The sequence below is a fragment of the Terrabacter sp. FW104-15G4B genome (assembly GCF_058790095.1).
On record NZ_JBYTCI010000009.1, the window covers coordinates 1 to 54500 of the forward strand.

At 70.8% G+C, this 54500-nt stretch carries 58 protein-coding genes (1 of these 58 running past the window's edge); 35 read left to right on the forward strand and 23 right to left on the reverse strand.

The window, feature by feature from the left end; translation table 11 throughout:
• The first annotated feature begins 340 nt into the window (after nt 1-340).
• From AC3WRT_RS09180 to asd, 4 genes are all read left to right on the forward strand, one after another.
• The gene (locus AC3WRT_RS09180; protein WP_492721169.1) at nt 341-565 is read left to right on the forward strand and encodes a hypothetical protein; all 225 of its coding nucleotides are present in this window, start codon (nt 341-343) and stop codon (nt 563-565) included.
• The gene (locus AC3WRT_RS09185; protein WP_492721170.1) at nt 565-891 is read left to right on the forward strand and encodes a hypothetical protein; all 327 of its coding nucleotides are present in this window, start codon (nt 565-567) and stop codon (nt 889-891) included. The genes AC3WRT_RS09180 and AC3WRT_RS09185 overlap by 1 nt, the downstream gene beginning before the upstream one ends.
• A gap of 384 nt (nt 892-1275) precedes the next feature.
• On the forward strand, nt 1276-1983 hold the full coding sequence (locus AC3WRT_RS09190) for an MgtC/SapB family protein (RefSeq protein ID WP_492721171.1): 708 nt from the start codon (nt 1276-1278) through the stop codon (nt 1981-1983).
• Nucleotides 1984-2069: 86 nt separating this feature from the next.
• Nucleotides 2070-2939: an archaetidylserine decarboxylase gene (gene asd, locus AC3WRT_RS09195; protein ID WP_492721172.1), complete on the forward strand. Its 870-nt coding sequence runs from the start codon at nt 2070-2072 to the stop codon at nt 2937-2939.
• 39 nt (nt 2940-2978) lie between these two features.
• Here the strand turns inward: asd and AC3WRT_RS09200 are convergent, their stop codons facing one another.
• On the reverse strand, nt 2979-3443 hold the full coding sequence (locus tag AC3WRT_RS09200) for a hypothetical protein (RefSeq protein ID WP_492721173.1): 465 nt from the start codon (nt 3441-3443) through the stop codon (nt 2979-2981).
• Nucleotides 3443-5959 carry a molybdopterin oxidoreductase family protein gene (locus tag AC3WRT_RS09205; RefSeq protein ID WP_492721174.1) on the reverse strand — a complete coding sequence of 839 codons (2517 nt, stop codon included), beginning with the start codon at nt 5957-5959 and terminating at the stop codon, nt 3443-3445. Before AC3WRT_RS09205 ends, AC3WRT_RS09200 begins: the two co-directional genes overlap by 1 nt.
• An 89-nt stretch (nt 5960-6048) precedes the next feature.
• Between AC3WRT_RS09205 and AC3WRT_RS09210 the strand changes: the two genes are divergently transcribed.
• A complete protein-coding gene (locus AC3WRT_RS09210) occupies nt 6049-6507 on the forward strand; it encodes a MarR family transcriptional regulator (RefSeq protein WP_492721175.1) in 459 nt (152 codons plus the stop codon).
• A 130-nt stretch (nt 6508-6637) separates the two neighbouring features.
• The gene (locus AC3WRT_RS09215; protein ID WP_492721176.1) at nt 6638-7060 is read left to right on the forward strand and encodes a CPBP family glutamic-type intramembrane protease; all 423 of its coding nucleotides are present in this window, start codon (nt 6638-6640) and stop codon (nt 7058-7060) included.
• Between the two features lie 101 nt (nt 7061-7161).
• Here AC3WRT_RS09215 and AC3WRT_RS09220 read toward each other — a convergent pair whose 3' ends face one another.
• Nucleotides 7162-7419, reverse strand: a complete 258-nt coding sequence (locus AC3WRT_RS09220) for a hypothetical protein (protein ID WP_492721177.1) — start codon at nt 7417-7419, stop codon at nt 7162-7164.
• Here AC3WRT_RS09220 and AC3WRT_RS09225 point away from each other — a divergent pair.
• A complete protein-coding gene (locus AC3WRT_RS09225) occupies nt 7403-8170 on the forward strand; it encodes a hypothetical protein (protein ID WP_492721178.1) in 768 nt (255 codons plus the stop codon). The two genes, AC3WRT_RS09220 and AC3WRT_RS09225, sit on opposite strands and share 17 nt — an antisense overlap.
• 147 nt (nt 8171-8317) lie before the next feature.
• On the opposite strand, the gene AC3WRT_RS09230 is transcribed toward AC3WRT_RS09225, so the two are convergent.
• Nucleotides 8318-9058, reverse strand: a complete 741-nt coding sequence (locus AC3WRT_RS09230) for a TetR/AcrR family transcriptional regulator (protein WP_492721179.1) — start codon at nt 9056-9058, stop codon at nt 8318-8320.
• Between the two features lie 219 nt (nt 9059-9277).
• Between AC3WRT_RS09230 and AC3WRT_RS09235 the strand changes: the two genes are divergently transcribed.
• From AC3WRT_RS09235 to AC3WRT_RS09245, 3 genes are all read left to right on the forward strand, one after another.
• Nucleotides 9278-10102, forward strand: coding sequence for a mechanosensitive ion channel family protein (locus AC3WRT_RS09235; RefSeq protein WP_492721180.1), 825 nt, complete (start codon nt 9278-9280; stop codon nt 10100-10102).
• A gap of 180 nt (nt 10103-10282) precedes the next feature.
• On the forward strand, nt 10283-11116 hold the full coding sequence (locus tag AC3WRT_RS09240) for a DUF2382 domain-containing protein (protein ID WP_492721181.1): 834 nt from the start codon (nt 10283-10285) through the stop codon (nt 11114-11116).
• Between the two features lie 182 nt (nt 11117-11298).
• Nucleotides 11299-11487, forward strand: a complete 189-nt coding sequence (locus AC3WRT_RS09245) for a hypothetical protein (RefSeq protein WP_492721182.1) — start codon at nt 11299-11301, stop codon at nt 11485-11487.
• A 71-nt stretch (nt 11488-11558) separates the two neighbouring features.
• Here the strand turns inward: AC3WRT_RS09245 and AC3WRT_RS09250 are convergent, their stop codons facing one another.
• Complete coding sequence (locus AC3WRT_RS09250) at nt 11559-12452, reverse strand: SDR family oxidoreductase (RefSeq protein ID WP_492721183.1); 894 nt, start codon at nt 12450-12452, stop codon at nt 11559-11561.
• Between the two features lie 72 nt (nt 12453-12524).
• The gene (locus AC3WRT_RS09255) at nt 12525-13268 is read right to left on the reverse strand and encodes an ANTAR domain-containing protein (protein ID WP_492721184.1); all 744 of its coding nucleotides are present in this window, start codon (nt 13266-13268) and stop codon (nt 12525-12527) included.
• 307 nt (nt 13269-13575) lie between these two features.
• Here AC3WRT_RS09255 and AC3WRT_RS09260 point away from each other — a divergent pair, with 307 nt between their 5' ends.
• From AC3WRT_RS09260 to AC3WRT_RS09275, 4 genes are all read left to right on the forward strand, one after another.
• Nucleotides 13576-14277, forward strand: coding sequence for a GAF and ANTAR domain-containing protein (locus tag AC3WRT_RS09260; protein WP_492721185.1), 702 nt, complete (start codon nt 13576-13578; stop codon nt 14275-14277).
• 134 nt (nt 14278-14411) lie between these two features.
• Nucleotides 14412-15305, forward strand: a complete 894-nt coding sequence (locus tag AC3WRT_RS09265) for an ANTAR domain-containing protein (protein ID WP_492721186.1) — start codon at nt 14412-14414, stop codon at nt 15303-15305.
• A gap of 82 nt (nt 15306-15387) precedes the next feature.
• Entirely contained in the window at nt 15388-16170 is a 783-nt protein-coding gene (locus AC3WRT_RS09270; protein ID WP_492721187.1) for an ANTAR domain-containing protein, read from the forward strand.
• Nucleotides 16167-16856 carry a GAF and ANTAR domain-containing protein gene (locus tag AC3WRT_RS09275; RefSeq protein WP_492721188.1) on the forward strand — a complete coding sequence of 230 codons (690 nt, stop codon included), beginning with the start codon at nt 16167-16169 and terminating at the stop codon, nt 16854-16856. Before AC3WRT_RS09270 ends, AC3WRT_RS09275 begins: the two co-directional genes overlap by 4 nt.
• A gap of 162 nt (nt 16857-17018) precedes the next feature.
• On the opposite strand, the gene AC3WRT_RS09280 is transcribed toward AC3WRT_RS09275, so the two are convergent.
• On the reverse strand, nt 17019-17234 hold the full coding sequence (locus tag AC3WRT_RS09280; RefSeq protein WP_492721189.1) for a hypothetical protein: 216 nt from the start codon (nt 17232-17234) through the stop codon (nt 17019-17021).
• A gap of 259 nt (nt 17235-17493) precedes the next feature.
• Here AC3WRT_RS09280 and AC3WRT_RS09285 point away from each other — a divergent pair, with 259 nt between their 5' ends.
• Nucleotides 17494-18357: an MBL fold metallo-hydrolase gene (locus AC3WRT_RS09285; RefSeq protein WP_492721190.1), complete on the forward strand. Its 864-nt coding sequence runs from the start codon at nt 17494-17496 to the stop codon at nt 18355-18357.
• 191 nt (nt 18358-18548) lie between these two features.
• Here the strand turns inward: AC3WRT_RS09285 and AC3WRT_RS09290 are convergent, their stop codons facing one another.
• Both AC3WRT_RS09290 and AC3WRT_RS09295 read right to left on the reverse strand, forming a co-directional pair.
• Nucleotides 18549-19724, reverse strand: a complete 1176-nt coding sequence (locus tag AC3WRT_RS09290) for a zinc-dependent alcohol dehydrogenase (RefSeq protein ID WP_492721191.1) — start codon at nt 19722-19724, stop codon at nt 18549-18551.
• A complete protein-coding gene (locus AC3WRT_RS09295) occupies nt 19721-20263 on the reverse strand; it encodes an SRPBCC family protein (protein ID WP_492721192.1) in 543 nt (180 codons plus the stop codon). Before AC3WRT_RS09295 ends, AC3WRT_RS09290 begins: the two co-directional genes overlap by 4 nt.
• Before the next feature lie 170 nt (nt 20264-20433).
• Between AC3WRT_RS09295 and AC3WRT_RS09300 the strand changes: the two genes are divergently transcribed.
• Complete coding sequence (locus AC3WRT_RS09300) at nt 20434-21786, forward strand: cytochrome P450 (protein ID WP_492721193.1); 1353 nt, start codon at nt 20434-20436, stop codon at nt 21784-21786.
• A gap of 7 nt (nt 21787-21793) precedes the next feature.
• On the opposite strand, the gene AC3WRT_RS09305 is transcribed toward AC3WRT_RS09300, so the two are convergent.
• Entirely contained in the window at nt 21794-22084 is a 291-nt protein-coding gene (locus AC3WRT_RS09305; RefSeq protein ID WP_492721194.1) for a MerR family transcriptional regulator, read from the reverse strand.
• A 143-nt stretch (nt 22085-22227) separates the two neighbouring features.
• Between AC3WRT_RS09305 and AC3WRT_RS09310 the strand changes: the two genes are divergently transcribed.
• Together AC3WRT_RS09310 and AC3WRT_RS09315 are read left to right on the forward strand one after the other, a co-directional pair.
• On the forward strand, nt 22228-22659 hold the full coding sequence (locus AC3WRT_RS09310) for an Hsp20/alpha crystallin family protein (protein ID WP_492721195.1): 432 nt from the start codon (nt 22228-22230) through the stop codon (nt 22657-22659).
• A gap of 765 nt (nt 22660-23424) precedes the next feature.
• Complete coding sequence (locus AC3WRT_RS09315) at nt 23425-24105, forward strand: GPR1/FUN34/YaaH family transporter (protein WP_492721196.1); 681 nt, start codon at nt 23425-23427, stop codon at nt 24103-24105.
• Between the two features lie 37 nt (nt 24106-24142).
• Here the strand turns inward: AC3WRT_RS09315 and AC3WRT_RS09320 are convergent, their stop codons facing one another.
• Nucleotides 24143-24733 (reverse strand): DUF2231 domain-containing protein, encoded by a 591-nt coding sequence (locus AC3WRT_RS09320; protein WP_492721197.1) that lies wholly within the window; start codon nt 24731-24733, stop codon nt 24143-24145.
• Nucleotides 24734-24787: 54 nt separating this feature from the next.
• Nucleotides 24788-25285, reverse strand: coding sequence for a hemerythrin domain-containing protein (locus AC3WRT_RS09325; RefSeq protein WP_492721198.1), 498 nt, complete (start codon nt 25283-25285; stop codon nt 24788-24790).
• 179 nt (nt 25286-25464) lie between these two features.
• On the opposite strand from AC3WRT_RS09325, the gene AC3WRT_RS09330 reads away from it, so the two are divergent.
• Together AC3WRT_RS09330 and AC3WRT_RS09335 are read left to right on the forward strand one after the other, a co-directional pair.
• A complete protein-coding gene (locus tag AC3WRT_RS09330; protein ID WP_492721199.1) occupies nt 25465-26364 on the forward strand; it encodes an SDR family NAD(P)-dependent oxidoreductase in 900 nt (299 codons plus the stop codon).
• A 16-nt stretch (nt 26365-26380) separates the two neighbouring features.
• Nucleotides 26381-28009, forward strand: a complete 1629-nt coding sequence (locus AC3WRT_RS09335) for a RecQ family ATP-dependent DNA helicase (protein WP_492721408.1) — start codon at nt 26381-26383, stop codon at nt 28007-28009.
• Between the two features lie 34 nt (nt 28010-28043).
• Here AC3WRT_RS09335 and AC3WRT_RS09340 read toward each other — a convergent pair whose 3' ends face one another.
• Nucleotides 28044-28838, reverse strand: a complete 795-nt coding sequence (locus AC3WRT_RS09340) for an SDR family oxidoreductase (protein ID WP_492721200.1) — start codon at nt 28836-28838, stop codon at nt 28044-28046.
• Between the two features lie 108 nt (nt 28839-28946).
• Between AC3WRT_RS09340 and AC3WRT_RS09345 the strand changes: the two genes are divergently transcribed.
• The 6 genes from AC3WRT_RS09345 to AC3WRT_RS09370 all read left to right on the forward strand — a co-directional run bounded on the left by AC3WRT_RS09345 (nt 28947) and on the right by AC3WRT_RS09370 (nt 34135).
• Nucleotides 28947-30008 carry an NAD-dependent epimerase/dehydratase family protein gene (locus tag AC3WRT_RS09345; protein WP_492721201.1) on the forward strand — a complete coding sequence of 354 codons (1062 nt, stop codon included), beginning with the start codon at nt 28947-28949 and terminating at the stop codon, nt 30006-30008.
• Between the two features lie 65 nt (nt 30009-30073).
• Nucleotides 30074-31126 carry a glycosyltransferase family 2 protein gene (locus tag AC3WRT_RS09350; protein ID WP_492721202.1) on the forward strand — a complete coding sequence of 351 codons (1053 nt, stop codon included), beginning with the start codon at nt 30074-30076 and terminating at the stop codon, nt 31124-31126.
• A 192-nt stretch (nt 31127-31318) separates the two neighbouring features.
• Complete coding sequence (locus AC3WRT_RS09355; protein ID WP_492721203.1) at nt 31319-32176, forward strand: hypothetical protein; 858 nt, start codon at nt 31319-31321, stop codon at nt 32174-32176.
• Complete coding sequence (locus AC3WRT_RS09360; RefSeq protein ID WP_492721204.1) at nt 32176-32781, forward strand: phage holin family protein; 606 nt, start codon at nt 32176-32178, stop codon at nt 32779-32781. The genes AC3WRT_RS09355 and AC3WRT_RS09360 overlap by 1 nt, the downstream gene beginning before the upstream one ends.
• A complete protein-coding gene (locus tag AC3WRT_RS09365) occupies nt 32778-33533 on the forward strand; it encodes a DUF3618 domain-containing protein (protein ID WP_492721205.1) in 756 nt (251 codons plus the stop codon). The genes AC3WRT_RS09360 and AC3WRT_RS09365 overlap by 4 nt, the downstream gene beginning before the upstream one ends.
• A gap of 107 nt (nt 33534-33640) precedes the next feature.
• Nucleotides 33641-34135 (forward strand): DUF4383 domain-containing protein, encoded by a 495-nt coding sequence (locus tag AC3WRT_RS09370; RefSeq protein ID WP_492721206.1) that lies wholly within the window; start codon nt 33641-33643, stop codon nt 34133-34135.
• A 109-nt stretch (nt 34136-34244) separates the two neighbouring features.
• Here AC3WRT_RS09370 and AC3WRT_RS09375 read toward each other — a convergent pair whose 3' ends face one another.
• Genes AC3WRT_RS09375 through AC3WRT_RS09385 form a run of 3 tightly spaced genes read right to left on the reverse strand, consistent with a single transcriptional unit; the run spans nt 34245 to nt 37469 of the window.
• Nucleotides 34245-35180: a carbohydrate ABC transporter permease gene (locus AC3WRT_RS09375; RefSeq protein WP_492721207.1), complete on the reverse strand. Its 936-nt coding sequence runs from the start codon at nt 35178-35180 to the stop codon at nt 34245-34247.
• The gene (locus AC3WRT_RS09380) at nt 35177-36106 is read right to left on the reverse strand and encodes a carbohydrate ABC transporter permease (protein WP_492721208.1); all 930 of its coding nucleotides are present in this window, start codon (nt 36104-36106) and stop codon (nt 35177-35179) included. The genes AC3WRT_RS09375 and AC3WRT_RS09380 overlap by 4 nt, the downstream gene beginning before the upstream one ends.
• Nucleotides 36099-37469, reverse strand: a complete 1371-nt coding sequence (locus AC3WRT_RS09385; protein WP_492721209.1) for an extracellular solute-binding protein — start codon at nt 37467-37469, stop codon at nt 36099-36101. Before AC3WRT_RS09385 ends, AC3WRT_RS09380 begins: the two co-directional genes overlap by 8 nt.
• 197 nt (nt 37470-37666) lie before the next feature.
• Here AC3WRT_RS09385 and AC3WRT_RS09390 point away from each other — a divergent pair, with 197 nt between their 5' ends.
• The 3 genes from AC3WRT_RS09390 to AC3WRT_RS09400 all read left to right on the forward strand — a co-directional run bounded on the left by AC3WRT_RS09390 (nt 37667) and on the right by AC3WRT_RS09400 (nt 40386).
• Nucleotides 37667-38467 (forward strand): histidine phosphatase family protein, encoded by an 801-nt coding sequence (locus AC3WRT_RS09390; RefSeq protein ID WP_492721210.1) that lies wholly within the window; start codon nt 37667-37669, stop codon nt 38465-38467.
• A gap of 1 nt (nt 38468) precedes the next feature.
• On the forward strand, nt 38469-39362 hold the full coding sequence (locus tag AC3WRT_RS09395; RefSeq protein WP_492721211.1) for an NAD(P)H-hydrate dehydratase: 894 nt from the start codon (nt 38469-38471) through the stop codon (nt 39360-39362).
• 325 nt (nt 39363-39687) lie between these two features.
• Nucleotides 39688-40386: a GAF and ANTAR domain-containing protein gene (locus AC3WRT_RS09400; protein ID WP_492721212.1), complete on the forward strand. Its 699-nt coding sequence runs from the start codon at nt 39688-39690 to the stop codon at nt 40384-40386.
• Here the strand turns inward: AC3WRT_RS09400 and AC3WRT_RS09405 are convergent.
• The gene (locus AC3WRT_RS09405) at nt 40334-41290 is read right to left on the reverse strand and encodes an SDR family NAD(P)-dependent oxidoreductase (RefSeq protein ID WP_492721213.1); all 957 of its coding nucleotides are present in this window, start codon (nt 41288-41290) and stop codon (nt 40334-40336) included. The genes AC3WRT_RS09400 and AC3WRT_RS09405 overlap by 53 nt on opposite strands.
• A 99-nt stretch (nt 41291-41389) precedes the next feature.
• Here AC3WRT_RS09405 and AC3WRT_RS09410 point away from each other — a divergent pair, with 99 nt between their 5' ends.
• On the forward strand, nt 41390-42988 hold the full coding sequence (locus tag AC3WRT_RS09410; RefSeq protein ID WP_492721214.1) for a phytoene desaturase family protein: 1599 nt from the start codon (nt 41390-41392) through the stop codon (nt 42986-42988).
• Nucleotides 42985-43428: an SRPBCC family protein gene (locus tag AC3WRT_RS09415; RefSeq protein WP_492721215.1), complete on the forward strand. Its 444-nt coding sequence runs from the start codon at nt 42985-42987 to the stop codon at nt 43426-43428. The genes AC3WRT_RS09410 and AC3WRT_RS09415 overlap by 4 nt, the downstream gene beginning before the upstream one ends.
• Nucleotides 43429-43492: 64 nt before the next feature.
• Here AC3WRT_RS09415 and AC3WRT_RS09420 read toward each other — a convergent pair whose 3' ends face one another.
• Nucleotides 43493-44212 (reverse strand): GAF domain-containing protein, encoded by a 720-nt coding sequence (locus tag AC3WRT_RS09420; RefSeq protein WP_492721216.1) that lies wholly within the window; start codon nt 44210-44212, stop codon nt 43493-43495.
• A gap of 192 nt (nt 44213-44404) precedes the next feature.
• Here AC3WRT_RS09420 and AC3WRT_RS09425 point away from each other — a divergent pair, with 192 nt between their 5' ends.
• From AC3WRT_RS09425 to AC3WRT_RS09440, 4 genes are all read left to right on the forward strand, one after another.
• On the forward strand, nt 44405-44890 hold the full coding sequence (locus tag AC3WRT_RS09425; protein ID WP_492721217.1) for a hypothetical protein: 486 nt from the start codon (nt 44405-44407) through the stop codon (nt 44888-44890).
• The gene (locus tag AC3WRT_RS09430; protein ID WP_492721218.1) at nt 44887-46116 is read left to right on the forward strand and encodes an NRAMP family divalent metal transporter; all 1230 of its coding nucleotides are present in this window, start codon (nt 44887-44889) and stop codon (nt 46114-46116) included. The genes AC3WRT_RS09425 and AC3WRT_RS09430 overlap by 4 nt, the downstream gene beginning before the upstream one ends.
• Complete coding sequence (locus AC3WRT_RS09435; protein WP_492721219.1) at nt 46113-46964, forward strand: hypothetical protein; 852 nt, start codon at nt 46113-46115, stop codon at nt 46962-46964. The genes AC3WRT_RS09430 and AC3WRT_RS09435 overlap by 4 nt, the downstream gene beginning before the upstream one ends.
• Nucleotides 46965-47265: 301 nt before the next feature.
• On the forward strand, nt 47266-47919 hold the full coding sequence (locus AC3WRT_RS09440; RefSeq protein WP_492721220.1) for a Dps family protein: 654 nt from the start codon (nt 47266-47268) through the stop codon (nt 47917-47919).
• Between the two features lie 51 nt (nt 47920-47970).
• Here AC3WRT_RS09440 and AC3WRT_RS09445 read toward each other — a convergent pair whose 3' ends face one another.
• The 5 genes in view from AC3WRT_RS09445 to AC3WRT_RS09465 are tightly spaced (at most 33 nt apart) and all read right to left on the reverse strand, a layout consistent with a single transcriptional unit that may run on beyond the window.
• Nucleotides 47971-49200, reverse strand: coding sequence for an MFS transporter (locus tag AC3WRT_RS09445; protein WP_492721221.1), 1230 nt, complete (start codon nt 49198-49200; stop codon nt 47971-47973).
• Nucleotides 49201-49233: 33 nt separating this feature from the next.
• Nucleotides 49234-49983, reverse strand: coding sequence for a respiratory nitrate reductase subunit gamma (narI, locus tag AC3WRT_RS09450; protein WP_492721222.1), 750 nt, complete (start codon nt 49981-49983; stop codon nt 49234-49236).
• The gene (gene narJ / locus AC3WRT_RS09455; protein ID WP_492721223.1) at nt 49980-50669 is read right to left on the reverse strand and encodes a nitrate reductase molybdenum cofactor assembly chaperone; all 690 of its coding nucleotides are present in this window, start codon (nt 50667-50669) and stop codon (nt 49980-49982) included. The genes narI and narJ overlap by 4 nt, the downstream gene beginning before the upstream one ends.
• Nucleotides 50666-52372, reverse strand: a complete 1707-nt coding sequence (narH, locus tag AC3WRT_RS09460; RefSeq protein ID WP_492721224.1) for a nitrate reductase subunit beta — start codon at nt 52370-52372, stop codon at nt 50666-50668. Before narH ends, narJ begins: the two co-directional genes overlap by 4 nt.
• Nucleotides 52372-54500: the 3' portion of a nitrate reductase subunit alpha gene (locus AC3WRT_RS09465; protein ID WP_492721225.1), read on the reverse strand. The gene runs 1642 nt beyond the window's last position; 2129 of the gene's 3771 nt are visible here — the last part of the coding sequence; the start codon falls outside the window, past its right edge; it ends in the stop codon at nt 52372-52374. Before AC3WRT_RS09465 ends, narH begins: the two co-directional genes overlap by 1 nt.

Consider the following 54500-nt stretch of genomic DNA (forward strand, 5'->3'; position numbering starts at 1 on the left):
CCGCCCCCGCCGCCGGTCCAGCCCGCCGAACCACCGCTCCACGTGGCCGGCTGAGCGGGTCGATGCGCGTTCCGGGCAGGCGCCGTGGGCCTACGCCGCCTGCCCCACCAAACCTCTCATTGCGGCCAAATCCATTGCGCGGCAATGCGATTCGCGCGTCGCACCTCTTGCCACGCACTATCCGCGGAGTCACACTCGATGGAGTGGCCCGGTCACGGGCACTGCCCTGCGACGCACAGCGAGGTGCGATCACATGACTACACCGCCTCCCCAACCAAATGTGTGCCCCATCCTCCACTTGGATCTTGGTCCGCTTGATCTCAACCTCTTGGGACTGCGGGTGCAGCTCAACCAGGTCGTGCTGGACGTCACGGCAGTACCCGGGCCCGGCAACCTGTTGGGCAACCTGCTCTGCGCGGTGGCAGGTCTCCTCGACGGAGTCGATCTCGGTTCAGTCCTGGGCAACCTCTTGCAGTCGCTGATCGATGCGCTGATTCGGCTGCTCGAGGGCATCGGCGGCGGTGGCGGCGCTGCTGGACCCCGTCCGACGCTGCAGCAGTCCTGATGGAAGACAAGCCAGGCGAGTCGGGGCTTTCGCCAGAGAGCCTTGCGGCGGCGGAGGCGGCTCTGGGGCGGGTGCGAGAGTCTCTTCTGGCAGCGAGCCGCTCCGAGGGGAGCCCGTCGGACGTCAAGCGAGAGCTCGAGGACTACCTGCACAACCACGGGCCAACGCTGAAGGAATCCGCATCCGCGCTGACCGAAGAGGTTCGACAGGAGACCCTGACTGAGCTCTACAAGTGGCGAGAGCAGCTGAACGCTCAGCTCAGAGCCGCTCCACAGGACCGCGCCGAGGGTGGAGGCACTGCTGAGGCGTCCTCCGAAGGGCAGTGAGACCCTGATCAGGTGGGCCTCCACGGGCCGTCCGCCGGCTCCGAGGGCGGCGCGACGACGTTTTCCTCCCTTCGGCGTTCGGGCGATGACACCACCCTTGCCCCGGGCTGGAGGTGGGCGCCAGAGGCCAAGGTCCCCTGCCCGTTCGAACGAGCTGCGGGACGTCCTCAGCCGGCTGGGTACTTGTGACAGTGCGGCGCCGCCGCCCACGACTCCTTCTCGCGCCCCTGGGCGCCAAGGGCGGCGGTGTCGTTCGTGCGCGCCGCCTTCGGTGAGGGGCGCGACCCCGGTGCACGGCCACCCCGCTGAGTGGCTCTTGACAACGAAACAGCACCAGTTCACGACGCGCCTGACATCTCTGGTCCCCGTGGGTAGGGGGAGTGCATGACATGGGTCAACGCCACGACCTGGACCGAGACAGTCCTGCTGGTGCTGGCTTTCGTGCTTTCGGCGACCATCGGTCTCGAGCGCCAGTGGCGGTTCAAGAGCGCAGGCCTGCGAACGCATACGCTCGTCGGTGTCGGTTCGGCGGTGTTCACGCTGGTCTCCGCCTACGGGTTCGCAGGAGTCACGGGCCGGGGCGGGTCTGTCGACCCGTCCCGCATCGCGGCGCAGATCGTGTCGGGCATCGGCTTCCTCGGAGCCGGGGTCATCTTCGTGCGCCGGGGAAGCGTCTCCGGCCTGACGACCGCGGCGTCCATCTGGCTGACGGCTGCGGTCGGGATGGCTTGCGGCGCAGGCATGCCCGTGCTCGCAGTCCTGGCCACGGGCTTCCACCTGCTCACGGTCACGGTTCTCGCGAAGGTCGGCCGGCACGTGCAGGCGGAACCGGCCAGCACGACGCTCATGATGCGCTACACGGCAGGGCGGGGGACATTGCCCGTCGCCCTGGGGCTGGCCGCCGAGCACGGCGTCCCGGCGACGCTTCTCGACGCGAAGACCTTCCGGCAGGACGGGGCCGAGACGATGGTGCGGGCGGTCGTCCAGCTCGACGCCGGCCCGCAGGCCGTCAACGACCTCGTCGAGGAGATCACGGACCTTGCGAGTGTGCAGTCCCTGCGCGTCCTGAGCGACGAGGGCCGATCCGACTAGGTGCGGCCCGACGCGGAGGTGCAACGACCGGTGCCGAACCACTGTCGGCTTCGCGCACCAGCCGCCTGGTTGGTTAGGGTCCTTGGGTGTTCGGACGCCTCCTCATCCTCGTGCTCTCGGTCCTGCCCAGGCACGCGCTCAGCCGCGGAGCGGGGTGGCTCGCCAATCGCCCCATCCCACGGCGCTGGCGCGGCACGGTGCACCGCGGCTACAGCCGGGCGTTCGGTGCACAGCCGGCGGAAGCGGCCCTGCCGCTCGAGTCGTACCCGACCCTCAACGCCTTCTTCACGCGCACGCTGAAGCCGGGTCTCCGGCCCCTCGCCGCGGACGCGATCGTCTCGCCGGTCGACGCGACCGTGGGGGCCTACGGCACCGTCGAGTCCGACACGCTGGTGCAGGCAAAGGGCCGCAACTACTCCCTCGCCGCCCTGCTCGGCAATCGTGAGCTGGCCGACGAGTTCGAGGGCGGCACCTACACCACGCTCTACCTCTCGCCCCGGGACTACCACCGCATCCACGTGCCATTGGCCGGCCGTATCACCGCAGCCACGTACATCCCCGGGGACCTCTGGCCCGTGAACGTCGCAGCCGTGACCAACGTGGCCGACCTCTTCGCCCGGAACGAGCGGATCGTGGTGGACCTCGAGGGCGAGCTCGGTGGACGCATGGCGGTCGTCCCGGTGGGCGCGACGATGGTGGGTATGACCCGCCTCGCGTTCGACGACCTGCACACCAACGCACGGCGCCGCGAGATCCAGCGCCGTTGCTACGACCCAGCCATCAGGGTCGAGGCGGGAGGTCCGCTCGGGCACTTCGAGTTCGGCTCCACGGTGGTTCTCGTGTGTTCACGCGATGCAGGCACCATCGCTCCGCTCACGTCCGGGGCGGCGGTGCGCATGGGGGAGCGGCTCGGGTCCTTGCCGACGACCCCGGGCGGGGCGACAGCCGGCCTCTGACCCGGCCGTGCCGGCAGCGGCACGCCGTCCCCGAAACCTTCAGGGGGCGACGATGAGGGCCTGGGGGGCTGCCGACTTCATGCGCGTCTCGAGCCACGTCAGCTGCCGGGCGGTCTCGGCCATCGACTCCTGGGCGATCGACAACAGCTCGCGGTCCCGGAGGCCTTGGGCGCCCTGGGCCACCACCGTCCAGGTGGACTTCACGAGGGTGGCGAGCAGATGGACGTCCTGGAGGTCTCGCAGCAGGCCGATCTCGCCGGTCCGCACCTCACTCAGGCCGCTCGAGCGGAGCCGCTCCGGCTCGTCCACGTCCGAGTCCTCGCCGTAGCGTTCCACGGCCGCCCGAAGCTTCTCCCGATGGGCGTCGCTCATGTTCGCCAGGGTGTGGCACATGTGGAAGACGTCGTGGACGTCCGGGCGTGCGTCGGCGAGGGTCCGGAGCGACTCGGCGAGGATCTGCTCGCTGTGGTCGGCCAGCGCCACGTAGGTGGCCAGGTGTGGCATCAGGCACCACCTTGGGTCGTCGGGCCCGACACGGAGGGATGCTGCGCGGGGTCCAGCGGGTAGGTCGGGGTCTCCTCGAGCACCTGCGAGGCGGTGGGCGCACCTCCGCGGGTCGGCGGCACGCCCGCGCCGACCGGCGCGGACGCCGTCGTGGTGGGCGCCGGCGACGGCCCGTCGCCGCCACGGACCTTGGTGACCCGGCAGGCAGCGGTCTTGAAGTACGGCTGCTTCGAGACGGGGTCCCACACCGTCATGGTGAGCTCGTTGGCTTGGCGTGACTGACCGTCCGGTGCCACGTCGTCGAGGTCCCAGGACCCGTAGTGGAAGGGCGCGAAGACCGCTCCGGGCATCACCTCGCCCACGCGGGCCCTCACCTCGATGGCGCCGCGCGGCGACTCCACCCGCACCACGTCGCCCTCGACGATGCCCAGCGACGACGCGTCCTGGGAGGACAGCTCCACCCAGGCGTCCGGCGCGGCTCGGTGCAGCGAGCGCGAGCGAGCCGTCTTGGTGCGAGTGTGGAACTGGTATGCCGTCCGCCCGGTGGTGTAGAGCAGCGGGAAGTCCTCGGACGGCAGCTCGTGGGCCGGGGTGTAGGCGGCGCCCTTGAGGAACGCCCGCCCGGCGGGTGCCATGGCCCGGTGCTCCGTCTCGCTGACCGCGCCGCCGGTCAGGAGGTCGTGGCCGTAGGTCTCGCAGTAGTCGGTGTCGGTGGGGAAGACGCCGTCGGCGTAGAGGTGGTCGGTGCCGTCGGGCGCGTCCTCGTTGACCGGCCACGGAATGCCGGTCGGTCCACGGAGCTTGTCGTAGGACAGCCCGGTGTAGTCCACGGGCCGGCCTGCCGTCACCTCGCGCCAGGCGTCGAATGCCTCCTCGGGGGTGCGCCAGGCAGGTAGGGGAGCGCCGTCCTGGTCGGTGAAGCCCATGGCCTCGGCGTACATCAGGAAGATGTCCAGGTCGCTCTTGGCCTGCCCCGGCGGCTCGACCGCCTTCTCCGACAGGTGCACGGTGCGGTTCACGTTCGTGAACGTGCCGGTCTTCTCGCCCCAGCCGGCCGCGGGCAGGACGACGTCGGCCAGCTCGGCCGTCTCGGTGAGGAACAGGTCCTGGACGACGACGAAGCACTGGTCGCCGGACAGGATCTTGCGGATGCGAGCCGACTCCGGCATCGACACCGCCGGGTTCGTGGCGGAGATCCACAGCAGCCCGATGGACCCGTGCTCGGCGTACCCGAAGATCTGCATCGCGTTCGTCGGGGGCGCCCAGTGCGGGATGGTCAGCGGGTCGACGTTCCACAGCTTGGCGAGCTGCTCGACGTGGGCCGTGTTGCTCCAGTTGCGGAAGCCGGGGAAGTCCCCGTCGGCGCCGCACTCACGGTTGTTCTGGGCGGTGGGCTGGCCGTTCATCTGCAGCACGCCGGCACCCGGGCGGCCGATGAGCCCGCGCAGCAGGTGCAGGTTGTGCACCGCCACCGAGGCGGCCGTGGCCTGGTGCGACTGGTAGAAGCCCTGCAGCACCGTCGACAGGACGCTCTCGCTCTCCCCGAAGATGCGGGCGGCGCGCCGCAGGTCGTCGGCGGGGACGCCGCATACGCGTTCGACCTCCTCCGGGGTGTAGGGCTCGACCGTCGAGCGCAGGTCGTCGACGCCGATCGTGTGCGCCTGCACCCAGTCGTGGTCCACCCAGTCGTTGACGAAGAGCTCGCGGGTCAGGCCGTTCATCAGCGCCATGTTGGTGCCGACGCGGGGCGACAGGTGCACGCCGCCGGTGCGTTCGGCCTCCTGGGCGACCAGCGTCCGGCGAGGGTCGACGCACACCACCTTCGGCGGGTCGTCGCCGCGGGTGCGGTCGAGGATGCGCATCCAGAGCACCGTCTGCGTCTCGGGCATGTTGTGCCCGAAGAGGAAGATCGCGTCGGTGTGCTCGATGTCGGTGTACGAGCCTGGCTGTCCGTCGGCTCCGAACGACTCCTTGAACGCCGCCGCAGCCGTGGCGGTGCAGAGCCTCGTGTTGCCGTCCATGTGCGGGGTGCCCAGCGCGGCCTTGCCGATCACCGCGAGGGTGTAGTACTCCTCGATGAAAAGCTGCCCGGAGGTGTAGAAGCCATGGGTGAGCGGCCCCTTCTCGGCGAGCAGCCTCTTGGACTCCTCGACGATGCGGCGCATCGCGCTGTCCCAGTCGGTCTCCACCAGCTTCCCGTCCCGGCGGATGAGGGGCGTGGTCAACCGGTCCGGCGAGGAGGCCCAGGCAGTGCTGCCGTAGAGCCCCTTGGGACCCAGCCGCCCGTGGTTGACGACATCGCCGGCGCGTCCCCGGACCCCGACCATGCGGCCGTCCTTGACGGCGATGTCGCACCCACACCCGTTGCTGCACAGCACGCACGCCGACTGCACCCAGCGGTCGACGTCGTCCTCGGCGACCCCCTCGTCGAGGTGCAGGTCGACCCGGGCAGGCCAGACCGTGCCCTTGGAGTGTGGGGTGCGCTTCCCCCAGATGTCCGCGATCCGATCCGTCATGCGAGGCCCTCCATCGACGTCACCGCTTCTGTGCCCCTGTGCACATATGCTCCTTCGCAAGGAAACCATCCGGCGCCTGAGGGGGACAAGTGGCTGGCCGTGACGACCTCGACGAGCTGGTCGACGCATTCGTGACGGCCAGCCGGGTTCTGGTCGGCGTGGCGGTGCGATCGATCGACGCTGCCGAGCCGCCGGTCACCGCGCCGCAGCATCGTCTGATGGTCCTGCTGGCGGGACACGGCCCACAGACGGTCGGGGACCTAGCCGCAGAGCTGAACGTCAACAGCTCGAGTGCGACCCGGCAGTGCGACCGACTGGAGCGCAAGGGCCTGGTCTCCCGGCGACGTTCGCCCGTGGACGGTCGCTCCGTGGTGGTGTTCTTGACCTCGGCGGGCAGGTCGCTCGTGGACGCCGTGACCCGGGTGCGGAGGGCCGAGATCAAAGCCATCGTCGACCGGATGGACGGGCAACGGGCTGCGGACGCGCTTGCCGCACTGAGGCGGTTCAGCGCTGCCGCGGGAGAGGCGGCCGACACCGACTGGCCGTGAACAGGGCTCCCAGGCCGGATTCGCCGTCTACTGGGCCAGTTGCTGGCTGACGGCCGGGCTCCTCGTGGGACCTCGGCGGCTGCCCGAGCTCTGGCGGGTGACCGAGCCGGCGCTGCCTAGGCCGTATGCCGTGAGCTCCGTGGCGCTGCTCGCCCCGCCGTTGGGAGGGCTGGCGACGCAGTGGCTCCCGCACGTCCGGTCGAGTGGACCTCGTGCCGTGGCGGTGGCGGCAGGGGTCGGCGCCGCGAACGCCCTGGCCGAAGAGGTCTTCTGGCGCGGCATACCTGTCTCGCTCCTGCACGACGACCTGGTGCGTGGCTGGATGTCGCCGGCCCTCGGGTTCACCGCGTGGCACCTGGTGCCGCTGGCGGCTCACGCCTCGACTGCTCGCCGTAGAGCCGGGCTGCTGGCCGCCGCAGCTTTCGTCGGCGTGAGCTACGGGTGGATCGCATACCGCACCCGGTCACTCGCTGTCGTGTCGCCGGCACACCTGGTGCTGGACGCCACCGGGCTGGCTCCGGCGCAAGCGAACTGGCTCGCCGATCGGCACTAGCGCGGGACGTGCATGCGGGCGACGTCGGGCCCTCCTTGCGGCAATCTTGCGAAAGTGCTGCGGGAGCCTTCGCCAATCCGGACAATTCGGGAGGCAGCCCATCACGCACCCTCTCGGAGTTCCTGCATGTTCCTCACGTCCCGGTCCACCACCGCCTCGTCCGGCCCTTCTGCCGCTTCACCCGCGCAGCCCGCACGACGCCCCCATGGGGCAGCGACGGCGCTGACGCTCCTCGGAGTCGCGGCCTCGGTGGTCGCCGTCGCGCCGAGCGCGGCCGCAGCGCCGACGACGAGCACGAAGACCGCGACGACCACCTCGTCAGTGGCCGCGAACGCTCGAGCGATGTGGGTCTGGGACACGAGCACCCCGACCGCCACCGTCGACCTGGCTGTCAGCAGCGGCGTCGGGCAGCTCTTCGTCGCCGTCCCGCCCAACCTGACGACCTCGCCCCAGCTGCCCGAGATCAAGGCACTGAGCGAGCGGGCCCGGGGTGCCGGCATACGCGTCGACGCGCTCGGCGGTGACCCGGGATGGGTCGACAACCCGTCGTGGGTCGTCACCTACTGGCTCAAGCCGGTGAAGAACTCCGGCCTGTTCACCGGCATCCACATCGATGTCGAGCCCTACTCGACGCCCGCGTGGAACACCGACCAGCCCACCGTCGTCGCCAAGTACCTGACGCTGCTCGACAAGCTCAAGGCGGCTGCCGGCAGCTCTCCCATCGAGGCGGACATCCCCTTCTGGTTCGACACCGTCCCAGCGAAGTCCAGCACCGGCGCCGCCTCGAGTCTGGACCGCGAGATCATGAAGCGGACCGCCGGCGTCTCGGTCATGGCCTACCGCACGACGGCGGCCGGGCCGGACGGGACCCTCGATGTCGCGACTGCGGCGCTGGCCCACGGCGCGTCGCTGGGCAAGCCCGTGCGCATCGGGCAGGAGACCAACTACCTCGGCGACACCGCGGTCGACCAGAAGCAGACCTTCTTCGGCTGGACCCGCTCCGACATGGAGCTGCAGTTGGCCCAGGTGAACCAGGGCGCCTCCGCCTACGCGACCTATGCAGGCCTGGTCATCCACGACGCCCGCGGGTATGCAGCGATGGCACCCTGAGCGACTCAGGCGAGCTCGTCGGCAGACGGACAGGCGAACGGCGCCGATTCGCCTAGGACCGGCGCCATCCCTGCCGGGGAAGAGCGCTCCCCGGAGGTGCAGTGGGGCGCGTCAGCCGTAGACCGAGTTGAGCACGCAGGTCGTGCCCTACTGGGCGAGCTCCAGGTCCAGTCGTGTGAGCAGATGCTCGAGGGCCACCTCGAACTCGGCCTCGCTGTGGTCCTCGGTCAGCTGCGGTCGAAGCCTGGCCAGGGTGGGGAACGCTTCGACGCTCGCCTCCTCGTCGCGGTTGGGCAGGTCGGCTCCTCCCTCGTCGAGCGGTTCCTCCGCGGGGGAGAGCTCTGCACCGTGCATCGCGGACTCGAGCAGGAGGTGACCGAGCAGGAAGCTGGTGAAGATGCGGTATGCCGCGACAGCCTGGTCGTCGGAGAAGCCGCGGGCTCGCAGCCCCTCCAGGAACCCCTCCACGACGCGAAGGCTTCGGAGCGGCGGTCGCAGCCAGGGGGCCGCCGGGTGTCGGGTGGCGATGAGTGGGAAGGCCGCCGGATGTTCGAGTGCAAGGCGCCGCACGTCGTGGGCGAGCCACTGTAGGAACGCCTGCCAGCCGTCGACCGGCTGCAGACGCCCGCGGGACGGGATCTCGATGGTGTCGACGAGGGTCTGGACGACGGCCTCCAGGAGGTCCTCCCGCCCGTTGACGTAGCGGTAGAGCGACATGGCCTCGACCCCGAGTACGGCTCCGAGTCGCCTCATCGTCAGTGCGGTGACGCCCTCGGTCTCGATCAGGGCGATGGCCGCGTCCACGATGCGCTGCCGACTGAGGCCCGCACCACCTCGTGCGGCGGGGCCGGTGGCGTTCGACTGCTCTGGCGGGATGGGCGAAGTCATCGGTCGCTTCTCCTTTCGCTGTCGGCACCTGTCTACCCGATGATCAGCAAGAGCACCGACGGGGTCCGGAACCGCAGCTCGGGGGTAAGGCCCATTCGTCCCGTGCGTGCCGGTGACTCCGAACCGGAGGGCTGTCTGGGGAGAACACGCGGGGGTGATGCATCTGCTGGGCCGGTGGGTACGGCATCCCCGTCCTGCTTACGATGTAAGGGAGCCCCCATGACAGATAGCCTGACCACGGCGATGACCGACCTCTGGAGATCGGTCGCCCTCTTCGTTCCGAAGTTCGTGGCTTTCCTCCTCATTCTTCTGATCGGCTGGTTCGTCGCGAAGGCGATCGGCAAGGCCGTCGACAAGATCCTCGAGCGGGTCGGCTTCGACCGCGCCGTGGAGCGCGGCGGCGTCAAGAAGGCCCTCGCGCGCAGCCAGTACGACGCCTCCGGGATCGTCGGCAAGCTCGTCTACTACGCCTTGCTGCTCTTCGTGCTGCAGCTCGCCTTCGGCGTCTTCGGTCCCAACCCCATCAGTGACCTCATCTCGGGCGTCATCGCGTTCCTGCCCAAGGCCGTCGTGGCCATCATCATCATCGTCGTGGCCTCGGCCATCGCTGCCGCTGTCCGGGAGCTGATCGGCAGCGCGCTCGGCGGACTCTCGTACGGCAAGGCCCTCGCCACCATCGCGAGCGTCTTCATCCTTGGCCTCGGCATCATTGCCGCCCTCAACCAGGTCGGCATCGCGACGACCGTCACCACGCCCGTCCTCGTCGCCGTTCTGGCGACCGTTGCCGGCATCCTCATCGTCGGCGTTGGTGGCGGCCTGGTGCGCCCGATGCAGTCGCGGTGGGAGACCTACCTCGAGAAGATGTCGCAGGAGACGGACCGCATCCGCACCCAGGTCCAGCAGTCCCAGGCACTCGGCGGCCCGGCACCGGCACACGCGCGCACGGACGGCCTGGAGGCTCGTGCCGCCGACGACTTCTACCACGACCGCCCCGCGGCCGGGTCGACGCAGGTCATCGACCACAGCGACAGCCCGCGAGCCTGAACCCCCGCGGCCACCCAGGTCGCGGCCCCCACAACCTCTGCTGGCCGAGCGCCCGCAGCAGGACCGAGCACGACCCAGCACGACCCAGCACGATCCAGCACCACTGCAGACCCGACGACAGGGGTCTCGTGCCCGGCCGCCATGGCCGAGGACGGACCCGACACCGTGAAGGAGAAGCACATGATCGACATCAACCAGCTCAGCACTCTCCCCGGCACGACCGTGTACGGCTCGGACGGCGAGAAGATCGGCCAGGCAGGTCAGGCATACGTGGACGACCACAGCGGCGAACCCGAGTGGGTCACCGTCAACACTGGTCTCTTCGGGACCAAGGAAACCTTCGTGCCGCTGCGCGAGGCGCAGCTCACCGGGGACGGCCTGACCGTCGCCTACCCGAAGGATCTGGTCAAGGACGCCCCCAACGTCGACCCCGAGAACGGGCACATCGACGAGGGCGAGGAGCAGCGCCTCTTCACCCACTACAGTCTCAGCGACGTCAGCTCCGACGCGCCCGGTCTCGACACCGATTCCCGCGAGGGGCTCCCAGGGGCAGGTGACGGCGGGGACGTGAGTGCTCAGTCCGCCGGCGCTGTCGGCGGCGAGGGATACGACACCTCCGGACCCACGACGGACAATGCGATGACGCGCTCCGAGGAGCAGCTGAGCGTGGGCACCGAGTCGCGTGAGGCGGGCCGGGCGCGCCTGCGCAAGTACGTCGTCACGGAGCAGCAGAACGTTCAGGTTCCGGTCACGCACGAGGAGGTCAAGATCGAGCGCGAGCCGATCACCGACGCGAACCTCGGTGAGGCGATGGATGGTCCGGCGATCTCGGAGGAGGAGCACGAGGTCGTCCTTCACGCGGAGCAGCCCGTCGTCGACAAGCAGGCCGTCCCGGTCGAGCGAGTCCGGCTCGGCACCGAGCAGGTCACCGAGCAGGAGACCGTCAGCGAAGAGGTTCGCCAGGAGCGGATCGAGGCGGAGGGTGACGGCCTGTCCGGCGGCAACCGCAGCTGAGCAGACGACGGCGCCGCGGTTCGACGAGCTCGTCGGACCGCGGCGCTGTCACGTCACGGTGCTTTCGAGTTGCTCCTCGCGGGGGGTGGGCTGCCCGGACCGGCCGGCTCGTGCCGATTCACGCCCGTCGGTGGGTAAGCCACCTCCGTCCCATCCCGACACCGCACGCACGAGGAGCCATCATGGGAGACAGCGCCGCCACCTCCAACCAGGGCCGCCCGGCGGCCGAGCCCATCCGCGAGGAGCCGCAGGCCGGCAGTGAGGAGCCCCAGGCCGAGGGCGACGAGCTCGAGGCCCAGGCTGCGGACGACTTCTACCACGACCGGCCGGTGGCCGATTCGGCGCACGTCGCCAACGGCGGCCAGGCGTGAGCCGTTTGGTTGCGCTGCCGGGGCCGGCGGCACTGTAGGCCGCCGCCCCCGGCAGTCGGGCGGCGCTCCGGTCAGGTCAGCGGGTTGCCCCCGGTGACGCCGATCACCTCGCCCGTGATGTAGCTCGACTCCTGGGAGGCGAGGAACACGTAGGCGGGGGCGAGCTCTGCCGGCTGCCCGGCCCGCCCCATCGGCGTCTGCTCCCCGAACGAGCCCACCTTGCCCTCCGGCATCGTGGCCGGGATCAGCGGGGTCCAGATGGGACCCGGGGCGACGGAGTTCACGCGGACGCCCTGCTCGGCGAGGCCTTGCGCCAGCCCCTGGGTGAACGCCACGATGCCGGCCTTGGTGGTGGCGTAGTCAAGTAGCTGGGGGGACGGCTGGCGGGACTGGATCGAGGAGGTGTTGATGATGCTCGCGCCCGCCTCGAGGTGCGGCAGCGCGCGACGGCAGAGCCAGAACATCGCATACAGGTTCGTCTTGAGCACCCGGTCGAGCTGCTCCGTGGTGATGTCTGCGAGCCCGCCCTGCTGGGCCATCTGGTATGCCGCGTTGTTGACGAGGATGTCGATGCCCCCGAGCTGCTCGACGGCCTCGTCGATGACGCGGTTGCACTCCTGCTCCTGGGTCAGGTCGGTGAGGCAGACGACGGCGCGCCGACCGGCCTCCTCGACGAGGCGCGCGGTCTCCTTGGCGTCGTCCTCCTCGTCGGGGAGGCAGGCGATGAGCACGTCGGCGCCCTCCCGGGCGAAGGCGATGGCCACGGCGCGGCCGATGCCGGAGTCGCCGCCGGTGATGACGGCCCTGCGGTCCGTGAGGCGCCCCGAGCCGTGGTAGGACTCCTCGCCGTGGTCCGGCTCGTCGGCCATGTCCTCGGTCAGGCCGGGGTGGTCGATCGTCTCGTTCTCGGTGTCTGGCTGGTCGTACTGCTCGGTGGGGTCCTGCGGCGTGGTCTGGTCTGACATGGTGCCTCCTGGCTGTGGGCGATCGGCGCCCGGCCCCTACCCGGAGGCCCGGGTGTGAATCGCGGGGGCCGCTCAGCTGCGGCCGTGAGGAGTGACGTCCAGGGCTCCGGTGTCGATGACGTCCAGAGCCACGTCGTGCAGCTTGCGGTTGGTGTTCTGGCTCGCGATCCGTAGCAGGTCGAAGGCCTGGTCGCGGGTCAGCTTGTGCTGGGCGATGAGCACGCCGATCGCCGTCCCGATGTCGCGGTTGGAGGCCAGCGCCCGCTCGAGGTTCTCGGTGCGGTCGCGCAGCTGGGCGGCAGCAATGGCCTGTGCGGCGTGCGTCGTGAGCAGCAGGCCCTCGGCCAGGTCGCCCTCGTCGAAGGCGTCTGGCTCCTCGGCGTAGAGGTTCAGGCCGGCGATGACGCCGGCGAGATCGAGGTTCATCCGGAAGGACAGCATGCTGCGCAGTCCCACCTCCGAGGACACCCGACGGCCGTACTCGGGCCAGCGGTCGTCGTTCTCGAGGTCCTTCGGCTGGTAGAGGGTCTGGTCGACGATCGAGTCGATGCACGGCCCGGACCCGAGCTCGTACTGAATGTGGTCGGCTCGTCGAGCCACGTCGTCGGTGGATGCGGTCGTCACGAACTCGTTGTGCCGCACGGTCGTGATGCTCGCGGCACGCGCCACGGGGACCCGCTCGACGGCGAGGCGCGTCACGGCTTCGAAGGGGTTGCCCTCACGGGACTGCATCAGCTGCTGGCCCAGCCGCTGATAGTCCTCCGCCACCTGGCGCAGGTACTCGGGTACGTCCGCGTGCTTCGTGTTCTCGGTCATCTGGGGGGGCTCCCGTCGGTCTCGCGGCCCGTGAGGGAACGGCCGGAGAAGGGTCAGGGGCGGCAACTGCGGGTCGAATCGCCGTCGCATCGGTTCAGGTCGGCGGCGGCCGACCCGCCCTGTCCTTACCCAGCGACGAGTCCTGCATCCCGCAGCGGTGCGGTTGGGCGAGGCGGGTGCAGGATGAATGCTGACGACGCAGAATGTTTGGGACGGTCCAGTCCGGGGCAGCTGTCAGACATGCGAGGGCTTGCCCGGAACTCCGGCACGCCCGAGTCGAAAGTTCGGATGCGCGGACGGAGTCAGGATGGAGCCCATACCGGAGACGCACGAGACCCTGGTCGAGCTCGAGCGCTACGGGGACCTGGACATCCGCCAGGACCTCCAGCGCCTGACCGAGCACGCCCAGAAGACGGTGCCCGGCCTGGTGGGCGTGAGCCTGGCCCTCGTCACCGAGGACCTCGTGCTGACCTACGTCGCGAGCGACTACCGACTCGCTGCCCTCGACGGGGTGCAGTACGCCGACGGCGGCCCGTGCGTCGACGCGATCGCCCTCGAGCGGCCCCTGACCACCCAGACGGAGTCGCTGATGGACGAGGCCAAGTGGCACCTCTTCGCCCAGGCCAGCGCCGCGGCCGGCATCCGCAGCACGCTCTCGATGCCCTTCCGGCGGGACGGCGCGGTCACTGGCGGGGTCAACCTCTACGGCTCCGAGCCGGACACCTTCGACGGACGGGCCGAGGAGCTCGCCCTGCTCTTCGGGGCCTGGGCTCCCGGAGCCGTGAGCAACGCGGACCTGTCCTTCGCCTCGCGCCTCGAGGCGGTCAAGAGCCCGGGCCGGCTGAGGTCGCAGGCCTACGTCGACCAGGCCGTCGGGCTGCTGGTCAGCGCACGAGGAGTGGATCCCGACACGGCCGAGGAGCGGCTCACGACGGCAGCGGCACGAGCCGGCGTTGCGGTGTTCGTCCTGGCGCGCGCCTTGGTGGAGGCCTTCACGGACGCGGGGTGAGGGTGGGTGAGCCTGCCGGGGAGAACAAGTTGGGGCGCGGTGCGAGGAGCCCATCCGTGGGCCCCGGCGTAGGGTTGGATATCGGACAGGGCCGCGCAGCGGAGGGCTGACAGCGAGGATCGAAGGAGACGCCCGTGAACGGGACGAGAGTCGAGAGCTCGGTGGCGGCAGCCCTGAGGGACCTCAAGGACCTCCGCTCAGTGGCCGAGGCGTTTGCCGAGCTCGGCGCCAGACTGGCCGACGCTGACGCAGGGGACCCCTTCAAGGCGATCACCGCCGTCGCGCGCGACCAGATGCAGGGCGCGGCCGGAGCCAGCATCACCACCCGGCGTCACGACCACTTCGTGACGGTGGCCGCCACCGACGACCGAACCCGGATGGCCGACGCCCTGCAGTACGAGCTCGGGTCAGGACCCTGCCTCGACGCGATCGTGGGCGCCACCATGTATCGCCCTCGCGACCTGCGCTCCGACGACCGGTGGCCCACCTACGGCCAGCGGGTCGCGGACGAGCTGGGCTTCGACAGCATGCTGTCCTACCGGATGCTGCTGCCGGCCGACGACGCTGTGGCCGGACTCAATGTCTACGCCGACCATCCCGACGCGTTCAGCGACCGCGACGCCCTCATGGGACTGCTTCTCTCCACCCACGGTGCACAAGCGGCCGCGGTGGTGCTCTACGGGCGGCACGTCCGGCACCTGAAGAAGGCGCTGCACACCAACCGGCGCATCGGCGTGGCCATGGGCGTGCTCATGGCGACCTACAAGGTCACCGACGACCAGGCCTTCGACCTGCTTCGCATCGCGAGCCAGCACTCCAACCGCAAGCTCGCGGACATCGCCTCCGACGTCATCGACACCGGCACGCTCGAGCTGGGCCCGGACCTGCTGGCATCGGTGACCAAGAGCTCGGCCGAGGCAGCGCCGCAGGCTTTGCCCGCCCGTCCGGAGTCGACCTCGTACAGCAGAGGGGGCCCGACTCGCCCCCGCCCCGTTCCCGGGCCGAAGCGCCAGGGAGTGGGGCCATGAGCCGGCGGCCCCGGGCACGTGGAGGCCGAGCGTCCGGCGTGGGCGAGATCCCCGGGTCAACAGGCTCGTCCGGTCCACCACGGTGACGGACAAGGTCACGGTCCTCGCCCAGCTGGCCCGCACCGTCGCCGCCCAGGACCTGCACATCTCACTGCCCGAACGTCTCTGCCGAGCTGCGGTGCACATCATGGGAGCCGCAGGGGCGTCCTTGACGATCGCCTACACCACCCCGCACCGGGTCACCCTGTGCGCGACGGACGACCGCGCGAGCCGTCTCGAGGACCTCCAGGACGTCCTGGGGCAGGGACCTGGGCCCACGGCATACCTCTCCGGTCTTCAGGTCCGCTCGCAGATCGGACCTCCGAACGGCCCGGACGCGCGCCCCGTCGACGCACGGTGGCCGCAGTTCGACCTCGCTGTGCGCGAGGCCTTCACGAGCGTGCGCATGACGGCGATCGCGATCCATCCCGACGGCGAGGTGATGGGAGTGCTGACCTGTCACCAACCCGTCGAGACGCGCCCACGCCTGGACGAGCCGGTCGCACAGTTCCTTGCCGACGCCGTGGGCGTCGCCCTGCTCAAGGACCACGACGAGCTGGCCACCGACCTGACCGGACCGTGGACCAACCGCGCGCAGGTCCACCAGGCCACCGGCATGGTCACCGCCCAGCTGGGTATCCACCCCGAGGACGCCCTGGCGCTCCTGCGGGCGCACGCCTTCGCCCACAGCTGGTCGCTCGACCAGGTTGCCGGAGCAGTGGTCGGCCGGCAGCTGGACTTCACCGGGGGCCTGGGCGATGTGACCACGAGTCCGCCCCACCCCGGAGACCCTGAGACCCACGACGATGGGAGGAGCCAGCCATGAAAGTCACCCCCCTGCAGGCGATGGCCCGCGCCACCTCCACGCTGGTGGCCGAGCACGACGTCACCGACGTCCTGACCCAGCTGCTCGAGGACGCCAGCGACGCCATGGGCGCCGCGGCAGCCGGCATGCTCCTGCTCAACTCCGACGGCGCCCTCGAGGTTTTCGCCGCCACCTCCCACCGGGCCCTGGACCTGGAGATCTACGAGTCACAGGAGCGTCGGGGGCCTTGCGCCGAGGCCGCGACCACCGACTCCACCGTGGTCGCTGACCGCCCCGAGTCGGTGCGTGCGCGGTGGCCCCAGCTCGCGCCGTTGATGGCGGACGCCGGGTATCGCTCCGTCCACGCGCATCCGCTGCACTGGCACGGCCAGGTGCTCGGAGCCATCAACATCTTCCACGGCGACGACGTCAGCGGCGACAGCGTCGCAGTCGGTCAGACCTTCGCCGACGTCGCCACGCTCGTGATGCTCACGCCGACCCGTGTAAGCACCCCCGAGCTCACGGGGATCATCGAGTCCGCCCTGTCGGGGCGGACCGTCGTCGAGCAGGCCAAGGGCGTGCTGGCGCACCAGCAGGGGCTCACCATGGAGCAGGCCTACGACGAGCTGCTGAGGCGAGCCCGCGAGGGCGAGTCGACCGTCACCGAGACAGCCGATCATGTGATCCGGAGCGCCTACGGCGGCTGAGTCCCCGGGTGGTCGGGACCGCGCGATGTGTGGCCGGGCGGTCCGACCTTCGACAATCTGGTCCTCGAACGACCCCACGGTGGGACCATGGAGGAGCCCGCCGACGGTCTTCAACCAGCAGGACCGTGCGGCGCGCACCTGTCCCGCCCGTGGGCTGCGGCCTCAGCCGTGCGGGCGGCGGCTGCGCAGCGCTGCGACCACGTCGCTCTCGCGCCGCAGCAGCTCGATCAGCTCCGGGTTGAGCTCGCTGGCGCCCGGAGACTCCGGGTGCGCGAAGGTGCGCACGGCAGCGATGCGCTCCTCGAGCCGGGCAAGCTCGGCGATGAGATCTCGGACACTCGACTTCTGGTCGGCGGACGTCTGCTCGGTGGACTTCATGAGGGGTCTCCAGGTGGAACGGCCCGGGCCGGCGGCCAAACAACTGGCGCAAATGCCGGAGGGTCTGGGGCCCGCGCTGCTGGAGGCACTGACCACCATGAGCGATGTCGGGCGACCTTGTCAACAGCGACCCGGGGCCGAACCACCGGAACCGTTTGACCGTCGCCGGGCAGGGAACGTGAAGGGTGGTCCGCGGTGCACGGCCCGAGTTCTCGTGGCCCCGCCGCACGGACGGTGCGCAACCGGGGAAGGGCCCGACATGACGGTGGAACGACAACACACAGCGGTGGGTGCGGCCCTCGGCGCCGCGAACGACGATCCCGCCACGCCCACGGCAGCACTGACCTTCATCGGGACCGCGACCACCCTGCTCGAGCTCGGCTCGTTCACGCTCCTGACCGATCCGAACTTCCTGCACAGGGGGCAGCGCGCCTATCTCGGGAAGGGACTGTGGTCCCCGCGCCTGACGGAGCCCGCCTTCGACATCGCAGATCTCCCACCCTTGGACGCGGTCTTGCTCTCGCACCTGCACGGCGACCACTTCGACCGTGTCGCCAAGCGGGAGCTGGACCGGCGCGCCCCCGTGCTCACGACCCCGGCGGCGGCGCGCCGCCTCGACTCGTGGGGCTTCGAGACCGCGCCGCTGACCGACTGGCAGCAGATCGTCCTCGGCAACGAGGACGAGTCGCTGGTGGTCACGGCAGTCCCGGGCATTCACGCACGCGGCGCGATGCGAGCCCTCCTGCCGCCGGTCATGGGCTCCGTCGTCGAGCACCGGGTCGGCACGGAGGTGAAGCACCGCCTCTACATCAGCGGTGACACCCTCACGGGCGACCACCTCAACGAGGTGAGGCTTCGCTTCCCCGAGATCGACACGGCGGTGGTCCACCTGGGTGGCACCCGGATCCTGCTTCACACCGTGACGATGGACGCCGAGCAGGGCGTCGACTTCCTCGACCGCGTCCAGCCGGCCCAGGTGGTGCCGGTGCACTTCTCGGACTACGGCGTGTTCCGTTCTCCGCTGGCCGATTTCGTCGTCAAGGCTCGCCGGGCCGGTCACGCCAACATCCGCGTCGTCAAGCCCGGCGACCGGGCCGAGCTGAGGGCAAGGCCGGTGCCGTAGGGCTGCGCCCGTCCCTGCTCGGTGGGACGTCCCCACGATCGATACCGTCGTCCTCGACGTTGACGGAGCTCTCGTCGACAGCACCTACCACCACACGCCGGCGTGTGCGCTGGGGCCGACTGAGCGCCTGGGACGACAGCACGGAGCTCCCGGTCCGAACTGGGCCGGGGGCTCCGTCCGTGGGGCCGACCTCAGGGCGTGAGGACGACCTTCTCGCACCGGTCCTGCTTGTCCTTGAAGAGCTCGTACGCGCGAGGCGCCTCCTCGAGCGTCATCCGGTGGGTGATGATCCGGGTGGGGTCGACCTCACCTGCCTCGATGCGCTGCAGCAGCGGTTGGAGGTAGCGGTGGACGTGGGCCTGGCCGGTGCGCAGGGTGAGTGACCGGTTCATCCAGGCGCCGGCAGGGAACTTGTCGACAAAGCCGCCGTAGACACCGATGACGGAGACGATGCCGCCGCTGCGACACGCGAGGATGGCCTGGCGAAGGGCGTGCGGACGGTCGCTCTCGAGACGCACCGCCTGCTTGGCGCGGTCGTACGCGTGCAGGTGCGCACTGCCGTGGGTGGCCTCCAGGCCGACGGCGTCGATGCACTTGTCGGGTCCGCGCCCGGCGGTCAGCTCCTGCAGGCGGGGGCGCACGTCTACCTCGTCGAAGTTGATCGTCGTGTGCCCGGCGGCGGCCGCCATCTCGAGGCGGTAGGGCTCCCTGTCGATGGCGACGACCTCGGCCGCCCCCAGCAGGCGCGCGCTGTCCATCGCCAGCTGCCCGACCGGTCCGGCGCCCCACACGGCGACGACGTCGCTGGGCCGGATGTCGCACATCTCCGCGCCCATGTAGCCGGTCGGCAGGATGTCGGAGAGGAAGAGCACCTGCTCGTCCGTCAGGTCCGAGGTGATCTTGATCGGGCCCACGTCCGCGAAGGGCACTCGCACGTACTCCGCCTGCCCACCGGCATACCCTCCGGTCAGGTGCGAATAGCCGAAGATGCCGGCCACGGGATGGCCGAACATCTTCTCCGCGATCTCGGCGTTGGGGTTGCTGTTCTCGCAGCAGGAGTAGAGCTCGCGGGCGCACGCCGCGCAGTTGCCGCAGGCGATGGGGAAGGGCACGACGACCCGGTCGCCGACCGCCAGCGACCCCGGGGGGATGCCCGGGCCGACCTCCACGACCTCACCCATGAACTCGTGGCCCAGCACGTCACCGTTCTCCATCGACGGGACGTAGCCGTCGACCAGGTGAAGGTCCGACCCGCAGATGGCGGTCGAGGTGACGCGCACGATCGCGTCCCGCGGGCTCAGGATCGACGGGTCAGGGACGTCGCGCACCTCGACGGTGTTGCGTCCTGCCCAGCACACGGCCCTCATGATGCGAGCACCTCGTCCCGCTCCTCGGCGGTCAGGGGCTGTGCCGGCCGCTGCGGGAACTCCTTGCGTGCCCGTTTGCCGTAGGGGGCGCCGTCCGAGCGGACGATGTCGCCGGTCTCGACCACCTGCTTGAAGCGGCGGAGGTCGTCGTTCAGCTGCTGGTTCGGCTCCTCGCCGAAGTACGTTGCGGCGGCCTTGCCCACGGCGCCGCCGGGCAGGTCGTAGGTGATCAGCACGTGCACCTCGGTGCTCTCGCCGTCGGGGGCGACGCCGAACCAGACCTTGCCCGCGTTGGGCACCTGGGTCGAGCCGACGGAGCTCCAGCCGATCCTCTCGCCGGGCACGTCCTCCGTCGTCTCGGCATCCCACTCGACGGTCCGCCCGAAGGGTGCGGTCGCCGTCCAGCGCGAGCTCCGCTCGCCCGTGACGACGACCTGCTCGAGGTGGGCCATGACCGTGGGCAGGTTGCTGAAGTCATGCCAGAAGTCGTAGATGCGCCCGGCGTCCGCGCGGATGGTCGTGCTTGCGAGCAGCTCCATGTGGTCCTCCTTCGGGGGTGGCTGGCGAGGCCTCGACCGCCATCGCTGCTTCCTCTACCCAGCCCGCGGCCCGTCACTCTCCCGTAGGTGCGGCCCGTGCGACTCCGCAGGGCAGATTTGGCCCAGCGGTCACCGGGTAGAGGAGTGCTGAGCCGACTAGGGAGGTCCTCATGTGGTTCGACCAGACGGTCGACCTGGTGCGCCAGGGCTACGTCTTCACCGCTCGTGCCCGTCGACAGCGTGACGCCGCTGAAGCAGCCGTCCGCCCCCGGTATGCCGCCAAGGTGCGCCTGCTCGGCCGGCCCGCGACGGTCGTCGGCGGGTCCGAGGGCGTGGAGCTGTTCTACGACTCCTCACGGATGCGTCGGGAGGGGGCGATGCCGCAGGCGATCGCCCGTCCGCTCTTCGGTCGCGGCGCCGTGCACGGCCTGGACGGCGAGGAGCACCGCAACCGCAAGGACCTGTTCGTCGACGCCTTGATGGACCCCGCCCGGCTGACGTCGCTGCTCGAGCTTGCGGACGACCTGCTCGTCGACGCGCTGCAGTCGTGGCGCCAGCGCGGTGGTGGCGTGGTCTTTCCCACGACGACCGAGGTGTACGGTCGCGCGGTCATCCGCTGGGCCGGCATCGAGGCCACCCCCGACGTCGAGGCCCGGCGCGCCGAGGACCTCGCGCTCATCGTCGACGGCTTCGCCACACCCGGTATGCCGTATGTCGGGGCCTGGCGTCGTCGGATCGTCTGCGACCGGTGGGCGTCGCGTCTGGTGGAGGAGACGAGGGCCGGGCGTCGCACCCCGCCGGAGGACTCCGTGCTGGCCCGGGTGGCGGCGCACCGGGGACCGGACGGCGAGCTGCTCGACGCCCATACCGCAGGGGTGGAGCTGCTCAACGTGCTGCGTCCGACGGTGGCAGTCGCCCGCTTCGCCGCCTTCGGCGCCCTGGCCCTGGCCGACTCCCCGCAGTGGCGCCGGCGGCTGGCCGAGGAGGTCGCCGAGCGGGGGAGCGCGATCAACGGTCCGCTGGCCACCGCCTTCGCCCACGAGGTGCGGCGCGTCTACCCCTTCGTCCCGGCGCTCGCGGCGGTGGCGACCACCGATACGGAGTTCGAGCAGTGCCCCATCTCGGCCGGGCAGCGGGTGGTGCTCGACATCATGGCCACGAACCACGACCCCCAGGAGTGGGACCGGCCCAACGCCTTCGACCCTGAGCGCTTCCTCGGGACCGGGGCGGAGTGGAGCCCGCCGTTCGTCCCGCACGGAGGGGGCCGGCCCGAAGAAGGCCACCGCTGTCCCGGGGAGCTGGTCGCGAACGGGCTGCTGGCGCTGACGTGCGCCCGTCTCGCGCAGTTCGAGGGCCACCTCGCGCACGGTCAGGACCTGGGGTGGTCGTGGGGGCGGGTGCCTGCCCTGCCCCGGTCGGGCGTCGTCATCGCCATCGACGACCCCGACGACGCCGACGACGCCAACGCCGGCGACGCCGGTGACGCCGGTGAGTCCGGCGGCTCGCGCGAGTCCGGGGCCTAGCCGCGGCTCAGCCGCGGTCGCGGAGCAGTCCGCGCAGCCGGTGGTTCTCGTCCTGCAAATCGAGTAGCAGGCGGACGCCGGTGAGGTTGACCCCCCGCGCGATGAGTTCGGCGATCCGGCGCAGCCGCGTCAGGTCGTTGGGGCTGTAGCGCCGGGTGCCTCCGCTCGTGCGGTCAGGCGTGAGCAGCCCCCGTGACTCGTAGAGACGCAGGCTCTGAGCTTCCATGCCGACGAGCTCCGCGGCGATGGTGATGCCGTAGAGGCCTCGGTCTGCATCGGGGTGCCGCTCGTCGGTCATGTCGCTCGGTCCTCTCGGTCGCGGTGGACCTCTTGCACGACACTTTCATGAGTGCTACAAAAAATCTATAGCGCATGCCACAGATCGTGAGGTGCGGTCGTGGCCACCGTGGAGCATCCAGAAACGCGATGGAGGTGAAGACGATGCTGATGCGCACCGACCCCTTCCGTGAGCTCGACCGAGTCGCCCAGCTGGCTCTGGGGGCGAACGGCACCCTAGCCCGGCCGTCGGCCATGCCGATGGACGCCTGGCGGGAAGGGGACACGTTCCACGTCGAGCTCGACCTTCCGGGGGTGGACCCGTCCACCATCGACCTGGACGTCGAGCGGAACGTCGTCACGGTCAAGGCCGAACGCCCGACCCGGGCGAGCGATGCCGACCTCATCGCTGCCGAGCGGCCCAGAGGAGTCTTCAGCCGCCAGCTCGTGCTGGGGGAGAGCCTCGACACTGAACGGATCCAGGCGAGCTACGACTTCGGTGTGCTCTCGCTGACGATCCCGGTCGCCGACAAGGCGAAGCCGCGCAAGATCGAGATCTCGCACCATAAGCAGAACCGGCAGGCCATCACCGCCTGACGCAGGAGTCGACCGTGGACACTCCGGTCCCCGCACCCGACGAGCTGGCCATCGACCTCGACAGCCAGTTCCTCGAGCTGGTGTGCACCGACCCGGAGCTGCTCGACGCAGAGTTCGAGGCCATCATCGCGGCCGGCTGGCCGCCATCGGCGCCGCCAGCAGCGACCGGCCCAGCCGGCCGGAGCCGGTCGCTGACCGGCCAGGGTCGGCGGACACCGGCGAGGCTTCACGAGCAGTCACCGAGGTCGCACGCGCCCCGTCGGGAGCGCTCGCCTCCGAGCCCGACCCGACCTCGTCCTGCTGAGCGAAAGGAGGACAGCCGCAGCAGAATCGTTGTCGCAGGAACTGTCGTCATCGACTCCCCGGGTCGCTGGGGTCACCCGGGGAGTCCCCATGTTCCTCAGCTCGAGTGGCTGCAGCGAGGGCAGGTGCAGTTCTCGCAGCTGCATGCCTCACAGGTGCACCCACTCGGGCAGCTGGCGCAGTCGCAGGGTGCGCCGGCTGCCGCCCCGACCGGGATGGGTGGGAGGTGTCCGCTCATGTCGTGCTCCTTGTCGATGGCCGACACCGCACGAAGCCTCACGGTGCCATCCGTGCGCTTACCCAGACCCGCCCCAGAGCCCTTGGGACTCACGGCTGGTATGCCGGGTAAGGGGTGTCCGTGCTCACCGAGGACCCCACCACCCACGTCGACGCCACCACGCGCCTGTGCACCGCGACCGCCGGCGACGCGCTCGAGGACATCTCGCCCCGGGCACTGGTCGCATGAGTGCACAACCAGACGGCTACCCGGACGTTGGAACCCGCGTCGTCGTACGCCCCATCGGCAACCCGCTGCCTCTCGGCTTCCTCGCGCTCATGGTGGCCACGACCGCCCTCGCGATGCTGCAGATCGGCGTCCTCGAGGCCACCCAGGGGCGAGTGGTGGCAACAGGCATTCTCGGACTGACCGTGCCCCTGCAGCTGATCGCCTGCGTCCTCGGCTTCCTCGCCCGCGATCCCGTCGCCGGCACGGGCATGGGAGTGCTGGCCGGCACGTGGGCGGCGGTCGGCTTCGCCATGCTCGGCTCGCCGCCGGCCTCGACGTCCCCGGGGCTCGGCGTGCTGCTCCTCTGCTCCGCCGTCGCGATGCTCGTGCCCACCGTCGCTGCCACCGGCAAGCTCGCCGGCATGGCCGTCATGGGCCTCAGCGCCATCCGGTTCGCCGTGACCGGCATCGGCCAGCTCACCGGCTCCTCCGGCTGGCTCTCCGCGGCGGGCTGGACCGGGGTCGTGCTCGGGTTCCTGGCTGCGTATGCCGCCCTCGCGTTCGAGCTGGAGGACGTACGGCACGCGACGGTGCTGCCCGTGGGTCGACGAGGAGCGGGAGCCGACACCATGACCGGCTCACCCCGCGTCGAGCTCGAGTCACTCGTCCACGAGGCGGGCGTCCGCAAACAGCTGTAGGCGGCGGGCAACCGGCCGACAGACGGCCGGCGGGGGCTCAGGGGGAGTCGCTGCCCTCGGCCGGTCCCGTGGGGATGCTTGCCGTGCCGACCTTCTCGCCGATGGCGAGGTGACCGCCGAGGTAGGCCGAGAGCCCGTTGACGGTCAGCCCCGCAAGGCCCAACGCCACTCCGACGCGGTGCCGCTGTGGTCGCACCGCCCAGGACGCCGCATACAGCCCCAGGGACGCCACGTTGAGTGCGGCATGGGTCGCCGCGACCCGGCGCGGGCGCTGCGACAGGGAGGCGAACTCGGCCAGGCCAGTGAGCGCGGCGGCGGGCGCCGAGGCGATCCCGGCGCCGACGAGGCGCCGGGACGCATCCTGGGAGCCTGCGCCGCCCACCAGGTCGAGCAGCGCGGAGGAGGCAAAGAAACCGATGGGCAGGTCCGTCAGGAACGGGTGCGCCGCGTGGCCCATGATCTCGCCGGTGACGACGCGCCTCCAGAGCCCGCTTCCGCGTGCCGCGCGTGCGGCGGGGTCGAGGCTGCTCGCTGCGCCGTCCAGACCGGACCGGTCCTCCACGAGGCGCTCGAGGAGACGGACGGCCGTGCTGGGCCCGGACGGATCGCTGAGCTCGTTGGGTTCCATGGCCAACAGGTACCCGCTGCTGCTGTGTTGACTCCGCCCGGGTGGTTGGGCGAGTCAGGAGATGACGGCGTCGATCGCCTTCTTCATGGAGCTCGGCTGCTCCGGGCGGCGGGGCGAGCGCTCCCGGGCCTGGAGCAGCTCCTCGCCGAGCTCCTGCAGCTGCTTGCGCCCGAGGCCCTCACGGACCTTCGGGAACCAGTCCTGCTCCTCCTCCTCCATGTGGTGCTCGACGTTCTCGATGAGCACGGTCGTCTTGGCGTCGAACCGCTCGTCGGTGGCGTCCATCATGGCGAGCTCGAGGCACAGCACGTCGGCCACGTGGTGCTCCTCGTAGGACTCGAGCACGTCGTCCTCGAGGTCCGGCAGCAGCTCCCGGACGCGGGGGTACATCACCTCGTTCTCGATGTACGTGTGGACGGTGAGCAGCTCGAGGATCGTGTCGACGATGCCCTGCTTCTGCACCGGGCTCTGGCCGGGCTTGCGGAAGGCACGGAACTGCTTGCGGACCTCCTGGTGGTCCTCCTTGAGCAGGACGATGGCGTCCTTCGACATGGCACTCCCTTCCTGGGGACGTGTAGGGCTGGAGACGTCGGTCGACCGGTCGGCGGCGACGGGTCGCGTCACTCGTACCCAGCCGGGCCGCGGCGGTCATCGGCGCGGCCGCTGCGGGCGCCGTTGACGCCCGGGCCTTCTGGGTACGGGCGGGGTCCCACCGCCTGGAAGGACCGACGATGAGCGACACCAGCGCGCACCCTGCCGCGACCGGGAGCACCGAGAGCACCGAGAACATCGAGAGGATCACGAGCGCGGAAGCCGACAGCAGGCCGCCCCTGGCCGTCGTGACCGGGGCCTCCAGCGGGATCGGGCTGCACATCGCCGCCGAGCTCGCCCGCCGCGGGCACGACCTCGTGGTCTGCGCCGAGGACGAGGGCCTCGACGACGCGATGGCCACGCTGGCCGAGGCGGGGCGACACGTCGTGGTCCAGGTGCGCGCCGACCTGGCGACCGCGGAGGGCGTCGAGCAGCTCGTCACCGAGGTCCAGGCCCTCGGCAAGCCGATCGACGTGCTCGTGCTCAACGCGGGGGTGGCCGTGTCCGGCCCGTTCGTCGACACCCCGCTCGAGGACGACCTGCGACTCGTCGCCCTCAACGTGACGTCAGTGGTCCACGCGGCCAAGCGGCTGCTGCCCGACATGGTCCGAAGGGGTCAGGGAGCGGTGCTCGTCACCTCGTCCATCGCCGCCACCATGCCGGGACCGTGGTACGCGACGTATGCCGCATCCAAGGCGTTCCTGCTGTCGTTCGCCCAGGCGGTCAGGTACGAGCTGGACGACACCGGGGTCACCGTGACCGCCCTCATGCCCGGGCCCACCGACACCGACTTCTTCTCGCGCGCCGGCATGGAGGACACCGTCGTCGACGACATGCACAAGGACGACCCGGCAGACGTCGCCCGCGACGGTGTCGAGGCGATGCTGCGCGGCGACGACCACGTGGTCGCGCACTCGTGGCGCAACAAGGTCCAGGCAGGCCTGCTCAAGGGGATGCCCGAGAAGGTCAAGGCCGCCACGCACGCCCAGATGAGCAAGGAGAAGGACCCTGAGCGGGACCCAGCCGACCAGCAGCAGTAGGGACACGCTGCAGCGCCTGGCGCGCGAGACGTTCGGCTGGCAGGAGCTTCACGCGTACCAGCTGGAGGCGATGGAGCACCTTCTCGGCGGGCACGACGTGCTGGCCGTGCTGCCCACCGGCGCAGGGAAGTCGGCCATCTACCAGGTGCCGGCGCTGGTGGTCGACGGGCCGGCACTCGTCGTCTCGCCGCTGCTCGCCCTGCAGCAGGACCAGGTCGAGGCGCTGCAGGAGGCGGGGGCCCCGCCCGCGGTGGTCGTCAACTCGACGCAGTCGCCCGGGGAGCGGGAGCAGGCCTGGGACGCGGTCGAGGACGGCCAGGCGCGCTACGTCTTCCTGGCGCCGGAGCAGCTCGCCCACGACGACGTCGTCGAACGGCTCCGGTCGGTGGGGATCGGCCTGTTCGTCATCGACGAGGCGCACTGCGTGTCGTCCTGGGGACACGACTTCCGGCCCGACTACCTGCGACTGTCGCCCGTGCTCGAGCGGCTCGGGCACCCGCCTGTCGTGGCGCTCACGGCCACCGCGGCCCCGCCGGTGCGTGACGACATCGTCGCCCGCCTGGGGCTGCGTGACGTCAAGGAGATCCTGACGAGCTTCGACCGACCCAACCTCAGCCTCGCGGTCACGAGGACCGCCGATGCGGACTCCCGCCGCCAGGCTGTCGTCTCCCGCGTCACCGACCTGCTCGCCGAAGCAGCGTCGGCAGGAGCAGGCGGGGCGGGTCTGGTCTACACCTCGAGCCGCGCTGAGGCCGACCGGATCGCGGGCGAGCTCGCCGATCGCGAAGTCTCCTGCATGGCCTACCACGCGGGGCTGCGCGCCGATCGCCGGGACGCCGTGCACCGGGCCTTCCGTGACGGCGACGTCGACGTGGTGGTCGCCACCTCGGCGTTCGGTATGGGGATCGACAAACCGGACATCCGCTTCGTGGTCCATGCGGCCACCCCGGACTCGATCGACTCGTACTACCAGCAGATCGGGCGCGCCGGGCGCGACGGCCTGCCCGCCGTCACGGAGCTCTTCCACCGCACGGAGGACCTGCACCTGCAGACCTTCCTCACGGCGGTGCGAGCCCCCGAAGAGGTGCTGCGTGAGGTGTCACGGACGTTGCGCCGGTCGGCCCGGTCGGTGCGCGTCTCCGAGCTGGTGGACTCCGTCGACGCCTCGCGCGCCAGCTGCACCCGCGCGCTCAACCTCCTCGAGCAGGTGGGGGCGGTACGGACCTCCGCCCGGGGCAGGGTCGAACACATCAAGGACGTCGACACCGAGGACGCCGTCACCGAGGCCGTGCGACGGGCGGAGGCGCACCAGCAGCTGATCCGCTCTCGAGTGGAGATGGTGGGCGGCTACGCCGACACCACCGGCTGCCGGCGCCAGTTCCTGCTCGGCTACTTCGGGGAGCACCTCGGGCAGCCGTGCGGCAACTGCGACACGTGCGAGGCGGGCACCGCGCACAGCCGTCCCCTGCAGGGCGGGGCCTTCAGCCTCAACGACGCGGTCAGCCACGAGCAGTGGGGCGACGGGGTCGTCATGGCAGTCGAGGAGGACCGGCTGACGGTGCTGTTCGACGAGGTCGGCTACCGCACCCTGTCGATCGAGGCCGTCGAGGACAACGACCTGCTGCACCCGGCGCCCGCGCCGTGACGGGCCGCGGTGACGCCGGGGCCCAGGAGGCCCCTCAGGCCTGACGCCAGCTCGGGTCGGCCGTGTCGTGCCCGTGGGCGGCCATGAGCATCAGGCCGCCGTCGACGGCATACGAGGCGCCGGTGACGTACGACGCCCGCGGTGAGGCGAGGAAGCCGATGACAGAGGCCACCTCGTTGACGTGCCCCGGCCGGCCGAGCGGGTTGCCGGGGCGGTCGGTGCCGTATGCGTCCTGCTCGGCCATGCCGGTCATCTCCGTCGCGATCTCGCCCGGTGCGACGGCGTTGACGGTGATGCCGTGCTCGCCGAGCTCGAGGGCCAGCACCTGCGTCAGCATGCCGAGGCCGGCCTTGGCGGAGCAGTAGGCCGCCGACCCGACCCGGGGGACGTGCTCGTGCACGCTGGTGACGTTGATGATGCGCCCACCCTGCCCGCCGGCCACCATCCGGCGCGCGGCGGCACGGGCGCTGAGGAAGGGCCCGGTGAGATCCGTCGCGAGCACCTCGTTCCACGTCGCGAGGTCGAGCTCGAGAGCCGGCGTGGAGTGCCCGGTCCCGGCCACGTTGACCAGGACGCCGATGCCGCCCAGCTCGTCCGCGAGCCGGTCGACGGTCTCGCCCGCCGCCGAGGAGCTCGCCTCGAACGGCTCGACGGCACAACGCTGCCCGCGTTCCTGGACCTCTGCTGCCGTGCGCCGGGCGCCCTCCTCGTCCTCGTGGACCGTGAGCCCGATGTCGAAGCCCTCCGATGCGAGCAGCAGGGCGGTCGCCCGACCGATGCCGGAGTCGGCTCCGGTGACGACGGCGATGCGGGGGAGTGTTCCGGACATGGTCAGGTCTCCTTCGTCGAGGTGTGACCGGCCTTTACCCGATCCGCGGCCGGTGGACCTGTCGCAGATGGGTAACCCGAGAGCACGCACGCAGTCCTGGAGGTGGACATGAGGATCGTCGTCACCGGCGCCACGGGAAACATCGGCAGCGCCGTCCTGAGAGCGGCCGAGGGCAGGGGTCACCAGGTCCACGGGACCGCCCGACGGCCCCCGACCGCGCCCACACCGGGCGTCTCGTGGAGCAGCCTCGACCTGTCCGACGGCGCCTGCGTGCCCGAGCTGCGCCGCCTCGTCGGTGAGGCAGACGCCGTGGTGAACCTCGCCTGGGCGTTCCAGCCGATGCGCAGGAGCGACTACCTGCACCGGGCCTCGGTGGGGATCCTGGACCGGGTCGCCTCGGCCGTGCTGGCGACGGACGACACCCGGCTGGTGCACCTGTCCTCCGTCGCGGCCTACTCCCCGCGACGGTCGAGCACCCTGGTGCGTGAGGACTGGGCGCGCGAGGGCATACCCGGAGCGACCTACAGCCAGCTGAAGGTCGAGGCCGAGCGACTGCTCGCGACAGCGGCCTGGGCGGCACGCGCCCGGGACCGGGTGAGCGTGGTGCGCCCGTGTCTCGTCGGGCAGTTTCGGGCAGCCGGACCCATGCTCCGGTGCGGCACGCCGTCGCTCCTGCCCGGGCGCGCGCTGGACCTGCTGCGCCTCGTGCCCGTCGACGAGCGCTTCGGCATCCAGCTGGTGCACGCGGACGACGTGGCCGACGTCGTGCTCCGTGTCCTGGAACGACGCGCGGCCGGGGCATTCAACGTCGCGGCCGAGCCGGTACTGGGTTCCGACGACATCGCAAAGGCCTTGCACGCCAAACAGGTTCGCGTGCCACGGGAGCTGACGCGTGCCGCCGTCGCGGCCGCCTGGCGCGCCCACCTCAGCCCGCTTGACCCGGGCTGGGTCGACATGGCACTGCAGGCCCCCTGGGTGGACACCAGCCGAGCCAGGGAGCTGCTCGGCTGGCATCCGCGGCGGGACGCGCACGAGGTGCTGCACGAGCTGCTCGCCGGCATGACCGTGGGTGCCGGGACCGACACCGCGGCGCTGCGTCCGCGGCGGGTCCTCGACGGCATACGACGTGCGGTCATGGGCGGCAGCGTGGCCAGGCGGCGGCTCACCTGACCGGCTCGCCAGCAGGCCTGGCGCACACGTCGTTTCGGCGGCACGTCGGAGGGAACGTGTCGGCTGTGACCACGGCAGAACTTCGACCCGGCCTGATCGACGTCGAGGTGGTGATCCCGCTCAAGTGGTCCGGCGGCCCGGCGGAGGTCTACCAGGTCGAGGAGATGACCGCCTACCTCGCGGGGCTGCGCAGGACCGTCGCCGGCATCACCGTCGTGGACGGGAGCCCGGAGCCCGTTCGGCGAGAACACGAGCGGGCCTGGGGCAACTTCGTACGGATGCTGGTACCGCGCGACGAGGTGCTCGCGCCGCCGGCGGGCGAGGAGCCGACCCATGAGGGGACCGCCACGTCGGACCGGTGGCTCAACGGCAAGGTCGTAGGGGCAGTGACCGGCATCCATGCCTCACGCCACGACAAGGTCGTGCTGGCCGACGACGACGTCCGGCACACGCCCGACTCCCTGGAGCGCCTCGTGGCGGCCCTCGACGGGGCGGACCTCGTGCGACCGGTCAACGTCTTCGACGCGTGGCCCTGGCAGGCCCGCTGGGACGGGGCTCGCACGCTGCTCAACGTCGCCCTGGCGACGGACTGGCCGGGCACCTTCGCACTGCGTCGGGCCACCGTCATCGCCTGCGGCGGCTGGAGCGCTGATGTGCTCTTCGAGAACCTCGAGCTCTGGCGGACCGTCGAGGCTGCCGGTGGCCGGACCCTCGCCCTGGACGACGTCACGGTGTGGCGCAGGCCGCCGAGCGTCGAGCAGTTCTGGTCCCAGCGGGTCCGGCAGGCGTACGACGACCTCGCCCAGCCGGCAAGGCTGCTCGCGGAGCTCGCCATCCTCCCCGCCGTCGCAGTGGTGGGCAGTCGCGACCCTCGAGGACTCGCGGCGCTCGGGGCCGCGGTCGTCCTCCTCGCGGCGCGCGGACGACGCCGCGTGGGGGCCGGGCGGGTGCCCCCGACCGTCCCTCTCTGGGCACCGGTGTGGGTGCTCGAACGAGGGGTGTGCGTGTGGCTCGCTGTGGCGAACCGTCTCGCCGGGGGAGTGCGCTACCACGACCGGCGCCTTCGCCTAGCCGCGCACTCGGCAGCGGCGCTGCGGCGCACGCTCGCCACGCGGTGACCAGCGCTGCACGGCTTTCCGGACAGAGGTGATCCGGGCGTCATACCCGATGTGGACGGCTTCCACCCATACCGCTCGAACGTGCTTGGAGCGCGGGCGCGGTGGGTACCGGGACTACCAGCAACACCTGCTCGGACGGGGAGCTCGAGAACGGGGCTCGCCCGGCCTGCAACCACGGAAGGGAACCAGACCATGACCGAAGGACCGTACGAGACGACCGTGCCGGACGACCTGACCGTCGGCACCACGTCGCCCGCGACCGAGCCCGGCGGCTCGCCAGCCGGTTCGACGTTCCAGACACAGGGGACGAGCGAAGGTGGGGGCAGCGGCGTGGGCGCCACGGTGGGCACGGAGGCCAAGTCGGTGGCGTCCGATGCCGCCGACAGCGGGCGCCAGGTGGCCGGAACCGCCGCCTCCGGCGCCAAGGACGTCGTGTCCGAGGCCTCGACGCAACTGCGCCAGCTCTTCGGGCAGCTGCGCGGGGAGCTCGACGACCAGGCGTCGTCACAGGGCCAGCGCGCCGCGAGCGGACTCCGCTCGCTGGCCGACGACCTGCGCCAGATGGCATCCAGCTCGGAGCAGCAGGGCGTCGCCAGTGACCTGGCAGGCCAGGCGGCCGACCGGGTCGGCTCCGCCGCGAGCTGGATCGAGAACCGCCAGCCCGGCGACATGCTCGAGGAGCTGCGGTCGCTCGCGCGCCGCAGGCCCGGGGCCTTCCTGCTCGGTGCTGCGGCGATCGGCGTCCTCGGCGGGCGCTTGACGCGCGGACTGGGTGGCGGCTCGGGCGGCTCCGGCAGCTCGAGCGCCTCCGGCGGGTCGACCGGCGGGCAGGCGTCTGCCGGCACCGGCGGCTACCACGATGTCGGCACGGCGGGGACCGGGCTGCCCACAGCCGCAGCGGTTTCACCCGCAGTGTCCCCCGTGCGCAGCGAGCCCTACACGGTGGGCGTGCGCGACAGCGACACCCACGGGGTGACCTCGATGACCGGTGGGGTGGTCGACGAGACGATCGACGAGGGCTTCACCGAAGGCCAGGGCGGGGTGCGCTGATGAGCACCTGGCCAGAAGGCGGGACCGGCCGCGACGTGCCGGGCGGGTCCACCGCCATGGGCGCCGGCTCAGCGGGTCCGTATGCCGGCGCCGACCCCGCCGTCACCGGCACGCCCGCGCAGGGCGCGGAGACGGCGTACGGCGCCGACACGGCATACGGCACCGAGTACGCCGCGTCCTACGCGGACAGCGGCTTGGGCGAGACCTCGCACGAGAGGGCCGAGAACGCGTCCATCGGCGAGCTCATCAAGGACATCAGCCAGGATCTCAGCACCCTGCTCCGGCAGGAGGTCGAGCTGGCCAAGGCCGAGGCCCGCCAGTCCGCGACGCGGGCCGGCAAGGCCGCCGGAGAGTTCGGAGGCGCCGCCCTCGCGGGCTGGATGGCGTTGCTGTTCCTCTCGATCGCGGTGTGGGAGTGGCTCTCCAGCGCTCTCGACAGCCGAGGGTGGGCCGCCGTCATCGTCATGGTCGTGTGGGCGATCATCGCCGCCGTCCTGGCCGCCCGCGGCCGCCGCGACATGAAAGAGATCCAGGGACTGCCGCGCACGACGGAGACCGCCAAGCGGGTCCCGGATGCGCTCAAGGGAAACGAGGAGACGCGATGACCACGAACTATCCGACCAGCAACGACCCCATGGCGGGGTACCCGACCACGACGCCGGGGACCGTCGGACAGTCCACCACCACGGGACCGTCGACGAACGACCCGGAGGCCATCCGGGCCGACATCGAGCGCACCCGCGAGGACCTGAGCCGTAACGTCAACGCGCTCGGTGAGTCGGTCAGCCCCAGCCACGTGGCGCACCGGCAGGCCGACAAGGTCAAGGGCCGGGCGGCCGCGCTGCGCGACCGTGTCATGGGCACCGCGTCCGACGCGGGTGACCGCACCTCGGACGTGGCCCACAGCGTGGGCGACCGCACCTCCGACATGGCCCACAGCGTGCAGGGCAGCGTCGGCGACGCCGCCTCGCAGGCGGGCCAGACCGTCCAGCAGGCTGGTCAGACCGTCCAGCGAAAGGCGCAGGGCAACCCCCTGGCCGCTGGCCTCATCGCTCTGGGAGCGGGGTGGCTGGTCGGATCGCTGCTGCCCGCCTCGCAGAAGGAGCGCGACCTGTCCCAGACCCTCAAGGACAAGGCGGAGCCCGTCGTCCAGCAGGCACAGGGCGTCGTCAAGGACGCCGCCAGCGAGTCGGCCGAGCACCTCAAGGAGCCGGCCCAGGAGGCCGTCCAGTCGGTCAAGGAGACCGCGACGTCGGCCGCCGACGACGTCAAGCAGCAGGGTCAGCAAGCCGTGAGCGACGTGCGTGACAGCGCGACGGACTCGGCCGACACCGTCAAGAGCCAGTCGCAGGGCTGACCCGCCCGTCCGGCGGCACGCCGACGCGGAGGGTCGAGCGACACCGTTGCTCGACCCCCCGCAGCCGGCCGGCGCCGGTCGACCATCGCAACAGAGAGGCAACTCACATGGCAAGCAACACCTCGCACACCGACGGACGTACGCGCACCGCGCTTCAGAAGGCCGCCATGGTCGTCGGGATCGTGTTCCTGCTCGTCGGCGTCGCGGGCTTCATCCCCGGCGTGACGTCCAACTTCAGTGACCTGACCTTCGCCGGCCACCACTCCGACGCCAAGCTGCTCGGCATCTTCCAGGTGTCGATCCTGCACAACATCGTCCACCTGCTCTTCGGCGTCGCCGGTATGGCGGCCGCCCGCAGCTGGAACGCCTCCCGCAGCTACCTCATCGGCGGCGGGGTCATCTACCTCGTCCTGTGGCTCTACGGCCTCGTCATCGACAAGGACTCCAGCGCCAACTTCGTCCCGGTCAACACCGCGGACAACTGGCTGCACTTCCTGCTCGGCCTCGGCATGATCGGGCTCGGTGTCATTCTCGGGCGCCGCGTTGCCGACAACGTCGTCGGGCACGACGCCAACGTCGCCGGGCGCCGCGGCACCCACTGATCCCCACGCCAAACGGTGCGACACCGCACCGGACAGCCGTGAAGGCCCCGACCGCCCAGCGGTCGGGGCCTTCGACGTCGGATCCCGTGGCCGGGAGAGGCGTGAACCCTCAGCCCTGCCGGGCGGTGGTGGCCAGGCCCTCGAGGAAGTAGCGCTGGGCAAAGGCGAAGACGACGATCATCGGCACCGTGGCGACCAGGGTCGCGGCCATCGCGATCTCCCAGTGGTACTCGCCGGAGAGGGCGAAGCCGTCGACGATCTGCTTGAGCCCGCGGGGCATCGTGAAGTACTCCTCGGTCTGCAGGTAGATGAGCGGCTTGAGCAGGTCGGACCAGCTCGCCTGCAGCTCGAAGATGAAGACGATGATGAGCGCCGGCCGGCAGAGCGGCAGCGCGATCCGCCGGAACATCCCGAGGTGGCTGCAGCCATCGATGCGGGCCGCCTCGAAGAGCTCACGCGGGATGCCGAGGAAGAACTGGCGCATCAGGAAGATGTAGAACGCCGAGCCGAAGAGGTTGTTGGCCCACAGCGGCACCTGGGTGTCGATGAGGCCCAGCTGGTGCCAGATCAGGTAGACCGGGATCATCGTGACCGCCCCCGGAAGCATCATCGTGGCGAGCACGAGGCCGAAGAGCGGACCGCGCAGGCGGAAACGGAAGTAGGCGAAGCCAAAGGCGACCAGGGCGCTCGAGAACGTGACGGCGAGGGCCGCCATCAGCGAGACGACGCCGGAGTTCATCAGCCATCGCAGCACCGGCCCGGCGTTCCAGACCTCGACGAAGTTGGACCACTGCACCGTCTCGGGCACCAGACGGTTGTCGAACACCTGGGACTTCGGCTTCAGGGACGCGCTGACGAGCCAGATCAGCGGATACGTGAAGGCCACGCTGGCCACGAGCAGCAGCAGCCACCGCAGCAGCGACGCCGGTCCGAGGCGGCGTCGCTCGACACTGCCGACCGGGCTCGGGGAGCGCAGGGCGGCAGGGGAGTCCGACTCGGCGGGTGGCTCCGCGGCTGGTGGTACGTGCCTGGTGTCGACGCTCATCGGGTCGACTCTCCTTCGTAGTAGACGAAGCGGTTGCCGATCCTCACCTGGACGATCGTGATGACGAGGATGATGAGGAAGAGCAGCCACGCCATGGCGGAGGCGAAGCCCATCTTGAAGAACTCGAAGGCGTTCTGGAACAGGTAGACCATGTAGACGAGGGACTCGTCGGACGCCGTCGACTTCTGCTGCGGCCCGTAGAACATGGTGTACGCCTGGTCGAACATCTGCATGGCCGCGATCGTGTGCGTGATGATCGTGAAGAACAGCGCCCCGGAGATCATCGGGAGCGTCACGCTCACGAAGCGGCGCACCGGGCCCGCGCCGTCGAGCAGCGCCGCCTCGTAGAGCTGGCGGGGGACGTTGTTGAGGGCCGCGAGGTAGATGATGATGCTGCCGCCCACCGTCCAGAGGCTGACGAGGGCGAGCGACGGCTTGAGCCACGCCGGGTCGGTCGTCCAGTTCGGCCCCGTGACGCCGAACCAGCCGAGCACCTGGTTGACCAGGCCGCGCTGTCCGTTGAGCAGCAGGAGGAACATCGCGCCGGCCGCGACCGCCGGGGTCATGACCGGCAGGTAGAAGACGGTGCGGAAGAAGCCGGCGGCCCGGCCGACGCGGTGGAGCAGCATGGCGAGCCCCAGCGCGACGACCGTGCCGATCGGGACGAACAGCGCGGCATACGTGAACGTGTTGGCCAGCGACTTGCCGATGCGTGGGTCATCGAAGAGCTCCCGGTAGTTCGCCATCCCGACGGCGTGGCCCGGCTCCACGAGGGAGTAGTCCGTGAACGACAGCCAGAGGCTGACGACCATCGGCCCCGCCGTGAAGACGAGGAAACCGATGATCCAGGGCGCGATGAACACGTAGGCCGCGCGGGCCTCACGCCGCTCGAGCCGTCCGGGCCGGGTCCGGACCCGTTCAGCCATTGCCGTTGGCCTTGGTGAAGGCCGCCTCCGCCTCCTTCTGCGCCTGGTCCAGCGCCTGCTGCGGGGACTGGCCACCGAGCGCGCGCGTCACGGCGCTGCGCCAGGCGGCGTCGATCTCGGCGCCGGCCGGCGACGGGTTGAGCGCCACGGCCGAGTCGAGCGTCGCGTAGAGGTTGTCGATGGCTCGCTTGAAGCCGGGGTCCGGGACGTTGGTGAGGTACTTCGTCCGGATCGCCTCGTCGGCCGGCTTGTTGGCCGTGAACAGCCCGGTGAAGAAGCTCTTGTCCTTCTTCACCTTCGCGATGCGGGCGTCGGCCGCCTTCATCCAGGTGTCCTTGTCGGTCATCGTCTTGGCCCAGGCGCAGGCGGCCGTCGGGTTCTTCGAGCCCTTCGGGATGGCCCAGGCACTGCCGCCGACCATGCTGACCGGCTTGCCGTCGTGGTCGGTGAAGGGGGTGCTGTCGAGCTGCAGACCGCTGCCGATGAAGTCGCGCAGGACGTTGATGTACCAGTTCTCCATCGGGAAGGCGGCGACGGCGCCCGCCGAGAGGGGGTTCTTCTCACCGAAGATGTCGAAGGAGTCCCGGAAGGACTTGAAGGCCGTCCAGCCGCCCTGGTCGTCGATGAGGCCGATGGCGTAGGTGAGCGCCTCGACCGCCTTGGGGTCGTTGAGGTTCGGCGAGCCGTCCTCCTTGATGATCGTCGCGCCGTTCGCGGTGGCCCAGAGCGGGAAGTACTCGGGCAGCTTGGGGTCGAAGCCGATGCGCTCGAGCTTGTTGCCGTTCTTCTTGAAGAGCTTGGCCGTGGTGGCCTTCAGGGCGCTCCAGTCCTTGGTCTGGATGTCGCTGGTCGCGACGCCGGCGTCCTTGAGCGACGTGGTGTCGACGAGGTTCGTCGTGACGACGTAGAACTCCGGTATGCCGTAGACCTTGTTGTCGAGGGTCACCGACCGCATGGCGGCCTCGCGGTACTGAGAGGTGTCGATCTGCTGCTTCGAGATGCAGTCCTCGAGGGGGAGGATCGCGCCTTTCTTGGCGTAGGTGCCGATGAGGTTGCGGTCCATGTAGACGAGGTCCGGCGGGTTGCCGCTCGCTAGGGCCGTCAGGAACTGCTGGGCGTCGAAGTCGCCCTTGGCGTTGCTGACGGTGACGCTGCCGTAGGCCTGCTTGAAGGCCGCCACCCGGGCCTGCCCGACCTCGTCCTCGCCCCCGAAGCCCATGATCTTCAGCGTGCCGCTCGGTGCGGTCCCCGCGGTCCCCGCTGTCCCCGCGCCTCCGCCCGAGTCGCCGCCCGAACCCCCGACGCCGGCGCAACCCGCCAGCAGCGCGGCCGAAGCCGCTATGACCATGAACCTGGATCGCATCGTCGCCTCTCTTCTGCTTCTCGGTGATCGAAATGCACCGCTTCAGACGAGAAGTACCCGGGCCAGCCGCGGGAGAAACGGTTCTCGGGAGAAACGCTTCTCCCGCTGCACCCCGCCGGTGAGCACGAGCACGGGCGTTCCGGGGGTCACGGGCGTGGGTAACAGCACGGTGTGAAGAGTGCGGAGGAGGAGTCCTGATGGCGGAGTCGAGCATCGTCGACCGGCGGCAGCGCGACGACGTCGAGGAGCTCGTCCTGGTCCGGCACGGCGAGAGCGTGGGCAACCTCGCCGACGCCGAGGCCCGACGACGCGGGGCCGGACGGCTGGACCTCGACACCCGCGACCCCGACACGCCCCTGTCCGAGCGGGGGGAGCAGCAGGCGCAGGCGCTGGCCCGGCGTGTGGCGACCGCCGAGGAGCGCTGCCGCCCGGAGTTCGTCCTCAGCTCGCCGTACGCGCGCGCCGCGAGCACCGCGCGCATCGTCGCGTCCGCTGTCGGCTTGGACCCTGCGTGGGACGAGCGCCTGCGCGAGCGCGACCTCGGGATCTTCGACGGCCTGACCGGGGCCGGCATCCGCGAGCACCACCCCGCTGAGGCGGAGCGCCGGGCGCGGCTCGGCAAGTTCTACTACCGGCCGCCCGGGGGTGAGAGCTGGACCGACGTCGCGCTGCGGGTCCGCCACGTGCTGGCCGACGTCTCGCAGCGGTACGAGGGGCGCCGCGTGTGGGTCTTCACCCACCAGGCGGTGATCATGAGCTTCCGCCTGGCTCTCGAGGGACTCGACGAGCGGACGTTGCTCGAGCTCGACCGCGACGTGCCCCTGCCCAACTGCTCCGTCACCCGCTATCGCCGACGGCCCGGTGGCCTGGAGCTCATCTCCTTCGCCGACACCGGCCACCTCGAAGCCGCCGACGTCGAGCAGACCCGCGAGGTCGCACCCGAACCCGAGCCCTCGGTCGGGGTGGGCGGAGCCCGAGCCGACGAGAGGACGCACTGACGTGGGACGAGAGACAGCCAGGGTGATCGACGTCGAGCTGCTGCAGTCGTGGTCGCTGCCCTCAACGAACGGTGACAAGTCGGAGCGCGGGACGGTGCTCGTCGTCGGTGGGGCGCGGCAGACGCCCGGTGCCGTGCTGCTCGCCGCCGAGACGGCCCTGCGGGTCGGCGCAGGCAAGGTGCAGGTCGCGACGGTCATGGACACCGCTGGGTCGCTGGCTGTCGCGCTTCCGGAGGCGCTCGTCGAGGGCCTGCCCGCGCTGCACAGCGGAGAGCTGGCCGTGGCGGGCGCCGACCGCGTGGTGGAGCTGGCCGAGGCTGCCGACGTGGTGCTCATGGGCCCTGGGCTACGAGACCCGGAGTGCGCCGACCTCTTCCTCTCGCAGGTGGTGCCGCGTCTGGACACCGCGCTGGTTCTGGATGCTCTCGGTACGGCATACCTCACCCGGAACCTCGACGGGGTGCGCCACCTCGCCGGGAGGGTGCTGCTGACGCCCAACGTCACCGAGGCCGCGGCGATGCTCGAGCTCGAGGAGGAGGACGTCAAGCAGGACCAGCTGGGGGCCGCTCGACGGATCGCCGAGAGCACCGGCGCCGCCGTGCTCAGCGGAGCGGAGGTCAGCTACGTCGTGACGCCGTCGGGCGAGTGCTGGTACTACGACGGCGGCGCCGCGGGCCTGGCCACGGCTGGTTCCGGGGACGTCAAGGCGGGAGCCGTCGCCGGTCTCATGTCACGCGGGACGGCGCCCGAACGAGCCGCAGCGTGGGGCGCCTGGGGTCACGGCGACGCCGGTCGACGGCTCGAGGAGGAGTCGCCGGGCTTCCTCGCCCGCGACGTGATGCGCGCGATCCCCGTCCGGCTCGCCCAGCTCGACGGCGGAGGCTCCGAAGGCTGACTCCGAGCGCGTCCGGCGCTGCTGACCGGGCCTCGACTACCCGCTGGTGTACGGTCGGAAACGTACGGGCGCGTGGCTCCGCGACCTCCCACCGGTCGGTCTTCGGAGTCATGGACGGCACCTTCAAGCGACGAGGGGACGCCCAGCCCGCGAAGGGTTTGCCTTGACTCTCACGACACCGCGTCCGCAGCCGGCCGGGGGCCCCATCACCGGGATGCCGTGCCCCCGGGTGGGGATGGTCGTGCCGCCTCGGACTGCGGTGGCATCCGCAGACGCTCCCGCGCCTGCCGACCCGGCCACCACCGCGGCCGTCGAGGAGGTGCTGGTGGCCAGTTCCCGGGCCGTTCCCGGCGCCCGCCACGTCGCGATCTGCGTCCTGGAGCGGGGTGGAACCGCGCGCACGGTCGCGGCGACCGGTGCGCCACCGCGCGAGCTCGACGAGCTGCAGCTCGCGCTTCGCGAGGGGCCCACCTACGACGCGCTGCGCGGGGACCTGGCCGTCGCATCGTCGCAGTGGGGCTGCCCCGACGACCTCGCCCGGTGGCCCCGGGTCGCCGCCGCCGCTGGCTCCCTCGGACTGGCCCGGACCCTGGCCGTGCGGCTTGCGTGGGAGGGCAAGACGGTGGGAGCCCTCAGCCTCAGCTGGGACCAGCCCGGCTGCCTCACGGAGCAGGTGGAGAACGTCGCGACCGTGATCGCCCGGCACGCGGCGGCCACACTGGTCCTCGCCCGCAAGGCGGAGCACCTCGAGCTCGCGATGGTGACGAGGCAGGAGATCGGGCAGGCCGTCGGCATCCTCATGGAGCGCTATGGCCTGGGCGCCGATGCAGCCTTCTCCTACCTGCGACGGCTGTCCCAGAACGGCAACGTCAAGCTGCGTGACATCGCGGAGCAGCTCCGGCTCACCGGCCGGCTGCCCGGCGAGGAGATGGCACCGGCGAGTGGTCCCGTCGTCGGGCTCTCCGATGCCCTCAGGGGAGGAGGCGACGAAGCCCTCCGACGGCGTGGCCCAGTGCAGCCCTGAGCCCCGACCCGTGGCCGCCGGTGAGGCGGTTCCCCTCGGGCACGCTGTGCTCGACGTTGCCGTCGCCGGCGGGCATGGTGTCCGCCCGGTCCGAGGCAAGCCGGCCGAAGAGCGGTGCGACCCAGGCGTCGAAGACGCGCGGCAGCGCCACGAAGCCGAGTCTCGTCACCCGGTCGAAGGCCCCACCGTGCGTGACCGGCCGAGGATGCTCGAGCACGTCGGCCACGAGGCGCCCGGCCTTCTCGGGCGGCCACACGAGCGGTGGCGGTTGCCCGGCCGGCCCACCGGCATACGCCGCCTGTCGGTAGATCGGGGTGTCGACACCGGGCAGCGAGACGTAGGAGATGTGCAGGCCGGGCACGTCCCGGTTCTCGATCAGGGCCTGGCGGGCCAGCGCGCGCACGCCCCACTTGCTCACCATGTAGGCGCTCATCGTCGGCACCGCGATGTGGCCGATCAGCGAGCCGACGAGCACGACCGACCCGCGCCCGTTGGCGCGCAGGTGGGGCAGGACATGCCGCAGCAGGTTGGCCGAGCCGAGCAGGTTGGTCTCCACGACCCCGTCGAACAGCGGCGCGGACAGCTCCTCGAGGCGGCCGTACGCCACGACCCCGGCGCAGCTGGCGACGCCGTCCAGGCGCCCCCAGAGGCTGACGACCTCGTCCACGGCGCCCGCCACCGCGCCGTCGTCGCGGATGTCGACGGCCAGGGTGGTCACGTCGTCGGCGCCCAGGGTGCGGCACTCGCCGGCGGCCCGGTGCAGCGGCTCCTCAGCCCGCGCGAGCAGGGCGAGGCGGTGGCCCCGGCGGGCGAGCTCCCGTGCCGCCGCGAGGCCGATGCCGCTCGAGCCCCCGGTGACCAGGACGACCGGGGCGCTACCTGACGTGCCTGCACTCGAACGCATGGGTGCGTCGTGCCCGCTCGGCGCCGGTCTCAAACGAGGGTTACCGGATCTGCGCAGCGGGTACGCCACCAACACCCCACCACCCGACGAGAGGACATCGTGACGACGACGGATGCGGTGGTCATCGGCAGCGGGCCCAACGGGCTCGTCGCCGCGAACCTGCTGGTCGACGCCGGGTGGTCCGTGGTCGTGATCGAGGAGCAGACCACCCCGGGAGGGGCGGTGCGCAGCGACGACTCCGTGTCGCCCGGCTTCGTGCACGACACGTTCAGCTCCTTCTACCCGCTCGCGGCAGGCTCGCCCACCATCCAGGGCCTGCACCTCGAGCAGCACGGGCTCGAGTGGGTGCAGGCGCCGTCCGTCCTCGGCCACTCCTTCCCCGACGGGCGGTGGGGCATGCTGCACCGCGACCGTGGCGACACCGCAGCGGCGCTCGAGAACCAGGCTTCCGGCGACGGCGACGCGTGGCTCGCCCTGTGCGAGACCTGGGACCGGGTCGGTGACGACGTCATCAGCTGCCTGCTCACCCCCTTCCCGCCGGTTCGCGGCGGCGCCGGCATGGCCCGTCGGGTGCTGCGCCCGGGCGGGCTGGAGCTGGTGCGCGAGATGCTGATGCCGGCGCGCACCCTCACGGAACGCCTCTTCCGTGGTGACGCCGCCCGCATGCTCGTCGCCGGCAACGCCGCGCACGCCGACATCAGTCTCGAGGCGCCGGGCTCGGCGGCCATGGGCCTGCTCCTCGTCCTGCTCGGCCAGACCGTCGGCTTCCCCGTCCCGCGCGGCGGGGCGGGTGAGTTCTCCGCGGCCATGGTGCGGCGGCTGGAGTCGCGTGGCGGTGAGCTCCGTCTCGGGGAGCGGGCCGAGGGCGTACGCGTGGAGCGCGGTCGCGTGGTCGCCGTGCGGACCGCCTCGAGCGAGGTACGAGTCGGCCGCGCGGTGCTCGCGGACGTCTCTGCCCCGGCCCTCTACGGAGGACTCGTTGCCTGGGAGCACCTGCCCACCCGGCTGCGCCACCGCATGGGCCGCTTCGAGTGGGACCCGTCGACGGTCAAGGTGGACTGGGCACTCGACGGACCCGTGCCGTGGGAGGGCGCACCGGCCGCCACTCCGGGGACCGTCCACCTCGGGGACTCCCTCGACGAGATGACGCTGACCGGCGGGCAGGTCGCCGCCGGCCTCGTGCCGGACCGACCCTTCATGCTCGTGGGCCAGATGGGCGCCACGGACCCCACTCGCGTGCCGGAGGGCGGCGAGGCACTGTGGGCCTACACCCATGTGCCGCAGCGGGTCCGGGGCGACGCGGCTGCGGGCCATGCTGGCGTCCGCGCGGTCCGGGGTGTGTGGGACGAGGACGACTGCAAGGCGATGGCCGAGCGCATGGAGGAGCGCATCGAGAGCCGGGCGCCCGGCTTCCGCGACCGCATCAGGGCGCGCCGCGTGCTCGGCCCCCACCAGCTCGAGTCGATGGATCGCAACCTCGTCCGCGGTGCGATCAACGGGGGAACGGCCAACCTGCAGCAACAGCTCGTCTTTCGCCCGGTGGCAGGCTCCGGCCGTGCCGAGACGCCCGTCAAGGGCCTCTACCTGGCTTCCGCCTCTGCCCACCCGGGTGGTGGCGTCCACGGTGCCTGCGGCGCCAACGCGGCCCGAGCTGCCTTGTGGCACCACCGAATCCAACTGCCCTGGAGGCGCGCGTGAGCAGCACGACCCGGATCATCCACGGCACCCCCGACGCCGTCTTCGACGTCCTCGCCAACGGCTGGAGCTACAGCCAGTGGGTCGTGGGAGCGTCCCGGGTGCGGACCGTGACCGACGAGTGGCCGGAGCCCGGAGCCGAGATCGAGCACTCCGTCGGCGCCTGGCCGGTGCTCATCAACGACACCACCACTGTGCAACGGTCGGAGCGCCCCAACCTTCTCGAGCTCACCGTCCGGGCGTGGCCGTCGGGTGAGGGGCTGGTGCGCATCAGCTGCCGGGCTGTCGGCGACGACACCGAGGTGACGATGGAGGAGGACGCCACGAAGGGTCCCGCGCTGCTGATCCCACGCGTCCTGCGTGACCCGGTCCTGCACCGGCGCAACCAGGAGACGCTGCGGAGGCTGTCCATACTCGTCGAGCGGGCGATGCCGGTCGAGTGACCGACGGACCGGGTCGGCCGCCGGTGGGGGCGGCCCTGGCGCCGAGGCGGGCTCAGTGGTCCTCTCAGGAATCGTCGCTGCCCGCGCCGCCGGCGCCACGCTCACCGATCACCATGTGCGCGAGCGCCACCACGGGTATGCCGGCACGAGCCGCCGCCTCGTAGAGCTTGCTCTCGGCGAACGCCGGTGACACCCCCTTGGACTCCACGAGCACTCCCACAGCGGTGCTGACGGTCTCGAGGTCGTCGAGCCGTCTCGGTGCCCGGGTGGCCTCGCGGCGGGTGTCGAAGCTGAGGTCGGCGTTGGTGACCGCTCCGGCGGCCCAGCCGCCGACGATGTCGGCCAGCTGCTCGTGGCGCCCGACGAAGGTGTTGGTGGCGCTGCCGTAGAGGTTGACGCCGCCGACCACGCGGTCGAGCTCGATCACCGGCAACGACAGGGTGCTGAGGATGCCGGAGGACGCCCCCGCCTGCGCGAAGAGCTGCCACCGGCCCTCGTCGAGAAGGTCCTCGTGGGAGACGGCGACGACGTCTCCGGTCCTCGCCGCGAGCTGGCAGGGGCCGTCGTCGACGTACTGCATCGCGTCCAGGCGGGATGCCTCGAGGCCCGTCGACACGTAGGTCAGCACGATGCCGTGGCGGGCGACGCCGACGCTGAAGGCCACCAGACCGGGCACGAGGGCGGAGAGGCGGTCGTTGACGGTTGTCATCTGTGCCCCCAGCTCCTCGTCGCCGTGCAGGGCCAGTCGCTGGAGGGCATCACGCGTCTCTTGTATCGGCTTCACCACCGGCCCATACCCGCCGCGAACTCCGAAAGAGCACCCCTTCTGACGGGGCGGGCTCCAGGCCGCCCGGCTCACTGCCTGACGGAATGGGTACTTCCCCAGTGTGACGGAGGGTTTCGCTCTGGCCGGGGGGTGGCTGCTCTACGCGATGGCGCTGGCCTACCTAGCCTGGCGCCTGCTGAGGTCACCGCGATGACGCTGCGACGAGACCGGGTGCGCACGAGGCGACGGGCAAGGACCCTGGCCGGCCCGGGAGGGTCCATTCTGCTGGGCGCGGTGCTGTCAGCGTGCGTCGCGCCGATGGCCGACTCCGGCGCCTTCCAGCACAACGCAGTGCAGGCCCTGGACTCGGGGGTGAGCGACACGCGTACGGCGGCGATGGCGCTCGAGAACCTCCTCGACCACCGCATCCCACGAACGTATGCGAACACGGTGGTCACCGGGAGCGAGGAGGGCATGGGCCCCGTGCAGGACAGCTTCGGCGCAGTGGACCCGCCCTCGGCTCGTGACGACCTGCTCCGGGACGACGTCGACTCCCTCCTGTCCGACGCCGCTGACGACCTGGCGCACGCCCGGATCGCCCTGCGCCACGATGACCGGCCGGCCATGGCACGAAGCATTCGCCAGCTGCGCACCACCGCCGACCGCATGCAACATCGATCGGAGGGCCTGTCGTGAAGCGGCTCTTCGCCGTCGCACTCGGGATCCTCACGGCCATCGGGGGGTTCGTCGACATCGGCGACCTCGTCACCAACGGGCTGGTTGGGGCGCGCTTCGGACTGTCGCTCGTGTGGGTCGTCGTCGTCGGGATCGTCGGGATCTGCGTCTTTGCCGAGATGAGCGGCAGAGTGGCGGCCGTGAGCGGTCGGGCCACCTTCGACCTCGTTCGCGAGCGGCTCGGTCCCCGAGCCGGTCTGCTCAACCTCCTCGCCTCCATGGCGGTGACCCTGCTCACCTTCATGGCCGAGATCGGTGGCGTGGCCCTGGCGCTCCAGCTCGCGACGAGCGTGAACCCGTACCTGTGGATGCCGGTCGCTGGGGCAGCGGTGTGGATCGTGCTCTGGCGGGTCAAGTTCTCGGCCCTCGAGAAGGCTTTCGGGCTCGCTGGGCTGGGCCTCGTGGTCTTCGCCGTCGCGCTGTGGAAGCTCGACCCCGTCTGGGGCGACCTGTGGCGACAGGTCTCCCGCCCGCTCGTCCCGCACGACGAGAGCCACACGACGTACCTCTACTACGCCGTGGCCCTCTTCGGCGCCGCCATGACACCGTACGAGGTCTTCTTCTTCTCCTCGGGAGGAGTCGAGGAGCGGTGGAAGGCCAAGGACCTCGGCACGATGCGGGCGAACGTCTTCATCGGCTTCCCGCTGGGCGGTCTGCTCTCGGTCTCGATCGCAGGCGTGGCTGCCGTCGTCTACCTGCCGCAGAAGGTCGAGGTCGACAGCCTGGGACAGATCGGCCTGCCCGTCGGGCAGGCTCTCGGGCTCCTCGGAACGGCGCTGCTCCTGGTGGGCTTCTTCGCCGCCACCTTCGGGGCGGCCTGCGAGACGGGGCTCTCGGTCGGCTACAGCATCGCGCAGTACTTCGGCTGGCAGTGGGGCAAGTACGTGGCGCCGCTCCGGGCCGCCCGCTTCCACGTCGTCATCCTGCTGTCGACCGTCGTCGCGGTGGGCGTCCTGCTGACGACCGCCGACCCCATCATGCTGACGGAGTACTCCGTCGTCTTCAGCGCCGTCGCGCTGCCCCTGACGTACTTCCCGATCCTCGTCGTGGCCAACGACCGCACCTACATGGGCCGACACGTCAACGGCCGCATCGCCAACACGTTGGGTACGGCCTACCTCGTGGTCGTCGTGGTGGCCGCGGTTGCCGCCATCCCGCTCATGGTCATCACGAGGGCGGGACAGTGAGCTCCCGAGGCGAGGAGCAGGACTACGACGTGGTGCTGAGGCTGCTCGACCACCAGATCGTGGCACCGGACGGCAGCCTGCTCGGCAACGTCGACGACCTGGAGCTGGTGGCGCGGGGCCTCGACTGGTTCGTGACCGGGATCATGGTGGGCCCCGCCGCGCTGAGCAAGCGGCTCCCCGGGCTGCTGGGGGAGTGGGTGTATGCCGTGTGGCACCGTCTCCATCCCGCCCGGGACCCCGCGCCACCCGTGGTACCCATCGACCACGTCATGCGCATCGACTCAGTTGTCTACCTGGATCGGCCTGCGGCGCAGGCCCTTTCGGAGACCTTTGGTCTCGAGTTGTGGCTGCGCGTCCACCTGGTTTCGCGACTTCCGGGAGCGACGGGCGGCACGGATGCCGAGCACCGCGCCGAGCCGGCCCCTGGACGACGAGTCGGCCCTGGCCGCGAGACACCACGTCGCCCCGCACGGGCTCCCCTTGAGGGCGCGCGGCGACTCAGCTCGCTCGTGGGCAGGACCGTGCTGTCGCACGACGGCGCCCGGGAGGGCCAGGTCAGCGAGCTGCGCTGTGCCGGTGCACCGCACGACGGGCCGCAGCGGCCACTTCGTGCCGTCTCGCTCGTCTACACCCGTCGCCTGGCGGGTTCCCAGCTCGGCTACTCGACCGACCGGCGACAGGGGCCGGCCCTCGTGCGTCGCATCGTGCGGGTCTGGCAACGGCATGACCGCATCGTCCTCGTCGACCACGTCGCGGGAATGGAGACGGCGGACGGCGACCTCCGGCTCGGGGCGGGGGCGCGACCGCGCCACCCGCACGACGCGGCCGCCGACCCCCTGCGTGGGTGAGCGGGGGGAACCATCCCGTGAGCGGTCGCTGAAGGACCAGGCCGGCAGCCGCCAAGACCGGTGGTCATCCGTGCGCCCCAACAGCCGCCACCCCGGACCTCCCCGTGCGAAGGCGGGCCTCTCGAGGTACCAGGCGGTCGGGCCGACCGGCACGGTCCTCGGTACCGTCTTCGTGCCGTACGGGCGCGGGCTGACAGCCCAGCCGGCCGGGTGTGCCGGCTGCGTCTGCCGGCCGCGGTCGTCGGTATGAGTCGGCACCGCGCCCTCATACCCGGTCGGCCACTGCGGGTATGTGGCGACCATGGACAGCAACCAGACCACGTCGTTCACCGTCCCCGGGCTGAGCCTCGAGGACGGCCACCGCGTCGGCGAGGCGCTGCAGCCGCGGCTCCACGCCCTCAACGACCTCCAGCTCACGCTCAAGCACGTGCACTGGAACGTCGTCGGACCGCACTTCATCGGTGTCCACGAGATGCTCGACCCCCAGATCGAGGCCGTGCGCGCCATGGTCGACGAGACCGCCGAACGCATGGCCACCCTCGGCGTCTCCCCGATCGGGACGCCCGGGCACCTCGTGGAGCAGCGCACGTGGGACGACTACGACCTGCTCCGGGCCGACACCTCGGCGCACCTCGGAGCGCTCGACCTCGTCTACACCGGCGTCATCGGCGACCACCGGGACGCGGTCGCACTCACCGACGACCTCGACCTCGTCACCCAGGACATGCTGATCGGGCAGGTCGCCCAGCTCGAGCAGTTCCAGTGGTTCGTGCGGGCGCACCTCGAGTCGACGAGCGGCAACCTCAGCACGCAGGACAGCGCCACCGAGAGCGGCGCCGCCCGAGAGGCTGCCGCGGCCGTGTCCCGTTCCGGCGGGGTGGCTCGTGGGTCCGGCACCGCGAAGAAGAGCTCGAAGAAGGCTGCGAAGAAGGCTGCGAAGCGCGCGTCCAGGTAGTGCCTGCGACCGGGCCGTGACGGGACCGGGCAGCTGGGCTGCCCGGTCAGGTCAGGCCGGCACCGGTTCGCGCCGCGCCTCCTTGACCCCGACGAGCGCGAACGCGAGCGCAGCCAGGGCCACGACACACAGCAGCACGAGGCCGAAGCCATAGTGGTCGAAGGCCACGCCGTACGTGGCGCCGAGGACGAGCGGAGGGAAGTAGCCGCCCAGGCCGCCGGCCGCGCCGACGAGGCCGGTCACGCTGCCGACGCGCTCCGGGGGCGCCAGGCGGGCCACCCAGGCGAACACCCCACCGGTGCCGAGGCCCAGGAAGAAGGCGATCGAGACGAACGCAGCGCCCGCGGGCAGCTCGAGCGGCGGCTCGAGGGCGAGCAGGGCGGCGAGGACCGCGGTGCCGCCCATCGAGATGGCGACGACGGCCCGGGGACCGATCCGGTCGGACAGCACGCCACCGATGGGGCGCGCGACGACCGCGGCGATGGCGAAGCCGGCGGTGCGGGTGCCGGCCGCTGTGAGGTCGAACGAGTAGACGTCCTTGAGGAAGGTCGGCAGGTAGGTCGAGAAGGCGACGAAGCCACCGAACGCCACGGCATACAGCAGCGACATCTGCCACGTGACCGGGAGCCTGAGCGCCGCCGAGAGCTTGGGCACGACGGGGTCGGTGTTCGGCCTCCAAGCCGGGGAGTTGCGCATCGCGAGCCAGCACAGGGCCGCGGTGGCGACCAGCAGCGCCGCGATGACGACGTGCGTCAGGGTGTAGCCGAACCACCCGACCATCCGAGGTGTCAGGGCCGACGACAGCGCGGTCCCGCCCATGCCGGCGCCGAAGACCCCGGTCGCGAAGCCGCGCCGGTCAGCCTCGTACCACGCGTTGACGAAGGGCACGCCGACCGCGAAGGTCGTGCCTCCGATGCCGAGGAAGAAGCCGAAGACGAGCATCAGACCGAAGGACCTCAGGTTGCCGGCCAGTGCGACGAGCAGCACGAACGGCACCGTCAGCAAGGTCAGCGTCGGGAACATGATGCGACCGCCGTAACGGTCCGTGAGCGCACCGACGGGGATGCGCCCGAGTGAGCCGACGAGCACCGGCGTGGCGACGAGCAGTGCCTTCTGGCTGCTGCTCAGGTGCATCTGGCCCGTGTACCTCACGCCCAGCGGGCCGATGAGGTTCCAGGCCCAGAAGGTCACGGCGAAGGCGAAGGTCGCCAGGGCCAGGTTCCTGCCCTGACCGGTCAGGGCCAGCGTCGGGGCTGCCGCTGTCGGTGCGCTGGTGCTCATGGCGTCCTCTATCCGGGGGTGATGGGTCAGCGGTCAGACGTGTCGGTCGCGGTCCGAGGTGCCGATGCGGCTCCACCCCGGTCGGGTCTGCCGCGAGCCCGACCCCTGGCGGTCTCGTGAGCGGTAGACGATGTAGGGACGGAAGAGGTAGTGCAGCGGCGCCGTGAACGCGTGCACGAGCCGCGTGAAGGGCCACAGCGCGAAGAGCAGCATGCCGACGACCGTGTGCACATGGAACTGCACCGGCGCGGCTGACATCGCGGCGACGTCGGGCCGCAGCAGGAAGACCGACCGGAACCACGGCGACACCGTCCCGCGGTAGTTGTGCGCCTCACTGCCGGCGCCGACGCTGACGAGCGTCGTCCAGAGGCCGAGGACGATGGCGCCGACGAGCAGGACGTACATGAGCTTGTCGTTGCGCGTCGTGGCCATGAAAACGGGACCCGTGGTCCGTCTGCGGTAGACGAGGATGAGGATGCCGACGAGCGTGCACAGTCCGGCAAGGCCCCCGAAGAGCAGGGCGTTGAAGTGGTAGAGCCCCTCGCTGACACCGACCGCGTCGGTCCACGCCTGCGGCACGACGAGCCCACCGAGGTGGCCCACCACGACGAGCAGGATGCCGAAGTGGAAGAGCGGGGAACCGATGCGCAGGAGCCGCGACTCGTAGAGCTGCGACGACCGGGTCGTCCATCCGAACTTGTCGTAGCGGTAGCGCCAGATCGTGCCGCCGACGAGGCTTGCGAGGCAGAGATAAGGCAGCACGCCCCAGAGGAAGGTGATCACGATCGCACCTGGGCGGGGAGTTCGGGGGAAACAGTTTGCAACGGAAGCAGTCTCGGGTCGTAGGGGTCGAGTCCGACGCTCTCGGAGGGGTGCGGGCCGCTCATCCCGACCATCTCCATGACGGCCGCGCGGTCGACCGGCGACGGCCCGGGGAGGGTGGCGCAGACGGCGACGCTCGCGGCGGCATACGGACTCTCCCTCTCCTGCAGAGCGATCCGCAACAGCTCGATGCTCGCGCGGTAGTCCTGGAGGAGCGTCGCCCCCGCGTCGGCGTCGACGCGGGCGGCGAACTCGAGCACCATCGGGAGGTAGTCGGGCAGCTCGCCGTGCGTGTCGACGACGAAGCCACTGCGGCGGTATGCCGCCTTGAACCGTCCCAGCACCTCGCCGCGCCGCCGGGTGTCGCCGTCGGTCCAGTACGAGAGGTAGAGCGCGTGCTTGCGGCTGAGGTCGAAGGTGTCGACGTAGGCGCGCTGCAGGTCTGCGAGAGGCGCCCCCGCCAGATGCTCGACGAGCGGCCGGAGCTCGTGCGCGCCCGGCGAGTCGTCTTGTTCGGCAAGGGCGTCGAGCAGCGCCGGCAGGGAGTCAAGCAGGTCCTCCCGGGGGTAGTCGAGGCAGCGCGCCGCGACGAGGTGGACGACCCGGTGGTCATGCCGGCGGCCGGCTCGGCGGCGCAGCCCGATCATCGCGGGCCCTCCGTCGGCGTCGCCTCGGACGAGCCGGCGGGGAAGAGCCCGTCGGGCGCCCCGTTGCCGTCCCAGTTGAGCAGGTTGACGCGGCCTCGGAGCTCGCCGCCGGGAGTCGTCGACATCGCGGTGTCGGACGTCTGTCGTTGTCTGAGGGCGTTGAACGTCTCGACCGCCACGGGCGCCGGGCGACCGCTCGCCTCGCCGAACGGGCCGGACCCGTACATCCCCGGGCCCTCGTCGAAGTCGAGCGAGCAGCCGAGCTCCTCGAGCTCGTGGGCCCGCTCGACGTGGGCGGTCGGGATGACGTACCGGTCTGCGTACTTGGCGATCGCCATGAGGCGGTACATCTCGTAGAGCGCCTCCTCGCTCATGCCGACGGCCGCCGGGATCGAGGGGTCGCCGTCGCGGCCGAGCGACACGTCACGCATGTAGGCGCGCATGGCGGCGAGCTTCTGCAGCACGCCGGTCACGACGTCGGTGCGCCCGGCGGTGAAGAGCTCGGCGAGGTAGTCGACGGGGATGCGCAGCGCCTCGATCGCACCGAAGAGCACGCCCTGGTCCTCGGCGTCGTGGCCCTGGGACGAGAGCACGTCGACGATGGGGGAGAGCGGCGGGACGTACCAGACCATGGGCATCGTGCGGTACTCCGGGTGCAGCGGCAGCGCCACGCGGTAGGTCTTGGCCAGCGCGTAGACGGGCGACCGCCGTGCCGCGTCCATCCAGTCGTCCGGTATGCCGTCCCGCCGGGCGGCCGCGACCACGTCCGGGTCGCTCGGGTCGAGGAGGAGGTCGAGCTGTGCCTCGTAGAGGTCCGCCTCGTTCGCGGTCGCCGCCGCGGCCGTGACGCGGTCGGCGTCGTAGAGGAAGAGCCCGAGGTAGCGCAGTCGTCCGACACACGTCTCCGAGCAGACCGTCGGCAGGCCCACCTCGACGCGCGGGTAGCAGAAGGTGCACTTCTCGGCCTTGCCGCTCTTGTGGTTGAAGTAGATCTTCTTGTACGGGCAGCCGGTGATGCACTGCCGCCAGCCGCGGCAGCGGTCCTGGTCGACGAGGACGATGCCGTCCTCCTCGCGCTTGTAGATCGCGCCGGATGGGCAGGAGGCCATGCACGACGGGTTGAGGCAGTGCTCGCAGATGCGCGGAAGGTAGAACATGAAGGTCTTCTCGAGCTCGAAGCGGACCTTCTCCTCGGACTCGCGGCGCACCGACGCGTTCAGCTTGGCGACGATCGGGTCGAGGTGTCCGAGCTGGCTCGAGCCGCCGAGGTTGTCGTCCCAGTTGGCCGACCACGTGATCTTCGTGTTCTCGCCGGTGATGAGGGACTTCGGGCGGGCCACCGGGAAGTCGTCGCCGAGAGGCGCCTCGATGAGGGTCTGGTAGTCGTAGGTCCACGGCTCGTAGTAGTCGGCGAGCTTGGGCTGCACCGGGCTGGCGAAGATGCCGAGCAGCTTCTGCAGCCGGCCGCCGGCCTTGAGCGTGAGGTTGCCGCGGTGGGTCAGGGTCCAGCCGCCCTTCCACGTCTCCTGGTCCTCGTAGCGGCGCGGATAGCCCTGTCCCGGGCGGGTCTCCACGTTGTTGAACCAGACGTACTCGGTGCCCGCGCGGTTGGTCCAGGCCTGCTTGCAGGTGACGGAGCACGTGTGGCAGCCGATGCACTTGTCGAGGTTCATCACCATGCCCATCTGGGCCATGACGCGCATCAGTAGGTCACCTCCTGCGAGCGCTTGCGCACCGTCGAGACCATGTCGCGCTGGTTGCCCGTCGGGCCGAGGTAGTTGAAGGTGTAGGACAGCTGCGCGTAGCCGCCGATGAGGTGTGTCGGTTTGACGAGCAGTCGCGTCACCGAGTTGTGGATGCCGCCGCGGCGGCCGGTCGCCTCCGACTTCGGCACGTCGATGGTGCGCTCCTGCGCGTGGTGCACGTAGACGACGCCCTCCGGCATGCGGCTGCTGACGATGGCCCGGCCGACGAGCACCCCGTTGGTGTTGAGGCACTCGACCCAGTCGTTGTCGGCGACGTCGATGGACCCGGCGTCCTGCGGGCTCATCCACACCGTCGGCCCGCCGCGTGAGAGCGAGAGCATGAGCAGGTTGTCCTGGTACTCCGAGTGGATCGACCACTTGGAGTGCGGGGTCAGGTAGCGCACCGTCACCTGCCTCGACCCGTCGGGCCCGAGCCTGGGTTCGCCGAAGAGGCGGTGCATGTCGAGGGGTGGCCGGTAGATGGGCAGGGCCTCGCCGAGGTCCTGCATCCAGTCGTGGTCGAGGTAGAAGTGCATGCGGCCGGTGAGGGTGTGGAAGGGCTTGAGCCGCTCGATGTTGACCGTGAAGGGCGCGTAGCGCCGCCCGCCGGTCTCGGAGCCGGACCACTCCGGCGACGTGATGACGGCGACGGGCGCGACCTGCGTGTCGGCGAACGTGATCCGCTTCTCCTCCGAGCCCTCGGCGAGGTCGACCAGCTTCATGCCGACGCGCTCCTCGAGCGCGCGGAAGCCCTGCACCGCGAGGTGGCCGTTCGTCGTCCCCGAGAAGGCCAGGATCGCCTCGGCGAGCTTCGCGTCCGTGTCGATGGCCGGACGGCCGTCTCCGGCGCCGCCCAGCATGACGCCGTTCGTGTGCGCCAGCCTCTGCACCTCGTCCGTGACGTCGTACGTGACGTTCTTGACGGTGAAGCCGAGGCTGTTGGCGAGAGGGCCCACGGTGGCGAGCTTCTCGGCGATCGCGGTGTAGTCGCGCTCAACGAGCTGGAAGACCGGCATGGTGCGCCCTGGGACGCCTGGCTGCCCACTCGCGCGCCAGTCGACCGCACGACCGCCCGGCTGCGCCGTCTCGCCCGGGGTGTCGTGCAGGAGCGGCACGCTGACGAGGTCCTGGCGGACGCCGAGGTGGGTGCGCGCGAGGTCGGAGAGCTTCTCGGCGAGCAGGTGGAAGAGCTCGAAGTCGGTCTTGGCCTCCCACGGCGGGTCGATCGCCGGTGTGAAGGCGTGCACGAACGGGTGCATGTCGGTCGAGCTCAGGTCGTGCTTCTCGTACCACGTGGCGGCAGGCAGCACGATGTCCGACAGCAGGGTCGTCGACGTCATGCGGAAGTCTGCGGACAGCAGCAGGTCGAGCTTGCCCTCGGGCGCCTCGTCGTGCCACTTGACCTCGGACGGCCTTGGGGCGTTGGGGTTCTCGCTGCCGAGCACGTTGTGGTGGGTGCCGAGCAGGTTGCGCAGGAAGTACTCGTTGCCCTTGGCCGAGGAGCCCATGAGGTTGCTGCGCCAGAGCACCAGGGTGCGCGGCCAGTTCTCCGGGGCGTCGACGTCCTCGATCGCGGCCGTCAGCGTGCCGTCGTGCAACGCACCGGCCACATAGGCCGCGGGGCTGGCAGCGGAGCCCGCGTCGACAGCGGCCTGGGCATCCTGCGCCACCTGCAGCGGGTTGGTGCCGAACTGCGGGTAGAACGGCATCCAGCCCATTCGCGCCGACTGGGCGATGGTGTCGGCGGTGTGCCTGCCGGCCAGATGGCCTCTGGCGAGAGGGGAGCTCAGCGAGTCGGCCGAGTAGCCGTCGTTGCGCCACTGGTCGGTGTGCATGTACCAGTAGGACGTCCCGGTCATGGTCCGCGGCGGACGGCTCCAGTCGAGCGCGTTGGCGAGCGAGATCCAGCCGGTGATCGGACGGCACTTCTCCTGGCCGACGTAGTGCGCCCACCCGCCACCGTTGCGTCCCATGCACCCGGTGAGGACGAGAAGCGACAGGATGGCACGGTAGGTCGCGTCGCCGTGGAACCACTGGCAGATGCCGGCCCCCATGATGATCATCGAGCGGCCCTGGGACTGCTCGG

Excerpts from the sequence above, each read along its gene's own strand:
- AC3WRT_RS09185 (WP_492721170.1), top strand. The coding sequence starts at position 565 with ATGGAAGACAAGCCAGGCGAGTCGGGGCTTTCGCCAGAGAGCCTTGCG.
- AC3WRT_RS09190 (WP_492721171.1), top strand. The coding sequence starts at position 1,276 with ATGACATGGGTCAACGCCACGACCTGGACCGAGACAGTCCTGCTGGTG.
- AC3WRT_RS09200 (WP_492721173.1), bottom strand. The coding sequence starts at position 3,443 with ATGCCACACCTGGCCACCTACGTGGCGCTGGCCGACCACAGCGAGCAG.
- AC3WRT_RS09205 (WP_492721174.1), bottom strand. The coding sequence starts at position 5,959 with ATGACGGATCGGATCGCGGACATCTGGGGGAAGCGCACCCCACACTCC.
- AC3WRT_RS09225 (WP_492721178.1), top strand. The coding sequence starts at position 7,403 with ATGTGGGTCTGGGACACGAGCACCCCGACCGCCACCGTCGACCTGGCT.
- AC3WRT_RS09230 (WP_492721179.1), bottom strand. The coding sequence starts at position 9,058 with ATGACTTCGCCCATCCCGCCAGAGCAGTCGAACGCCACCGGCCCCGCC.
- AC3WRT_RS09235 (WP_492721180.1), top strand. The coding sequence starts at position 9,278 with ATGACAGATAGCCTGACCACGGCGATGACCGACCTCTGGAGATCGGTC.
- AC3WRT_RS09240 (WP_492721181.1), top strand. The coding sequence starts at position 10,283 with ATGATCGACATCAACCAGCTCAGCACTCTCCCCGGCACGACCGTGTAC.
- AC3WRT_RS09245 (WP_492721182.1), top strand. The coding sequence starts at position 11,299 with ATGGGAGACAGCGCCGCCACCTCCAACCAGGGCCGCCCGGCGGCCGAG.
- AC3WRT_RS09250 (WP_492721183.1), bottom strand. The coding sequence starts at position 12,452 with ATGTCAGACCAGACCACGCCGCAGGACCCCACCGAGCAGTACGACCAG.
- AC3WRT_RS09255 (WP_492721184.1), bottom strand. The coding sequence starts at position 13,268 with ATGACCGAGAACACGAAGCACGCGGACGTACCCGAGTACCTGCGCCAG.
- AC3WRT_RS09260 (WP_492721185.1), top strand. The coding sequence starts at position 13,576 with ATGGAGCCCATACCGGAGACGCACGAGACCCTGGTCGAGCTCGAGCGC.
- AC3WRT_RS09275 (WP_492721188.1), top strand. The coding sequence starts at position 16,167 with ATGAAAGTCACCCCCCTGCAGGCGATGGCCCGCGCCACCTCCACGCTG.
- AC3WRT_RS09280 (WP_492721189.1), bottom strand. The coding sequence starts at position 17,234 with ATGAAGTCCACCGAGCAGACGTCCGCCGACCAGAAGTCGAGTGTCCGA.
- AC3WRT_RS09285 (WP_492721190.1), top strand. The coding sequence starts at position 17,494 with ATGACGGTGGAACGACAACACACAGCGGTGGGTGCGGCCCTCGGCGCC.
- AC3WRT_RS09290 (WP_492721191.1), bottom strand. The coding sequence starts at position 19,724 with ATGAGGGCCGTGTGCTGGGCAGGACGCAACACCGTCGAGGTGCGCGAC.
- AC3WRT_RS09295 (WP_492721192.1), bottom strand. The coding sequence starts at position 20,263 with ATGGAGCTGCTCGCAAGCACGACCATCCGCGCGGACGCCGGGCGCATC.
- AC3WRT_RS09300 (WP_492721193.1), top strand. The coding sequence starts at position 20,434 with ATGTGGTTCGACCAGACGGTCGACCTGGTGCGCCAGGGCTACGTCTTC.
- AC3WRT_RS09305 (WP_492721194.1), bottom strand. The coding sequence starts at position 22,084 with ATGACCGACGAGCGGCACCCCGATGCAGACCGAGGCCTCTACGGCATC.
- AC3WRT_RS09310 (WP_492721195.1), top strand. The coding sequence starts at position 22,228 with ATGCTGATGCGCACCGACCCCTTCCGTGAGCTCGACCGAGTCGCCCAG.
- AC3WRT_RS09315 (WP_492721196.1), top strand. The coding sequence starts at position 23,425 with ATGAGTGCACAACCAGACGGCTACCCGGACGTTGGAACCCGCGTCGTC.
- AC3WRT_RS09320 (WP_492721197.1), bottom strand. The coding sequence starts at position 24,733 with ATGGAACCCAACGAGCTCAGCGATCCGTCCGGGCCCAGCACGGCCGTC.
- AC3WRT_RS09325 (WP_492721198.1), bottom strand. The coding sequence starts at position 25,285 with ATGTCGAAGGACGCCATCGTCCTGCTCAAGGAGGACCACCAGGAGGTC.
- AC3WRT_RS09330 (WP_492721199.1), top strand. The coding sequence starts at position 25,465 with ATGAGCGACACCAGCGCGCACCCTGCCGCGACCGGGAGCACCGAGAGC.
- AC3WRT_RS09340 (WP_492721200.1), bottom strand. The coding sequence starts at position 28,838 with ATGTCCGGAACACTCCCCCGCATCGCCGTCGTCACCGGAGCCGACTCC.
- AC3WRT_RS09345 (WP_492721201.1), top strand. The coding sequence starts at position 28,947 with ATGAGGATCGTCGTCACCGGCGCCACGGGAAACATCGGCAGCGCCGTC.
- AC3WRT_RS09355 (WP_492721203.1), top strand. The coding sequence starts at position 31,319 with ATGACCGAAGGACCGTACGAGACGACCGTGCCGGACGACCTGACCGTC.
- AC3WRT_RS09360 (WP_492721204.1), top strand. The coding sequence starts at position 32,176 with ATGAGCACCTGGCCAGAAGGCGGGACCGGCCGCGACGTGCCGGGCGGG.
- AC3WRT_RS09365 (WP_492721205.1), top strand. The coding sequence starts at position 32,778 with ATGACCACGAACTATCCGACCAGCAACGACCCCATGGCGGGGTACCCG.
- AC3WRT_RS09370 (WP_492721206.1), top strand. The coding sequence starts at position 33,641 with ATGGCAAGCAACACCTCGCACACCGACGGACGTACGCGCACCGCGCTT.
- AC3WRT_RS09375 (WP_492721207.1), bottom strand. The coding sequence starts at position 35,180 with ATGAGCGTCGACACCAGGCACGTACCACCAGCCGCGGAGCCACCCGCC.
- AC3WRT_RS09380 (WP_492721208.1), bottom strand. The coding sequence starts at position 36,106 with ATGGCTGAACGGGTCCGGACCCGGCCCGGACGGCTCGAGCGGCGTGAG.
- AC3WRT_RS09385 (WP_492721209.1), bottom strand. The coding sequence starts at position 37,469 with ATGCGATCCAGGTTCATGGTCATAGCGGCTTCGGCCGCGCTGCTGGCG.
- AC3WRT_RS09390 (WP_492721210.1), top strand. The coding sequence starts at position 37,667 with ATGGCGGAGTCGAGCATCGTCGACCGGCGGCAGCGCGACGACGTCGAG.
- AC3WRT_RS09405 (WP_492721213.1), bottom strand. The coding sequence starts at position 41,290 with ATGCGTTCGAGTGCAGGCACGTCAGGTAGCGCCCCGGTCGTCCTGGTC.
- AC3WRT_RS09425 (WP_492721217.1), top strand. The coding sequence starts at position 44,405 with ATGACGCTGCGACGAGACCGGGTGCGCACGAGGCGACGGGCAAGGACC.
- AC3WRT_RS09440 (WP_492721220.1), top strand. The coding sequence starts at position 47,266 with ATGGACAGCAACCAGACCACGTCGTTCACCGTCCCCGGGCTGAGCCTC.
- AC3WRT_RS09445 (WP_492721221.1), bottom strand. The coding sequence starts at position 49,200 with ATGAGCACCAGCGCACCGACAGCGGCAGCCCCGACGCTGGCCCTGACC.
- narJ (WP_492721223.1), bottom strand. The coding sequence starts at position 50,669 with ATGATCGGGCTGCGCCGCCGAGCCGGCCGCCGGCATGACCACCGGGTC.
- narH (WP_492721224.1), bottom strand. The coding sequence starts at position 52,372 with ATGCGCGTCATGGCCCAGATGGGCATGGTGATGAACCTCGACAAGTGC.